This window comes from Pseudomonas sp. NFIX10 (assembly GCF_900111955.1).
Taxonomy (GTDB): domain Bacteria; phylum Pseudomonadota; class Gammaproteobacteria; order Pseudomonadales; family Pseudomonadaceae; genus Aquipseudomonas; species Aquipseudomonas fluorescens_AA.
In genome coordinates this window covers 1-56,911 of sequence record NZ_FOKH01000041.1, presented here as the reverse complement: position 1 = coordinate 56,911, position 56,911 = coordinate 1, and the positions used below count along the sequence as shown (strand labels likewise).

Annotated in this window: 50 protein-coding genes and 2 pseudogenes (1 of these 52 cut by a window edge); 24 read left to right on the top strand and 28 right to left on the bottom strand. The window is 62.5% G+C overall.

Annotated features, from left to right (window positions below):
- The 3 genes from BM321_RS27120 to BM321_RS27110 all read left to right on the top strand — a co-directional run.
- Window positions 1-61, top strand: the end of a protein-coding gene (locus tag BM321_RS27120) for a TetR/AcrR family transcriptional regulator (protein ID WP_175534980.1). The gene continues 554 nt to the left of window position 1, outside the view; only the last 61 of its 615 coding nucleotides appear in the window; the start codon falls outside the window, past its left edge; its stop codon occupies window positions 59-61.
- A 70-nt stretch (window positions 62-131) separates the two neighbouring features.
- Window positions 132-761 carry a LysE family translocator gene (locus BM321_RS27115; protein ID WP_092445971.1) on the top strand — a complete coding sequence of 210 codons (630 nt, stop codon included), beginning with the start codon at window positions 132-134 and terminating at the stop codon, window positions 759-761.
- 64 nt (window positions 762-825) lie between these two features.
- Window positions 826-1,506 (top strand): class I SAM-dependent methyltransferase, encoded by a 681-nt coding sequence (locus BM321_RS27110; RefSeq protein ID WP_092445969.1) that lies wholly within the window; start codon window positions 826-828, stop codon window positions 1,504-1,506.
- 39 nt (window positions 1,507-1,545) lie between these two features.
- On the opposite strand, the gene BM321_RS27105 is transcribed toward BM321_RS27110, so the two are convergent.
- Complete coding sequence (locus tag BM321_RS27105) at window positions 1,546-2,787, bottom strand: OprD family porin (protein ID WP_092445967.1); 1,242 nt, start codon at window positions 2,785-2,787, stop codon at window positions 1,546-1,548.
- A gap of 242 nt (window positions 2,788-3,029) precedes the next feature.
- Here BM321_RS27105 and BM321_RS27100 point away from each other — a divergent pair, with 242 nt between their 5' ends.
- From BM321_RS27100 to BM321_RS27085, 4 genes are all read left to right on the top strand, one after another.
- Complete coding sequence (locus BM321_RS27100) at window positions 3,030-3,977, top strand: LysR family transcriptional regulator (protein ID WP_092445966.1); 948 nt, start codon at window positions 3,030-3,032, stop codon at window positions 3,975-3,977.
- Between the two features lie 90 nt (window positions 3,978-4,067).
- Window positions 4,068-4,859, top strand: coding sequence for a putative hydro-lyase (locus BM321_RS27095; RefSeq protein WP_092445964.1), 792 nt, complete (start codon window positions 4,068-4,070; stop codon window positions 4,857-4,859).
- 40 nt (window positions 4,860-4,899) lie between these two features.
- The gene (locus BM321_RS27090; protein ID WP_092445963.1) at window positions 4,900-5,433 is read left to right on the top strand and encodes a hypothetical protein; all 534 of its coding nucleotides are present in this window, start codon (window positions 4,900-4,902) and stop codon (window positions 5,431-5,433) included.
- A 60-nt stretch (window positions 5,434-5,493) separates the two neighbouring features.
- Window positions 5,494-6,414 (top strand): LysR family transcriptional regulator, encoded by a 921-nt coding sequence (locus tag BM321_RS27085; RefSeq protein WP_092445961.1) that lies wholly within the window; start codon window positions 5,494-5,496, stop codon window positions 6,412-6,414.
- Window positions 6,415-6,417: 3 nt separating this feature from the next.
- On the opposite strand, the gene BM321_RS27080 is transcribed toward BM321_RS27085, so the two are convergent.
- Window positions 6,418-7,596 carry an FAD-dependent oxidoreductase gene (locus BM321_RS27080; RefSeq protein WP_092445959.1) on the bottom strand — a complete coding sequence of 393 codons (1,179 nt, stop codon included), beginning with the start codon at window positions 7,594-7,596 and terminating at the stop codon, window positions 6,418-6,420.
- Window positions 7,597-7,965: 369 nt separating this feature from the next.
- On the opposite strand from BM321_RS27080, the gene BM321_RS27070 reads away from it, so the two are divergent.
- The 4 genes from BM321_RS27070 (at window position 7,966) to BM321_RS27055 (ending at window position 12,624) form a co-directional block, all read left to right on the top strand.
- Window positions 7,966-9,345, top strand: coding sequence for a UDP-glucose dehydrogenase family protein (locus BM321_RS27070; RefSeq protein WP_092445955.1), 1,380 nt, complete (start codon window positions 7,966-7,968; stop codon window positions 9,343-9,345).
- A gap of 175 nt (window positions 9,346-9,520) precedes the next feature.
- The gene (locus BM321_RS27065) at window positions 9,521-10,228 is read left to right on the top strand and encodes an HPP family protein (RefSeq protein ID WP_092445953.1); all 708 of its coding nucleotides are present in this window, start codon (window positions 9,521-9,523) and stop codon (window positions 10,226-10,228) included.
- 134 nt (window positions 10,229-10,362) lie between these two features.
- Entirely contained in the window at window positions 10,363-11,469 is a 1,107-nt protein-coding gene (locus BM321_RS27060) for an enoyl-CoA hydratase/isomerase family protein (RefSeq protein WP_092445951.1), read from the top strand.
- Window positions 11,470-11,472: 3 nt separating this feature from the next.
- The gene (locus BM321_RS27055) at window positions 11,473-12,624 is read left to right on the top strand and encodes an acyl-CoA dehydrogenase family protein (RefSeq protein WP_092445948.1); all 1,152 of its coding nucleotides are present in this window, start codon (window positions 11,473-11,475) and stop codon (window positions 12,622-12,624) included.
- Window positions 12,625-12,999: 375 nt separating this feature from the next.
- Here BM321_RS27055 and BM321_RS27050 read toward each other — a convergent pair whose 3' ends face one another.
- The 11 genes from BM321_RS27050 to pssA all read right to left on the bottom strand — a co-directional run bounded on the left by BM321_RS27050 (window position 13,000) and on the right by pssA (window position 25,024).
- Complete coding sequence (locus tag BM321_RS27050) at window positions 13,000-13,773, bottom strand: enoyl-CoA hydratase (protein WP_024617255.1); 774 nt, start codon at window positions 13,771-13,773, stop codon at window positions 13,000-13,002.
- 13 nt (window positions 13,774-13,786) lie between these two features.
- Window positions 13,787-14,914: an acyl-CoA dehydrogenase gene (locus BM321_RS27045; protein WP_092445946.1), complete on the bottom strand. Its 1,128-nt coding sequence runs from the start codon at window positions 14,912-14,914 to the stop codon at window positions 13,787-13,789.
- A gap of 9 nt (window positions 14,915-14,923) precedes the next feature.
- Window positions 14,924-16,114 carry an acetyl-CoA C-acyltransferase gene (locus tag BM321_RS27040; protein WP_175534979.1) on the bottom strand — a complete coding sequence of 397 codons (1,191 nt, stop codon included), beginning with the start codon at window positions 16,112-16,114 and terminating at the stop codon, window positions 14,924-14,926.
- Between the two features lie 13 nt (window positions 16,115-16,127).
- Window positions 16,128-16,889, bottom strand: coding sequence for an SDR family NAD(P)-dependent oxidoreductase (locus BM321_RS27035; RefSeq protein ID WP_092445944.1), 762 nt, complete (start codon window positions 16,887-16,889; stop codon window positions 16,128-16,130).
- A gap of 16 nt (window positions 16,890-16,905) precedes the next feature.
- Window positions 16,906-18,570: an AMP-binding protein gene (locus tag BM321_RS27030; protein ID WP_092445942.1), complete on the bottom strand. Its 1,665-nt coding sequence runs from the start codon at window positions 18,568-18,570 to the stop codon at window positions 16,906-16,908.
- 262 nt (window positions 18,571-18,832) lie between these two features.
- On the bottom strand, window positions 18,833-20,290 hold the full coding sequence (locus BM321_RS27025; protein WP_256573506.1) for an ArnT family glycosyltransferase: 1,458 nt from the start codon (window positions 20,288-20,290) through the stop codon (window positions 18,833-18,835).
- A gap of 67 nt (window positions 20,291-20,357) precedes the next feature.
- Window positions 20,358-20,651: a lipid-A-disaccharide synthase N-terminal domain-containing protein gene (locus BM321_RS27020; protein WP_092445938.1), complete on the bottom strand. Its 294-nt coding sequence runs from the start codon at window positions 20,649-20,651 to the stop codon at window positions 20,358-20,360.
- 1 nt (window position 20,652) lies between these two features.
- Window positions 20,653-21,396, bottom strand: coding sequence for a glycosyltransferase family 2 protein (locus tag BM321_RS27015; RefSeq protein WP_092445936.1), 744 nt, complete (start codon window positions 21,394-21,396; stop codon window positions 20,653-20,655).
- Window positions 21,397-21,421: 25 nt separating this feature from the next.
- Entirely contained in the window at window positions 21,422-22,393 is a 972-nt protein-coding gene (locus tag BM321_RS27010; RefSeq protein ID WP_092445977.1) for an NAD-dependent epimerase, read from the bottom strand.
- 259 nt (window positions 22,394-22,652) lie between these two features.
- A complete protein-coding gene (locus BM321_RS27005; RefSeq protein ID WP_092445975.1) occupies window positions 22,653-23,669 on the bottom strand; it encodes an AraC family transcriptional regulator in 1,017 nt (338 codons plus the stop codon).
- A gap of 11 nt (window positions 23,670-23,680) precedes the next feature.
- Window positions 23,681-25,024 (bottom strand): CDP-diacylglycerol--serine O-phosphatidyltransferase, encoded by a 1,344-nt coding sequence (pssA, locus tag BM321_RS27000; protein WP_092445934.1) that lies wholly within the window; start codon window positions 25,022-25,024, stop codon window positions 23,681-23,683.
- 122 nt (window positions 25,025-25,146) lie between these two features.
- Between pssA and BM321_RS26995 the strand changes: the two genes are divergently transcribed.
- The 3 genes from BM321_RS26995 to BM321_RS26985 all read left to right on the top strand — a co-directional run bounded on the left by BM321_RS26995 (window position 25,147) and on the right by BM321_RS26985 (window position 26,941).
- On the top strand, window positions 25,147-25,710 hold the full coding sequence (locus BM321_RS26995; RefSeq protein WP_092445931.1) for a TetR/AcrR family transcriptional regulator: 564 nt from the start codon (window positions 25,147-25,149) through the stop codon (window positions 25,708-25,710).
- Window positions 25,711-25,752: 42 nt separating this feature from the next.
- Window positions 25,753-26,232 (top strand): nuclear transport factor 2 family protein, encoded by a 480-nt coding sequence (locus tag BM321_RS26990; RefSeq protein WP_060742285.1) that lies wholly within the window; start codon window positions 25,753-25,755, stop codon window positions 26,230-26,232.
- A gap of 307 nt (window positions 26,233-26,539) precedes the next feature.
- Window positions 26,540-26,941 (top strand): hypothetical protein, encoded by a 402-nt coding sequence (locus tag BM321_RS26985; protein WP_060742284.1) that lies wholly within the window; start codon window positions 26,540-26,542, stop codon window positions 26,939-26,941.
- A 36-nt stretch (window positions 26,942-26,977) separates the two neighbouring features.
- On the opposite strand, the gene BM321_RS26980 is transcribed toward BM321_RS26985, so the two are convergent.
- The 3 genes from BM321_RS26980 to BM321_RS26970 form a co-directional block, all read right to left on the bottom strand.
- Window positions 26,978-29,401 carry a TonB-dependent receptor gene (locus BM321_RS26980; protein WP_092445928.1) on the bottom strand — a complete coding sequence of 808 codons (2,424 nt, stop codon included), beginning with the start codon at window positions 29,399-29,401 and terminating at the stop codon, window positions 26,978-26,980.
- A gap of 76 nt (window positions 29,402-29,477) precedes the next feature.
- Window positions 29,478-30,422, bottom strand: a complete 945-nt coding sequence (locus tag BM321_RS26975; protein ID WP_092445926.1) for a FecR domain-containing protein — start codon at window positions 30,420-30,422, stop codon at window positions 29,478-29,480.
- Window positions 30,422-30,931 carry a sigma-70 family RNA polymerase sigma factor gene (locus BM321_RS26970; RefSeq protein ID WP_092330181.1) on the bottom strand — a complete coding sequence of 170 codons (510 nt, stop codon included), beginning with the start codon at window positions 30,929-30,931 and terminating at the stop codon, window positions 30,422-30,424. The genes BM321_RS26975 and BM321_RS26970 overlap by 1 nt, the downstream gene beginning before the upstream one ends.
- Window positions 30,932-31,023: 92 nt before the next feature.
- Here BM321_RS26970 and BM321_RS26965 point away from each other — a divergent pair.
- Both BM321_RS26965 and BM321_RS26960 read left to right on the top strand, forming a co-directional pair.
- Window positions 31,024-31,128 (top strand): annotated as a pseudogene (locus BM321_RS26965) (two-component system response regulator); the annotation flags it as partial.
- Between the two features lie 32 nt (window positions 31,129-31,160).
- The gene (locus BM321_RS26960) at window positions 31,161-32,054 is read left to right on the top strand and encodes a helix-turn-helix domain-containing protein (protein ID WP_092445924.1); all 894 of its coding nucleotides are present in this window, start codon (window positions 31,161-31,163) and stop codon (window positions 32,052-32,054) included.
- A gap of 168 nt (window positions 32,055-32,222) precedes the next feature.
- Here the strand turns inward: BM321_RS26960 and nirD are convergent, their stop codons facing one another.
- Complete coding sequence (nirD, locus tag BM321_RS26955) at window positions 32,223-32,594, bottom strand: nitrite reductase small subunit NirD (RefSeq protein WP_092330186.1); 372 nt, start codon at window positions 32,592-32,594, stop codon at window positions 32,223-32,225.
- Window positions 32,594-35,155: a nitrite reductase large subunit NirB gene (gene nirB / locus BM321_RS26950; RefSeq protein ID WP_092445921.1), complete on the bottom strand. Its 2,562-nt coding sequence runs from the start codon at window positions 35,153-35,155 to the stop codon at window positions 32,594-32,596. The genes nirD and nirB overlap by 1 nt, the downstream gene beginning before the upstream one ends.
- A gap of 558 nt (window positions 35,156-35,713) precedes the next feature.
- Between nirB and BM321_RS26945 the strand changes: the two genes are divergently transcribed.
- Both BM321_RS26945 and BM321_RS26940 read left to right on the top strand, forming a co-directional pair.
- Window positions 35,714-36,127, top strand: coding sequence for a CBS domain-containing protein (locus tag BM321_RS26945; RefSeq protein WP_092445919.1), 414 nt, complete (start codon window positions 35,714-35,716; stop codon window positions 36,125-36,127).
- Between the two features lie 80 nt (window positions 36,128-36,207).
- Window positions 36,208-36,465, top strand: coding sequence for a hypothetical protein (locus BM321_RS26940; RefSeq protein WP_175534978.1), 258 nt, complete (start codon window positions 36,208-36,210; stop codon window positions 36,463-36,465).
- On the opposite strand, the gene BM321_RS26935 is transcribed toward BM321_RS26940, so the two are convergent.
- The 3 genes from BM321_RS26935 to BM321_RS26925 form a co-directional block, all read right to left on the bottom strand.
- Complete coding sequence (locus BM321_RS26935) at window positions 36,454-38,061, bottom strand: alpha-amylase family protein (RefSeq protein ID WP_092445917.1); 1,608 nt, start codon at window positions 38,059-38,061, stop codon at window positions 36,454-36,456. The genes BM321_RS26940 and BM321_RS26935 overlap by 12 nt on opposite strands.
- Window positions 38,062-38,071: 10 nt before the next feature.
- Window positions 38,072-39,598, bottom strand: a complete 1,527-nt coding sequence (locus BM321_RS26930; RefSeq protein ID WP_092445915.1) for an alpha-amylase family glycosyl hydrolase — start codon at window positions 39,596-39,598, stop codon at window positions 38,072-38,074.
- Window positions 39,599-39,820: 222 nt separating this feature from the next.
- Window positions 39,821-40,444 carry a TetR/AcrR family transcriptional regulator gene (locus BM321_RS26925; protein ID WP_092445913.1) on the bottom strand — a complete coding sequence of 208 codons (624 nt, stop codon included), beginning with the start codon at window positions 40,442-40,444 and terminating at the stop codon, window positions 39,821-39,823.
- An 82-nt stretch (window positions 40,445-40,526) separates the two neighbouring features.
- Here BM321_RS26925 and BM321_RS26920 point away from each other — a divergent pair, with 82 nt between their 5' ends.
- A complete protein-coding gene (locus BM321_RS26920) occupies window positions 40,527-41,156 on the top strand; it encodes an NAD(P)H-dependent oxidoreductase (RefSeq protein ID WP_092445911.1) in 630 nt (209 codons plus the stop codon).
- Between the two features lie 2 nt (window positions 41,157-41,158).
- Here BM321_RS26920 and BM321_RS26915 read toward each other — a convergent pair whose 3' ends face one another.
- Complete coding sequence (locus tag BM321_RS26915; RefSeq protein WP_092445909.1) at window positions 41,159-42,721, bottom strand: L,D-transpeptidase family protein; 1,563 nt, start codon at window positions 42,719-42,721, stop codon at window positions 41,159-41,161.
- 162 nt (window positions 42,722-42,883) lie between these two features.
- On the opposite strand from BM321_RS26915, the gene BM321_RS26910 reads away from it, so the two are divergent.
- Entirely contained in the window at window positions 42,884-43,567 is a 684-nt protein-coding gene (locus tag BM321_RS26910; protein ID WP_060743207.1) for a murein L,D-transpeptidase catalytic domain family protein, read from the top strand.
- 86 nt (window positions 43,568-43,653) lie between these two features.
- On the top strand, window positions 43,654-44,610 hold the full coding sequence (locus tag BM321_RS26905) for a class I SAM-dependent methyltransferase (RefSeq protein WP_092445907.1): 957 nt from the start codon (window positions 43,654-43,656) through the stop codon (window positions 44,608-44,610).
- Here BM321_RS26905 and BM321_RS26900 read toward each other — a convergent pair.
- From BM321_RS26900 to BM321_RS26885, 4 genes are all read right to left on the bottom strand, one after another.
- Entirely contained in the window at window positions 44,579-49,702 is a 5,124-nt protein-coding gene (locus BM321_RS26900; protein WP_092445905.1) for a dermonecrotic toxin domain-containing protein, read from the bottom strand. The two genes, BM321_RS26905 and BM321_RS26900, sit on opposite strands and share 32 nt — an antisense overlap.
- Before the next feature lie 146 nt (window positions 49,703-49,848).
- Window positions 49,849-50,451 carry a LysE family translocator gene (locus tag BM321_RS26895; protein WP_092445903.1) on the bottom strand — a complete coding sequence of 201 codons (603 nt, stop codon included), beginning with the start codon at window positions 50,449-50,451 and terminating at the stop codon, window positions 49,849-49,851.
- Window positions 50,452-50,504: 53 nt separating this feature from the next.
- The gene (locus tag BM321_RS26890; RefSeq protein ID WP_092445901.1) at window positions 50,505-51,341 is read right to left on the bottom strand and encodes an AraC family transcriptional regulator; all 837 of its coding nucleotides are present in this window, start codon (window positions 51,339-51,341) and stop codon (window positions 50,505-50,507) included.
- A 223-nt stretch (window positions 51,342-51,564) separates the two neighbouring features.
- Window positions 51,565-51,990, bottom strand: coding sequence for a GlcG/HbpS family heme-binding protein (locus BM321_RS26885; RefSeq protein WP_092445898.1), 426 nt, complete (start codon window positions 51,988-51,990; stop codon window positions 51,565-51,567).
- Window positions 51,991-52,261: 271 nt separating this feature from the next.
- On the opposite strand from BM321_RS26885, the gene BM321_RS26880 reads away from it, so the two are divergent.
- Together BM321_RS26880 and BM321_RS26875 are read left to right on the top strand one after the other, a co-directional pair.
- Window positions 52,262-53,347: an aromatic ring-hydroxylating oxygenase subunit alpha gene (locus tag BM321_RS26880; RefSeq protein ID WP_092445896.1), complete on the top strand. Its 1,086-nt coding sequence runs from the start codon at window positions 52,262-52,264 to the stop codon at window positions 53,345-53,347.
- Window positions 53,344-54,294 (top strand): PDR/VanB family oxidoreductase, encoded by a 951-nt coding sequence (locus tag BM321_RS26875; RefSeq protein ID WP_092445894.1) that lies wholly within the window; start codon window positions 53,344-53,346, stop codon window positions 54,292-54,294. Before BM321_RS26880 ends, BM321_RS26875 begins: the two co-directional genes overlap by 4 nt.
- Window positions 54,295-54,441: 147 nt before the next feature.
- On the opposite strand, the gene BM321_RS26870 is transcribed toward BM321_RS26875, so the two are convergent.
- Entirely contained in the window at window positions 54,442-55,155 is a 714-nt protein-coding gene (locus BM321_RS26870) for a GntR family transcriptional regulator (RefSeq protein WP_003202123.1), read from the bottom strand.
- A gap of 98 nt (window positions 55,156-55,253) precedes the next feature.
- The gene (locus BM321_RS26865) at window positions 55,254-56,285 is read right to left on the bottom strand and encodes an Ldh family oxidoreductase (protein ID WP_092445892.1); all 1,032 of its coding nucleotides are present in this window, start codon (window positions 56,283-56,285) and stop codon (window positions 55,254-55,256) included.
- A 329-nt stretch (window positions 56,286-56,614) separates the two neighbouring features.
- Here BM321_RS26865 and BM321_RS26855 point away from each other — a divergent pair.
- Window positions 56,615-56,911 (top strand): annotated as a pseudogene (locus BM321_RS26855) (IS3 family transposase); the annotation flags it as partial.

Here is a 56,911-nt window from a genome sequence, read left to right as displayed (position 1 = left end):
AGACGAGGTCATTGAGGCATTCGCTTTACTGATCCGCAGTATCACTGTTGCTATCAGATAAGCCCGGACTGTAACTGACGCACTCCTCGCCCTTCGCTTACTGTCGAGGCTCATCCCTCGGAGTGATCCCCATGCCGGATACCGCCAATCTCTACCTGTTCGTGGTCGCTGTCGTGCTTTTGCTGATCGTTCCGGGGCCCAACATGGCCTTTGTCACCAGCCATGCGTTGGCCCACGGCTGGCGTGCCGGCGTCGCGGCCGCCCTCGGCATCGCCTTCTCGGACGTGCTGATGACGCTGATGGTCAGCGCTGGCATTGGCGCGCTGGTCATGAGCTGGGCGCCAGCGTTCGACGTGCTACGCCTGGCCGGGGCCGGTTATCTGCTGTGGCTGGCCTGGCAAGCACTCAAAACGCCGGCAGCGACGCAGGATAGCCAGCTCCAGGCGGCTTCGCTGTGGAAAATCTTCTGCCGAGGCACCCTCAACAGCCTCTTGAATCCCAAGGCGCTGCTGTTCTTCATGGTGTTCCTGCCCCAGTTCGTCAACCTCAAGGCCGGCGGCGTGAGCCTGCAGTTGATCTTCCTCGGAGCCTTGCTGGCACTGATTGCACTGCTCTTCCATACATTGCTGGGTGTTTGCGCCGCCCAGCTCAGGGCAAAACTGGCAAGCGGTGGGATTTCAAGACGCCTGGGCACCTATGGTTTTGCCGGGGTCATGGCAGCGCTGGCGGCGCGCCTGTTGTTTCTTGACCGACCGCTTTGAGCTACGAGGCCCCTGCGCCAGCCGTTGTCCTATGCTTAGTCGACCTATTGCCGGAGCTGGATCGATGTCGCTCTCCGAAACCACCCTCCTCCAAAGCTGGCACCACAATGCCCAAGCCTGGATCGACGCCATCCGCACCGGTGCCATCGAAAGCCGTCAGACGGTCACCGACCAGGCCATGCTGCTGGCGGTACTGAGCCGTCAGCCCGAGCGAGTGCTGGATCTGGGCTGCGGCGAAGGTTGGTTGTTGCGGGCGCTGGCTGAACAGGGTGTCGAGGCGGTGGGTGTGGATGGCGACGGGACGTTGGTCGAGGCGGCCCGGGCGTCGGGATCTTCGCCGGTGCATTTGGCAAGCTATGAAGCCCTGGTAGAGGCGAAGGTGGACGTCGGCAGCGGCTACGAACTGATCTGCGCCAACTTCGCCCTGTTGCATCAGGACATCATCCCGCTGCTCGCCGCCATGAACGCCCTACTCAGCCCTGGCGGTGCACTGGTGATCCAGACGTTGCACCCCTGGACCGTGGCGGCGGGCAATTATCAGGACGGCTGGCGAGAAGAGACCTTCGATGGGTTCAAAGGCCAATGGCAGCCGATGCCGTGGTACTTCCGCACCTTGTCCAGCTGGCTCAATGCCTTGGACATGGCGGGTTTTCGACTGGTGGGCCTGCAGGAGCCGCAGCACCCGCAAAGCCCGGTGCCGCAATCATTGCTTCTGGTGGCCGAGCAATCCCCGTCATGGCGTTAGCGACTCGACCGTCCCCCCTTCGGTATTACCGGAATATCTTTACCACAGCGCCATCGTATAGCTGACGATCAGCCGATTTTCATCAAGGTCATTGCCGAAATTCGAGCGCACCGTCGCGGTGCGCCATTTCAAGCCCAGCCCCTTCAACGTGCCGTCTTGCACCACATAGGCAATGTCCGTGTTGCGCTCCCATTCCTTGCCTTCGCCCGCGGCGCTGCGCTGGACGTTGTCGCCAGTGATGTATCGAGTCATGAAGGTCAGCCCGGGCACGCCAATGGCCGCGAAGTTGTAGTCATAACGCGCTTGCCAGGAACGCTCGTCGATATTGGCGAAGTCGCCGATCTGCACGAAGTTGACCAGGTACGGGTCGCTGCGGCCGATGTAGGGGAACGGATCGTCACCGCTCATGCGCTGGTAGCCAAGGCCCAGGGCATGGCCCGCCAGGCTGTAGGTGAACAAGGCGCCGAAGGCCTGGTTGTCGAGATCGCGGAAGCTGCCGTCTTCGGCGCTGCGGGAATAACGCACGTCACTCTTGAATGACTGGCCTGCGCCCAGGTCCAGGGTGTGGACGAACCCGAGGTAGTTTTGCTGGTAGATGTCTTGCAACTGGCTATAGCGGTATTGCGCCGTGAGGTTCGGCAGGAACTGATAGTCCGCCCCGGCGAACCGGAACTGGTCACTGCTGCCACCGATGCGGTTGGCGATCATGTCTTGGTAGTCGGTGGAGTCGACAAAGTTGATCTGCGTGAGTTGCCCAGCGGTCAGCTTCAAGCGATCGATTTCCTGCACGCTCAGTAGCCCACCCTTGAACGTTCCCGGTAACAGGCGCGTGTCGTTGGAACTCACCGCCGGGTCCTTGATCTGCAACGTCCCCAGTTTCAAGGTGCTATTGGACAGGCGCACCTTGGCGGTCAGGCCCCATTCGCCATAATGGTCCTGGGAGCCGCCAGACAAATCCGCCGGCAACAGATTGGTGCCAGCCGTGCCGCCGCCGGAGTCCAGCTTGAAACCGGCCATGCCCAAGGCATCGAGGCCGAAACCCACGGTTCCGGCGGTGTATCCCGATTCCATCCGCAGCAGGAAGCCCTGGGCCCATTCCTCGGCCTTGTCCCGCGCCCCTTCCTGGCGAAAGTCGCGGTTGAAGTAGAAGTTGCGGGCCTCCAGGCTGCCTTTGCTGTCGGCGATGAAGTCAGCCTGGGCGCACGGCACGCCGATCAGGCTCAGGCCGAGCAAGGTGCCCGCCGAGGTGCAGGTCCATCGAGGGAATGTGGCATGTTGCATGGCGCGCTCCTTTTATGGGCGCGAGCGAACCCACCAGGGGCTGTGCGCACGCCTCGTTATTGTTGTCATGGGGGTGTCGGCGCGGTGGGGCTGCGTCGTGGAGCGGATTCTTGGTGCCGGATCCGCGCAGCGTCAAACGGGAAAAAAGCCGGATCGGGCATAAGAAAATTTGATGCATCCGATGGCCCGATCTGGAGTAACAATTGCAATCATAAGAACCAAACGCCCCCCAGAGAGCCTTCATGAACCTCAAATTCCTCGAAACCTTCGTCTGGGTCGCCCGGCTGCAAAGCTTCAGCCTCACCGCCGAGAAGATGTTCAGCACCCAGGCGGCGATCTCCAGCCGGATCGCTTCGCTGGAAGAGGAACTGGGCCTGCGCCTGTTCGTGCGGGATTCGCGCGGGGTCTCGCTGACACCCGAAGGTCTCAAGGTGCTCGACTACGCCCAACAGATGCTCGACGTCCAACGGGCGTTGAAGCAATCACTGGACACCAGCAGCCCGCAGCAAGGCCTGGTGCGCATCGGCGTGATGGATACGGTGATCCATACCTGGCTCAGCCCATTGATGTCGATGCTGATGCAGGCCTTCCCCGCCGTGGAAATCGAAATCACCGCCGATGCCGCACGCAACCTCTGTGAGCAATTGCAGAAAGGCTACTTGGACATCGTGTTCCAGACCGATCTGGTGCGCCACGAAAGCGTGCGCAATCTGGAACTGGGGCACTACCCCATGCACTGGATCGCCGCTAGCCAGTCGATCTATGCCCGACCCTATGGGTCGTTGGTGGAGATGGCCAGCGAGCGCATCATCACCTTCGTCAAGCATTCGCGACCGCATCAGGACGTGCTCAACCTGCTGTACGTCCATGGCGTGAGTGCGCCCCGGGTCAGTTGCGTCAATTCGGTCTCGGCCATGACCCGGCTGATTCGTGACGGTTTCGGCATCGGCGCCTTGCCGGCCGCACTGGTGGCCAAGCCCCTGGCCAGCGGCGAATTGATCCAGCTCGAACCCGGTACCGCCCTGCCCCAACTGGACGTGGTTGCGTCCTGGCGCGCTGGCGTCGGCCTGGAGTTGATCGAGAACATCGTCCAGATGAGCCGCCAGGTGGTCAGCCAGTACGCCGTCGATGTCGGGCCGTTACGCATGGTGGCCGCCCCCGGTCTGAACAGCCAGGTGCCGCTTGAATAACTTTTAGTTGTCGCGGGGTACCAATATTCCTTGTTGGACGTCCTCACCACGGTGTTCTCAAAGTAGCGAACGAACACTTGGAGCCCCGTGATGACGTCCTTCGAACAACTGCAGCAATGCACGCCTCTCGTCCTGCGCCAAAGCATCGCCGCCGGCCAGTACCAGGGCCATACCAGCGGCCTGGGCCAGGGTCGCGTGCAAGCCAATATCGTGATTCTGCCCGGCGACTGGGCCAATGAATTCCTGCGCTACTGCACCCTCAACCGCCAGGCCTGCCCGGTGCTTGACGTGACCGAGCCAGGGGATCCGTTCTTCCGCAACCTGGGCGCCGCCATCGATATCCGTCATGAAGTGCCTCAATACCGGGTCTATCGCCACGGCGAGTTGAGCGAATCGCCGGTGGACATCGAACACCTGTGGCAGGACGATCTGGTGGCCTTCGCCCTCGGTTGCTCGTTCTCCTTCGAACAACCCTTGCTGGAGGCCGGCATTCGTTTGCGGCACATTGAACTGGGGCGCAATGTCGCGATGTTCCAGACCAACATCGACACGCGACCCACCGCTCGCCTGTCTGGCAAGATGGTGGTGAGCATGCGGCCGATGAAAGCCGCCGCGGCCATCCAGGCGATCCAGATTACCGGGCGCATGCCCAATGTTCATGGCGCCCCGGTGCACATCGGCGATCCATCGCTGATCGGCATTCAATCCCTGGATACGCCGGACTACGGCGATGCCGTACCGGTGGAAGCGGATGAGATCCCAGTATTCTGGGCCTGCGGCGTGACGCCTCAATCGGTGGTCCAGGCCTCGCGTCCACCGCTGTGCATTACCCACGCCCCGGGCTGCATGCTGGTGACGGACTTATTGAACAGTGAGTTGTAGGCCTCGAACCAGGCTGCTTTTCAACTTGAAGGGATACACGATGAATACTGCTCAGTTCTCGATTCAACAGTACATCCGAGCCAAGGACGGCAACCGCCCGCACCTGCTGGACCAGGCCTTTACAGCGACGGCTATTCTGGACATGGTCGTGCACACCGGCGCCATCACGTTTCCCGACCACGTTGAAGGCCGTGCCGCCATTGGCGATGTGCTGGTCCGTCGCTTCGGCCAGACCTTCGAAAACGTCTACACGTTCTGCCTCGCCGCCCCTCCGCCGGCAAACGCCGAAGCGTTCCAGTGCAAATGGCTGGTGGCGATGTCAGACAAGAACAGCGGCGAGGCGCGTGTCGGTTGTGGCCTGTACGACTGGCGGTTCGATTCGCGGTCGCAACGGGTCGAGCGATTGACCATCACCATCGAACACATGAAGACCCTGCCGGCGACCAATTTGCCGATGATCATGGCCTGGGTATCGACGTTGGACTATCCATGGTGCCGGCCCGAGGCGATGATTGATAACGCGCCGGACTCAGGCGCGCTTCAGGACGTGATCCACTACGTGGCGGATCTCTGACCAGCCCGGCCCCCCGCGCTTTCAGGACTCTTGCATGACTGTTCCAAGGAATCGCCCCCAGTGAACATCAAGTTTCTCGAAACCTTCGTCTGGGTGGCCCGCCTGAAGAGCTTTCGCCTCACCGCGGAAAAGCTGTTCACCACCCAGGCCTCCATTTCCAGCCGGATCGCCGCCCTGGAAGACGAAATGGGCGTGCGCCTGTTCGTGCGTGACTCCAAAGGAGTGTCGCTGACCTCCGAAGGCCAGCGCGTGCTGGAATACGCCGAGCGCATCATGGACACCCTGCAAAGCATGAAGGCCGTGATCAAGGATCCGCGCCAGGTGCGCGGCCGGATCCGCATCGGCGCGATGGACACGGTGATCCACACCTGGCTCAGTCCCTTGGTGACACGCCTGATGGAATGCTACCCGGCGCTGGAAATCGAACTGTCGGCCGACACCGCGAGCAACCTTTGCTCACAGCTGGAAAAAGGCTACCAGGACATCATTTTCCAGACCGACATCCTGCGCCTGGACAGCGTGCGCAATGCGTTGCTGGCCCGTTACCCGATGCACTGGGTGGTGCGCACCGGCTCCGCCTATGACCGAGCCTATGAGTCACTGGAAGATCTGTCCCAGGAACGCATCGTGACATTTTCACGCAACTCACGCCCCCACCAGGACATCCTCAACCTGCTGCATTCGGCCAACATCGTCTCGCCACGCATCAACTGCGTGAACTCGGCCTCGGCCATCACCCGCCTGGTTCGCGACGGCTTTGGCATCGGCGCCATGCCCGCAGCGCTGGTGGTCGGCGAACTGGCCCAGGGTACATTGACCTTGGTGGACGGCGTGCCGCTGCCATCAGTCATGGACATCGTCGCCAGTTGGCGGACCGGCGCCGGAATGGAGCGGGTGGAAGACATCGTCAGCCTGACCCGGGAAGTGGTTGGCGAGTTCGTCGCGCAATTGCCTGCGGCCTACCGACTGGATGCGATTTGAGGTTCAGTAGCGCAATCCCGCCATGACGGCAGCCAGCTGTTCGACGGCATCAGACGCTTCCTGAAAGTCAGGGCTGTCATCCTCATTGTTATAGCTTCCTGCCCGATCGATGTACTGCACGACCAGGCCGTCTCGTCGAGGAATGAAGAGAAAGTCCTGAGCTCGGATTGCATACTTGATTTCCGGTTGCTGAACGAGCCGTGCCGTTTGCCCACGAATCGCGACAATCTCCGGATCGTTGAACAGTGTCTTTGCGCCGTAGCCCGTAGCGTTGATGATTGTTTTCTCGGGCAGGCTCAACAGCTCCTCCGCGCTTTCAAAATGGCGGATATGAATCTTCCCTCCCGCTGCCAGGAAGTCCGACAACAACAGGCGGGCGTAGCTATTGATGTTGAACAACAGGTTTTGCCACCGGCGAACATAAGGGTATGAAAACGGATGCTCATCGGGCGCAAGGTCCATCTGTATCGGCTGATAACGGCGGTTGGGATTGTTGAATTTCGCGAATTCCGGTTCTCCGCGGGGCGCCGCAACGTCGAATGACGAGTTGCTTAACTTGTAACCGTAATACCATTGCACTGGATCGCCGGGCAGCCCCAGCAGGTCTTGATACATCTTGTAGGAGAAGTCCGCCATTTCAATCCAGCGACGGCACCATCTGGAAGCAAAGGCTGCAACGCAGAACTGGGAGTCCGGTGACCAATGCCCCGTCGCGCCCATGGACGCTACCTGAGGCGGAATCTCTTTTGCATAGAGGGTAACCGGCAAACCGGCACGCTGAGCGAGAATGGCAGAGGTAAGGCCTATTGGACCGCAGCCGATTACGCCCAGGCGCCTAGTGTTCCTGGCTTTTTTTTGCAGAAGCTGGAGTGCAATCCGGCTCGATCCCCAGGACAAAGACCAGCCGCTGCCACCGTGGCCATAGTTGTGCACGATCAGTTTATTGCCCAATTGCTGTGTTTCAATCCGTGGCCCGGTCAATCGGAATGGCCTGAGGCACGTATAGATCTCGGTAATACGGTCCACACGGGCGTCGATGGGAGCAAGTGAAACGCTTCCTCGACTGGCAACACCGCGATGTGTGGGTTCGCCCCGTGGAACCGTCACGCCTATAGCCTGAGGGGCCGCTGATGCTAAAGCCAGCGTGGCACCCATGCCTTGAAAGAAATCGCGTCTATTCATGCGTCATGATCACCTTGGGGAAGCATTTGAGAATCACCCACCAGCGCGCTCCTCCTGGACTTGGCCACAAAATGATCGAAGTACTGATTTAGCAGAGAGCGTGCAATTGCCACGATTGTGTTGAACGAGAGACCCAAGAGGAAATAAGCAGATTCCGATAGGTGCGTGAGACGTTTCTTTAAAGGGCCAAGTGTTTCATCGCCAGCCACTCGGACCATCCGCCGATTGATCCAGGCCACCTTCAGTTGAGGCCCCAGGGGCCGCGCCTGTCAGCGAACTGCAACATCCCCGACTTATTCTGAACCAAGCGCACTGCGGCGAACGCTGGTTGTGCATGTCGCTCGCTCGGAATGATCCAGGGAATCCGCCATGAAGATCAGTGTATTCGGAAGTGGTTACGTAGGGCTGGTGCAAGCCGCTGTGTTGGCCGAGGTGGGCCATGACGTGGTGTGCATGGACATCGACGAGCGCAAGGTCGACAGCCTTCGGCAAGGCCAGGTGAGTATTTTCGAGCCCGGCCTGGCCGCGCTGGTGCGCGAAGGGCTGGAGGCCGGGCGTTTGCACTTCACCTGCGACGAACAGCTTGCCGTGCAACACGGCCAAGTGCTGTTTATCGCGGTGGGTACGCCCTCCCGGGACGATGGCAGTGCCGACCTGAGCCAGGTGCTGGCCGTTGGCGAGGCCGTCGCCCGTTATCGCGAGCAACCGCTTATTGTGGTTGAGAAGTCCACCGTGCCGGTGGGCACCGGTGACGTGCTGCGGGCGCACATCGACAAATGCCTGCTCAAGGCCAGTCGCTTGCTGCAGTTCGATATCGTCTCCAACCCCGAATTCCTCAAGGAAGGCTCGGCCGTCGCCGATTGCCGGCGTCCGGATCGCATCGTGATCGGCTGCGAGCGCGATGAAGTGCGCGAAACCATGCGCGACCTGTACGCACCGTTCAACCGCAACCACGACCGGGTCCTGTTCATGGACCTGCGCAGCGCCGAGCTGACCAAGTACGCCGCCAACGGCATGCTGGCGACCAAGATCAGCTTTATCAACCAGATCGCCGAACTGGCCGAACACCTGGGGGCCGACATCGAGTCCGTGCGCCTGGGCATCGGCGCCGACTCGCGCATCGGCTACCACTTCATCTATCCGGGATGCGGCTACGGCGGCTCGTGCTTTCCCAAGGACATGCGCGCCCTGATCCACACCGCCAAGCAGGCGCACTGTTCCAGTGACCTGCTGCAGGCGGTGGAAGCCATCAACGGTCGACAGAAACACAAGCTGTTCGAGCGGATCAACGCGTTCTACCAGGGCGATCTGCGCGGCAAGACCTTCGCACTGTGGGGCCTGGCCTTCAAACCCAACACCGACGACATGCGCGATGCGCCGAGCCGCACCCTGCTGGAGTCGCTCTGGGCTGCGGGAGCCAGTGTCCGCGCCTTTGACCCCGAGGCGATGCAGCAGACGCAACTGCTCTATCCCGACGAAACCCGACTCATGCTGATGGGCACGCCGGAATCGGTGTTGCCGGGAGCCGACGCGCTGGTCATCTGCACCGAATGGCAGCCCTTCAAGGCGCCGGACTTCGAGCTGATCCGACAGCGGCTCAAGGCTCCGGTGATTTTCGACGGTCGCAACCTGTTCGACCCGGAACGCATGGCCGACAAGGGCTTTACCTATTTTCCGATGGGCCGTGGCCAGTCATGCAACCTGCCCATCGCCCAGCAAACGTGGTTCCCTGCCTCGAGAAGCGCTTGAGCCTGACCGTTACCTCAAAATTAATGCACTCAACCAGCATTAATATGAATTTGTAAGCAAGGGTTGTGACCGGCACACTGTGCAGCGTTCCTCCCCCAACTGTTGGAACATTTAAAGGGCTTTCTGGGATTATCCCGTAAGCCCCTTTTTTGTTCGTTTTTTGGATTCTCGCTTAATGCTTTCTCGCTGGTTTCCCGCTGCTATCAATACGTGCCCCACCGAATGGAGCCGCGCCGCCATCGGCATGGCCCTGGGAACGATGTTCAGTGTCTGGCTATGTGGGCAGGTCTTTGGCCTTGAGGTGGCGCAACACCTGATCGGCCCCCTCGGCGCGTCGGCCGTGCTGTTGTTTGCCGTGTCCTCAGGCGCCCTCGCCCAGCCCTGGTCGATTGTCGGCGGTTACCTCTGTGCATCGGTCGTGGCACTGCTGGTGGCCCATGTATTGGGGCGGACGCTGGGCAGCGCCTGCCTGGCGGCCGGCATGGCGCTGGTATTGATGTGCTGGCTGCGTTGCCTGCACCCACCGGCAGGCGCCCTGGCGGCGACCTTGGTGCTGGCGGATCCGTCCATCGTCGCCCTGGACTGGCAGGCGGTCGGCGCGGCCATGTTGGCCGGCTCCGGGTTGCTCGCCTTTGCGCTGGCCTACAACAACCTGACGCGGGTGCGCTATCCCAAGCGCGCCAGCGAACCGGTGGCCGTCATACCGTCTGACCATCCTCCCGTCGACCGCCAGGCCATCACCGCCGAAGACCTGAAATTGGCCCTGGCGGAAATGGAGGCCTTCTTCGACGTCACCCCGGAAGATCTTGAACAACTGATCCATGCCAGCGAGCGAAACGCCAGGCGCCGCAGCATCGCGCAGGTCCTTTCCGGTCGCGGTTGAGCCTGTGACTGCTATAAATATGCAGACAGGACCTGCACGTATCCCGGTTGTGCAAGGCAAATTTGCACTGGTACGATCCTGAACGGGTACGCGCGACACCATTCGTAAAAAACAATAAAAGCAGGGAGTTAGCGATGACAGCTCAGGTTTCATCCCAAGCTGCGGAAACCATGGAAACCGTGGCCCACGAGGTGCTGGTCGACGTTCGCAATCACATTGGCCATTTGACCCTGAACCGCCCCGCCGGCCTGAATGCCCTCACCTTGGGCATGGTGCGCAGCTTGCAGCAACAACTCGATACTTGGGCACTCGACCCACACATTCGCGCGGTGGTACTGCGTGGCGCGGGCGACAAAGCCTTCTGCTCCGGCGGTGATATCCGCTCGCTGTACGACAGCCACCAGCAGGGCGACACCCTGCATGAAGATTTCTTCGTCGAGGAATACGCCCTCGACCTGACGATCCACCATTACCGCAAACCGATCCTCGCCTTGATGGATGGCTTCGTACTGGGCGGCGGCATGGGCCTGGTGCAAGGCGCCGACCTGCGGATCGTGACTGAACGCAGTCGCCTGGGCATGCCGGAAGTCGCCATCGGTTATTTCCCGGACGTGGGCGGCAGTTATTTCCTGCCGCGCATTCCCGGTGAGTTGGGGATCTACCTGGGGGTCAGCGGCGTACAGATCCGTGCCGCCGACGCGCTGTACTGTGGGTTGGCCGACTGGTATCTCGACAGCCGCAGACTCAAACAGCTCGACGAGCGCCTCGATCGGCTGGAATGGCACGACACGCCGCTCAAGGACCTGCAAAGCCTGCTGGCCAAACTCGGCCAGCAACAACTCCCTGCGCCCCCCCTGGCCGATTTGCGGCCGGCCATTGACCATTTTTTTGCCCTGCCCGATGTACCAAGCATGGTCGAGCAGTTGCGCCAGGTCTCTGTCGCCAACAGCCACGAATGGGCGCTGAAGACCGCCGACGTGCTGGACAGTCGCTCGCCCCTGGCCATGGCCGTGACCCTGGAAATGCTGCGGCGCGGTCGGCATTTGAGCCTGGAAGACTGTTTTGCCCTGGAACTGCACCTGGACCGGCAATGGTTCGAACGCGGTGACCTGATCGAAGGCGTGCGCGCCTTGCTGATCGACAAAGACAAAAATCCGCGCTGGAACCCGCCGACCCTGGAGGCGCTGGACGCCGACCATGTGGCGAGTTTCTTCGACGGCTTCGACGACCACGGGAACTGAGCCATGCACGACCTCGAATTGACCGAAGAACAAGTGATGATCCGCGACATGGCCCGGGACTTCGCCCGTGGTGAAATCGCCCCCCATGCCCAAGCGTGGGAAAAGGCCGGCTGGATTGACGACGGCCTGGTGGCGAAGATGGGTGAACTGGGCCTGCTGGGGATGGCGGTACCGGAAGAATGGGGCGGCACCTACGTCGATTACGTGGCCTATGCCCTGGCGGTGGAGGAAATCTCCGCGGGCGACGGTGCCACCGGGGCGCTGATGAGCATCCACAACTCGGTGGGTTGCGGGCCGGTCCTGAATTTTGGCACCGTTGAACAGAAACAGACCTGGCTGGCCGAGCTCGCCAGCGGTCAGGCCATTGGCTGCTTCTGCCTGACCGAACCCCAGGCCGGTTCCGAAGCCCACAACCTGCGCACCCGCGCCGAACTGCGCGATGGCCAGTGGGTGATCAACGGCGCCAAGCAGTTCGTCAGCAACGGCAAGCGGGCGAAACTGGCCATCGTGTTTGCCGTGACGGACCCGGAGCTGGGCAAAAAAGGCATTTCGGCGTTCCTGGTGCCCACGGATACACCCGGGTTCATCGTCGATCGTACCGAACACAAGATGGGCATCCGCGCTTCGGACACCTGCGCGGTCACCTTGAGCAACTGCACCATCCCCGAGGCCAACCTGCTGGGCGCGCGAGGCAAAGGCTTGGCCATCGCGCTGTCCAACCTGGAAGGCGGTCGCATCGGCATCGCGGCGCAAGCCTTGGGCATCGCTCGCGCGGCGTTCGAAGCGGCGCTGGCCTACGCGCGCGATCGCGTCCAGTTCGACAAGCCGATCATCGAACACCAGAGCATCGCCAACCTGCTGGCCGACATGCACACCCGCATCAACGCCACCCGCCTGCTCATCCTCCACGCCGCCCGCCTGCGCAGCGCCGGCAAGCCATGCCTGTCGGAAGCCTCCCAGGCCAAGCTGTTTGCCTCGGAAATGGCCGAGAAGGTCTGCTCCTCGGCCATACAGATTCACGGTGGGTACGGGTACCTCGAGGACTACCCGGTAGAACGCTATTACCGCGATGCGCGGATCACCCAGATCTACGAAGGATCGAGCGAGATACAGCGGATGGTCATCGCTCGGGAACTCAAGCACTACCTGGTGTGACAGCAGGAAAAGCATCGCGAGCAGGCTCGCTCCCACAAGGTCCAGTGGTGTACGCAAATGCTGCGTACACTTGAGATCCAGTGTGGGAGCGGGCTTGCTCGCGAAAGCGGTGGGTCAGTCACTTCCATGCTGAATGTGCCGGCGTCTTCGCGGGCAAGCCCGCTCCCACAGGGGGCGGTGGCATATGCAAATGCTGCGTGCACCTGAGATCCAGTGTGGGAGCGAGCTTGCTCGCGAAAGCGGTGGGTCTGTTACTTCTATCTGGATGTGCCGGCGTCTTCGCGGGCAAGCCCGCTCCCACAGGGTTTGATGGTGTACACCGCAAATCCATTGTGGGAGCGAGCTTGCTCGCGATGGCGTCAGTCGGAACGCACCTTATTTGTCCTGGAACTCCGCCGCGCGCTTGGCCACGAATGCCGCCATGCCTTCCTTCTGATCCTGCGTCGCAAACGCGGCGTGGAATACCCGGCGCTCGAAACGTACACCTTCGGACAGGCTGACTTCAAACGCGCGGTTGACGCTTTCCTTGACCATCATGCTGATGGGCACCGACTTGGAGGCGATCAACGCTGCGGTTTTCAGCGCATCGTCCAGCAGTTCATCGGCCGGCACGATCCGCGCGACGATGCCGCAGCGCTCGGCTTCTACCGCGTCGATAAAGCGCCCGGTCAGGCACATTTCCATGGCCTTGGCCTTGCCCACCGCCCGAGTCAGGCGCTGGGTGCCGCCCATGCCCGGCAGCACGCCGAGGTTGATTTCCGGTTGGCCGAACTTGGCATTGTCGCCGGCCAGGATGAAGTCGCACATCAACGCCAGTTCGCAACCACCGCCCAAGGCAAAACCGTTCACCGCCGCGATGATCGGCTTGCGACGGTTGGCCACACGGTCACTGTCGCTGAACAGGTCGTCCAGATAGATCTGCGGGTAGGTTAGCTCGGCCATTTCCTTGATGTCGGCACCGGCGGCGAAGGCTTTTTTCGAGCCCGTCAGCACGATGCAGCCGATCTTCGGATCCGCCTCCAGGCTGTCCAGGGCCTGGTTCAGTTCGCTGACGATCTGCGCATTCAAGGCGTTCAAGGCCTGGGGACGGTTGAGGGTGATCAGGCCGACGCGGTCCTTGATCTCCAATAAAATCGTTTCGTAGCTCATGCAGGACTCCTGTTCAAAGATTGCGCGAAATGACCATGCGCTGAATGTCGCTGGTGCCTTCGTAGATCTGGCAGACCCGCACGTCGCGGTAGATGCGTTCCAGCGGGAAGTCGTTGAGGTAACCGTAACCGCCCAGGGTCTGCAACGCCATAGAGCAGACCTTCTCGGCCATTTCCGAAGCGAACAACTTGGCCATGGACGCCTCCACCAAAGCCGGCTGGCCACTGTCCCGCAGGGCGGCGGCGTAGTGCACCATTTGTCGGGCGACGGCGATCTGGGTCGCCATGTCGGCCAGGCGGAACGCCACGGCCTGGTGCTCGATGATCGGCTTGCCGAAACTGGAGCGCTCCCGGGCATAGTCCCGGGCCGCTTCGAACGCGGCCCGGGCCATGCCCACCGCTTGCGCCGCGATGCCCACCCGTCCGCCTTCCAGGTTCGCCAGGGCGATCTTGTAGCCCTCACCCTCCTCGCCCAAGCGATTGCCCACCGGCACCTTCACCTCTTCAAAGAGGATCTGACAGGTGTCGGACGCATGCTGGCCGAGTTTGTCTTCGACCCGCGCCACACTGTAGCCCGGCGAATCGGTCGGCACGATGAACGCACTGATGCCACGCTTGCCGGCGCTCGGATCAGTCACCGCAAACACAATGACCACCCCGGCGTTCTGCCCCGAGGTGATGAACTGCTTACAACCGTTGAGCACGTAATGATCACCCTCCAAGCGCGCCCGCGTCTTCAGGCTGCTGGCGTCCGAACCGGCCTGGGGCTCGGTCAGGGCAAACGCGCCGAGCATGGCGCCGCTGGCCAGGGGCGCGAGGAATGTCGCCTTCTGCTCTTCGTTGCCGAACTTGAGGATCGGCACGCAGCCCACCGAGTTGTGCACGCTCATGATGGTCGAGCAGGCGCCGTCGCCAGCGGCGATTTCCTCCAGGGTCATCGCATAGGCCAGGTAACCGGTGTCGCAGCCGCCCCACTGTTCCGGCACCAGCATGCCGAAAAAGCCCAGCTCGGCCATTTCAGCGATGGCTTCCCGGGGGAAACGGTGCTCGCGGTCCCATTCGGCGGCGAACGGTTTCAGGCGGTCCTGGGCGAACTGCCGGGCCATGTCGCGGATCTGGGTCTGTTCTTCAGTCGGGAGCATGGTGGTTCCTTAATACAGGCATTCAACGGCCATGGCCGTGGCTTCGCCGCCGCCGATGCAAATGGCCGCAACGCCGCGCTTCAAGCCCTTCTGGCGCAAGGCCGACAGCAGGGTCACCAGGATCCGCGCGCCAGACGCGCCAATCGGGTGGCCCAGCGCACAGGCGCCGCCGTGAACGTTGACCTTGTCATGGGCGATTTCCAACTTGTGCATGGTCACCAGCCCTACCACGGCGAAGGCTTCGTTGACTTCGAACAGGTCGACTTGGTCCAGCGTCCAACCGGTCTTTTGCATCAGTTTCTTCACGGCACCAATCGGCGCGGTGGGAAACAGGCTCGGGGTATCGGCGAACGCTGCATGACCGTGGATCACCGCCAGCGGCTTGAGGCCACGTTGGACTGCTTGGCTCTGGCGCATCAGCACCAGGGCAGCGGCGCCATCGGAAATGGAGCTGGAGTTGGCCGCCGTCACCGTGCCGCCCTCGCGGAACGCCGGTTTGAGCGAGGCGATCTTGTCGATCCGCGCTTTGGGTGGCTGCTCGTCGTGGCGAATGGTCACTTGTTCCTTGCCCGCCATGACCTGCAACGGCACGATCTCGGCGTCGAAACGGCCGTCCTTGATCGCCTGCTGGGCGCGGGTGGTGGATGCAATGGCGAAGGCGTCCTGGGCCTCGCGACTCAGGCCATTGGCCTCGGCGCAATCTTCGGCGAAGGTGCCCATCAGCCGACCTTTGTCGTAGGCGTCTTCCAGGCCATCGAGGAACATGTGGTCAAGCACCCGGCCATGGCCCATGCGGTAACCGCCGCGGGCGCGATCCAGCAGGTACGGGGCGTTGGACATGCTCTCCATGCCGCCGGCCACCACCACCTCGGCGCTGCCGGCGATGAGCATGTCATGGGCCAGGATCGCCGCTTCCATGCCCGAACCGCACATCTTGTTGAGGGTGGTGCAACGGGTCGACTTGTCGAGCCCGGCCCCCAGCGCGGCCTGACGTGCCGGTGCCTGGCCCAGGCCAGCGGCGAGCACGCAACCGAACAGCACTTCTTCAACCGCACCCGGCGCGATACCGGCCCGCTCCACGGCGGCCTTGATGGCGGCGGCACCGAGTTGCGGCGCGGTGAGGCTTTTCAGTTCGCCCTGGAAACCGCCCATGGGGGTGCGGACGGCACTGACGATGACAATAGGATCGTTGGACATCATGAATCCTCCTTACTTATTTGGCTGCCATACGCAAGGCACCGTCGAGACGGATCACCTCGCCGTTGAGCATGCTGTTCTCAATGATATGCCTGACCAGCGCCGCGTACTCGGAAGGTTTCCCAAGGCGCGGCGGAAACGGCACGCCGGCGGCCAGGGAATCACGCACCTCGGGCGTCATGCCGGCCATCATCGGGGTTTCGAAAATCCCCGGGGCAATGGTCATCACCCGGATACCGAAGCGCGCCAGCTCACGGGCGGCCGGCAACGTGAGGCTGGCGATGGCGCCTTTGGAGGCCGCGTAGGCGGCCTGGCCGATCTGGCCGTCGAAGGCCGCTACCGAAGCGGTATTGATGATCACGCCACGTTCGCCGTCGGCGTTGGCCTCGGTTTCGGCGATGGCAGCAGCCGCCAGGCGCAGCAAGTTGAAGCTGCCGATCAGGTTGACGTTGATCACCTGGCTGAAACTGTCCAGCCCGTGGGGGCCGTTCTTGCCGAGGATTTTTTCGCCGCGCACGATACCGGCGCAATTCACCAGGCCATTCAGGCCGCCGAACGCCGTGACCGTGGCCTTGACCGCCGCGTCAGCCGCCGCTTCGTTGCTGATATCGGCCACCACGCTCTGGCAACCCAGCTTTTGCGCCTGGGCGGCCACGGCGTCGGCGTTAAGGTCCACCAGCATCACCTTGGCGCCGGCCTTGACCAGCATTTCAGCGGTGGCCGCGCCGAGGCCGGAAGCGCCGCCGCTGACGAGGAAAATCTTGTTGTCGATCTGCATCATGGTTTCCTTGGGGTCAAGCTGAAACGTTCTGCGCCGCGGCTTCTTGGGCCTTGGCGATTTCCTGGTTGCGCAAGATAAAGCGCTGCAACTTGCCACTTGGGGTTTTCGGCAAGTCGCTGACAAATTCGATTTCACGGGGATAGGCATGAGCCGCCAGGCGCTTGCGCACATGCAGGCGCAATTCCTCGGTCAGCTCCGGTGAGGCGCGATATTGGGGGCTGAGCACCACGAAGGCCTTCACCAACTCGGTGCGCTCCGGATCAGGCTTGCCGATCACCGCCGCCTCCACCACGGCCGGGTGTTCGATCAGCGCGCTTTCCACGTCGAACGGACCGACCCGGTAGCCGGAGGTGGTAATCACGTCGTCGCTGCGACCGACGAAGCTGATGCTGCCATCCGGATTCAGCTCCACGGTGTCGCCGCTCAAGTAGTAGTCGCCAACGAAGGCCTTGGTCGGCGCACCTTCGTAACCGGCGAACCAGCACATGGGCGACTGGCTGCGGTCCACCGCGAGAATGCCCGGCTGGCCCACGCCCAGTTCGCGTTGCTCTTCATCCAACACCACGATCCGGTGGCCCGGCGAGGCGAAACCGGCCGCCCCCAGGTGCACCGGGTGTTCCAGCCCGTGGTGGTTGCACAGCACCATGCCCAGTTCGGTCTGGCCGTAATGGTCGTGGATCACCACGTTCAAGTTGTCGGCGAACCAGCGGATCACCTCTGGGTTCAATGGCTCGCCGGCACTGCTGACGATGCGCAGCTTGCCCTTGATCGAGCGGGCAAACTGCTCGCCCCCGGCGATCAACAGGCGATAGGCCGTGGGCGAGCCGGTCAGGTTGGTGATGCCGTACTTGTTGATGACCCGGCAGGTGCTTTCCAAGGTGAACGGGCCATCGTAGAAGGTGATCGGATGCCCCATGGCCAGCGGCCCGGTCACGCCAAAATAAATGCCGTAGGCCCAACCCGGGTCGGCGACGTTCCAGAAGGCGTCTTCAGGGCGCAGGTCCACCGCGTCACGGGTGTAGCTCTGGAACGCCACGATGGCCTTGAGCGGCACCGACAGCGCCTTGGCGGGCCCCGTGGTGCCGGAGGTGAACATCAGCAGGAACGGATCTTCGCCGGTGAGCATCAGCGGTTCGCACTGGCTGGACTGGTTCGCCACTTCGGCCCAGAAACTGTAGTCGCCCCGCACGATGCCCTGGCCCTTTTCGCCGCCGACCGTGACGATGGTGGGGCAACCGGCGACTTCATTGAGCTTGGGACGGTTGACGGCGTCGGTCACGACGATCCGCGCGCCCGAGCTGCCGAGGCGGTGCTCGATGGCCTTGGGCCCGAACGCGGTGAACAGCGGTTGATACACCGCCCCGATACGCCAGGTGGCGAGTACGACGATCAAGAGTTCCGCGGTGCGCGGCAGCAGGCCGGCCACCTTGTCGCCCTTGCCGACGCCTTGGGCCCGCAGGAAATTGGCGAACCGCGCGGCGTTGTCCTGCAGGTCACAGTAAGTCCAGGTGGCTTCGCTGCCGTCACGGCCCTCCCAGAACAAGGCGATACGACCCGGCAACGCATGCCGGTCGCAACACTCGACACAGGCATTGAGCGCCTCGAGCGAGCCGTGCAGCGCGGCGTTGACGGTTTGCAGGTAATCGAACTGTGACGTGGCGGACGAATAATCGCGCATGACCAGAATCCCTCTGTACTTTTTATTGGTTGGGGGAACCGTGAAGAGCAGGTAAATACTCGCGCCGAAGGGCGGTGGCGGCAATGGTCAAAGCCATCAAGTTGCTTGACTGGTTTGGCCATGGTTCGAGGGATGTGTTGCCAGTCAGGCCGTCTTCGCGAGCAAGCTCGCTCCCACATGGGGGGGTGGCGCTCAGGGAATCGAGACCCACCTCACATCCCCTGTGGGAGCGAGCTTGCTCGCGATAGCGGCAGTCCAGCCGCTACAAGGGCTGCTTCCAGGCAAATGAATAAACCTTCTCCGGCGCCGGGGACTGGCAGCGCTGGTTGTCCGCGTCAGGCCCCACCAGGAACCATTCGGCCCGCGAGGTATCGCCGACCCGGTGCGCCTTTTGCGGGTCGTAGCAACGCGCCAGGTCCCGCGCGGGCACCAAGGCAAAGGCCTGCGGGTGGCCACGTAGCCAGGTGGCGGATCGTTCCAGGGATTGGCGGTCATGAAAGCCAAAATGCACGATGGGCTGCTGGGCGAACAGCCAATGACCCTCGCGCCACCCGACGAGCACCAACTCGGCATTTGAAGTCAGCCCCGCGACATCACGCATCAAGGTCTGGTGGGGGTTGATGCCTTCCCTGTGGGGCTCGATGAAGCCGCGCACAAACCAGGCGCACAACCACACCACCGTCAACCCGGCGAATACCACCCTGCCCCTCGGACGCCGACTGAACCAGCGTCGCAGCATCCACGGCACAAGCGGTGCCACCAGCAGGATCAAGGCCGGCAACGCGGGGAAGACATACAGCTTGCGCTTGCCACTGCTCAGACTGAAGAACAACAACACCAGCAACACCCACCCCAGCAGCACCAGCACGCGACCCTCATGCTTGAGCAACTGCCTGCGCCAGGCCGGCACCAGCCATGGCAGCATGAAAAAGATCGGCAGCCAGTATTTCGGTATCACCTGGACGAAGAAATACCAGAAGGGTTCGCGGTGCTCCCAGGCGTTGGCATAACGCCCCGCCGTCTGCTTCAGCAGGATTTCCTGGGCGTACGCCAGGCTGTCGGGGCTGCCCTGCCACACGATCAGCAGCAACGGCCCAAGCCACAGCGCGATGGCGGCCAGCGCCACAACCAGCCCCAGCCACCAGGCCCCCGCCTCGCCCGGCATGGACACCAGGCCTTTCCAGCCTCGACGCACCCCATAGGCGTAGGGAATCAGCATCAACACCGGCAAAAACCCCACGCCTTTACTGATGACCCCCAGCCCCATCGCCGCGCAGGCCACGTAATACCAGCGCCACGCCGGGCCGAGCATCAAATGCCGGCACAAGCCATAGGTCCCGAGGATGGTCCAGAGTGCAAGAAAACCATCGATTTGCCCGGTGCGCAGGATGCTGTAGGTCTGGTAGGTGGCGAGAAACAAGAGCGCGGCGATCCCCCCCACGCGTCGCCCCCACAAGCGCCGGCCCAGGTCATACAGGCATGCCGTGGTAACGGCGCCGGCCAACAGCGCGGGCAGGTACAGGGCGACTTTCGGCAGGTGGGTCAATTGCACGAACGACGCCACCGCCCACATGAACAACGGCGGCTTGTCGGCGTAGATTTCCCCGGCGCGGTGGGGAATGAACCATGAGCCGTTCTGCAGCATCTCCAGGGCAACGCCGAGGAAACGTTCTTCATCGACGTTCATCGGTTGGCGCCAACCCAGGCCGGCGCCCACCATGATCAGGGCCAACACCACCAGCGCCAGAAGCTCCAGTCGCGAGGAAGACAATCGTATCCGCACCGTCTCAGCCCTTCTCGGCCAGTTCGCGGTTTTCCTGCTCGTGGTGCTTGGCGATCAACTGCAAGTTGCGCAGGTAAACGATGAAGCCGAAGGACTGGCCGACAATGAACACCGGGTCTTCACGGTAAATGGCGTAGGCCAGCAACAGCGCGCTACCGATGATGCTCAAGTACCAGAAACCCACGGGTATCACGCTGCGCTTCTTGTACTCGCTGTACAGCCATTGCAGGGCAAAACGCCCGGTGAAGGCCAACTGGCCGCCGAAGCCAACGGCCAGCCATATCGATTCTCTGCCCATGTCACACCTCGGTTTCTTGTGCGTTGATATCCAGGCGGGTGCGTCTTATCAACCACCACACCCCGAACAGATCGACAATGCCCACCAGCGCCCGGTCGAGGTTACCGTAGTTGGACACCCCGGCCCCGCGCTCACGGTGATTCACCGGGTGAACCAGCATCCGGCCGTTGTGCCGACGGATCAGCGCCGGAATGAAGCGATGCATGTGATCGAAATACGGCAGGCGCAGAAACGCCTCGCGCTCGATCAACTTGATGCCGCAACCGGTATCGGGCGTCTGGTCCTTGAGCAGACTGGCCCGCAGTTTGTTGGCGAACCGCGAGGCCCAGCGCTTGCTCGCCGTGTCCCGGCGGTTGACGCGATGCCCCGCCACCAGCTTGACACCGGCGGGCGCCCCCTCCGAACCGCGCACCAGGTCGAGCATCTTTGGCAGGTCGGTCGGGTCGTTCTGCCCGTCGCCATCGAGGGTTGCCAGCCAATGCCCGCGGGCCACTTCAGCGGCGTGGTAGATCGACGTGCTCTGTCCGAGGGAACGGGCGTGGCTGAGCACCCGCAACTGGCGATAGCCACTGCCTTGCAACGCCCGCAGTTCAGCGGCGGTGGCGTCTGTGCTGCCATCGTCGACCACGATGACTTCGAAGGCCTCGTCCACCAGCGCCGCCCGTACTTCTTCCAGCAGTGGAATGAGGTTGCCGGCTTCGTTCTTTGCCGGAATCAGGACCGACACATAAAGGGGTTCGTGCATGACGCTCCAGTAAAAAGCTGAGGGGTTAAACGCGGTAATACGTGCGGTACCAATCGACAAACGACTGCACACCGACAGGCACCGCGACCTGCGGGCGAAACCCTATGTGGTCCTCCAGCTCGCGCGTGTCCGCCCACGTGTCGACCACGTCACCCGCTTGCAACGGCAAGAAATGCTTGATCGCAGGAATGCCCAGGGCCTCTTCCAGGCACTCGACGAACTGCAAGAGCTTCACCGGAGCGCCGAAGCCGATGTTGTAGAGCTTGTGGCGCACGCCTGTTTCATTGGCCGGCGGCCGCGGCAACAACCGCACCAGGCCTTCGACGATGTCGTCGATGTAGGTGAAGTCCCGCGACATCGCGCCGTCGTTGTAGAGGTCAATGGCGCGACCGTTGAGGATGGCGTCGGTGAATTTGAACGGTGCCATGTCGGGCCGCCCCCACGGTCCATACACGGTGAAAAACCGCAGGCCGGTGGTGGGAATGCCGTAGAGATGCGAGTACGCGTGGGCCATCAGTTCATTGGCGCGCTTGGTCGCCGCATAAAAGGACACGGGCTGATCCACCGGATCGGTGGTGGCATACGGCAACTGGTCGTTCAAGCCATACACCGAGCTGCTCGAGGCGAACACCAGATGCGCCGGCCGGTGGGCACGGCAGGCTTCCAACACGTTGAGGAACCCCACCAGGTTGCTTTGCGCGTACAGGTCGGGATTATCGATGGAATGGCGCACGCCAGCCTGGGCCGCCAGGTGGACGACGGACTCGAACGCGTTTTGCGCAAACAACTCCAGCAACGCCGGTTTATCGGCCACATCCAACCGCTGGAAGCGGAAATTGCGGCATTCGGCCAACTGTGCAAGTCGGGCCTGTTTCAGCTCGACGCTGTAGTAGCTGTTGAGGTTGTCGATGCCGATGACCTGATGGCCTTCGCTGCACAACCGCCTGGCGGTATGAAAACCGATGAATCCCGCGGCGCCGGTGACCAATACGCTCATACGCTGCCCAAAACGGTCACGTGCATACATTACCCTGATGGATGGCCCGGCTTTTCCGGCGCCTGCACAGGCTTGTATCAAAGAAGAATGACAGTTTTATGAGCGTGCCAGCTTGCCAGCTTGCCAAGCGAAAGCCCCTGTGGGAGCGAGCTTGCTCGCGATGAAGGTATGGCAGTCAATGACGAGGCGACTGAACCACCGCTATCGCGAGCAAGCTCGCTCCCACACGGGGGCTTGGGTAGGCACAAGACCCGATGGATCAATCAGGGTCGTTGAGAATCAGGCTGCGATAATGCCCCGGGTTGGACCCGGACCATTTGCGAAACGCCTTGTAGAAGGAGCTGGCATCGGCAAAACCCAGGCGCGAGGCGATTTCGACGAAACTGATGGACGGCTCGGCCAGCCAGGTGATCGCCAGATCCTTGCGCACGCTGTCCTTGAGGCCTTGGTAAGTCTGGCCCTCCTCCGCCAGGCGTCGGCGCAGGGTCGAGGCGGACACGCATAGCTGCTGGGCCAGGGCCTCGGTTTCCGGCCACTGTTCGGCGGGCAATTGCCGCAGGTCGTGCCGAATGCGGCTGGCCAGGCTTTGCGGGTCGCGGTATTTGACCAGGATGTTGCCCGGGGCCCGGGCCAGGAAGCGCTTGAGCTCGTCAGCGTTGCGCCGGATGGGCAGGTCGAGGCATTCGGCGGCGAAAATCATCCGGGTGCGCGGCCGGTCAAAGCGCAGGTTCTGGGAGAACATCACCCGGTAGTCGTCGCAGAAATCCGGCGCCGGGCAGCGCAGTTCGATGGACAGGATGGGAATGCGCCGTCCGGCCAGCCAGCAGGCGACGCCATGGACGATCATCCAGTAAGTGAAGTAAGTAAAGGCTCGGCGCGGCGCCTGATCGTCTTCCAGCAGCACGATCTCCGCCAGGCTTTGCTGGCGTGCCCACTGGGCCGGCAGGCGTTCGAGCATCAGCGACAGAAACCCCAGCCCCGCCGTCAAGCCGCTCGCCAGCGTGGGCTGGGCCATGGCGCACTGGCAGAGAAACGCCAGGCTGCCGGACTTGAGCTTGCGCGGGTCCATGCCGAAAAACTCGTCATCCAGGCGCTGGGCCAGCAAACGCCAGAGCCGCGCATAGGCATGGGCCGGGACCCGCGCCTGGGGATCGTCGAGCAGCGCCGGGTCTATGCCGACCTGGCTCAGGACCTCCTCGGTGGCCGCCCCGGGTGCGCAGCTTTGCAGCAACGCCTCACGCACCAGCTGGATGGAGATGGTGTCTTTTTCCGACATGGCGCGGGTGTTCACAGGATCCGGTAAAGCAGCCGTTCTATCCGCACCCGGCTGACCCGCTTCAGGAACCTGGCCACGGCCTCGGGGTAATCCGGCAGGGTTTCCAGGTCCAGATAACGCTCGATCCGACGGGTGTGGCGGTAGATCCGCTCAAGCTCGGCCTGGCGCGGTTCCAGCAGCTCGCCCTTGGGGTCGTCCAGCAGCAGCGCGTTTTCCAGGTCCAGGCGAAAGGCCCGCGGGTTGAGGTTGTTGCCGGTCAGCAAGGTGTAGCGCTCATCGACCCACATGCCCTTGAGGTGATAGGTGTTGTCCCCGTCACGCCACAGGTGCAAGTTCAATTGGCCACTGTCGATCGCATGCTGATGCCGTTTGGCGAAGCGTCGCAGGCTGATTTCGTAGAGGTAGGGCAGCGCCGCGATGATCTTGAACGGTTCGCTCGGCGGAATGTAGAAGTCGTTGGCGGTCTTGTCGCCGACGATGATGTCGATCCTGACCCCGCGGGCCAGGGCGCGGTTGAGCTCCCGGGTCACGGCCAGGGGCAGGTTGAAATACGGGGTACAGATGGTCAGTTGCTGACGGCTGCTGGCGATCAGTTCACCGATCACCCGGCTCAGGGGGTTGTTCTTGCCCACGCCCAGCAACGGGCTCACCGACAGGCCGCTCTTGTCGAGGCTGCCGACGCTGGTGTCATAGGTCGCGTATTTGAGACGGCTGCGCAGGTCGCCGATGTCCTTGCGCAAACTGCGGGTGCTGGGCAGGTTCGGCAGGTCCAGGCGATGCACGGCCCTGGAAGTGATCAGGCCATGCTGCACCAGGTGATGCATCGAGTCGGCCAGTGCCGTGTTCTGCAGCAGGTGATAGCGGTCGTAGCGGTATTTGTCGAACTTGTGCAAGTAGACGTTATTCAGGCTGGCGCCGCTGTAGAGCACACAGTCATCGATCACGAAACCTTTCAAATGCAACACGCCGAACAGTTCGCGGGTCTGCACCGGCACGCCGTAGATCGGCACTTCGCTGGCATGGGTACGGGTCTGTTCCTGGTACCACGCCGAGTTGCCCGGCTGCTTCTTGGCGCCAATCAGCCCGCGCTGGGCCCGCAACCAGTCCACGACCACGACCACGTCCAGTTCCGGACGCGCCGCTTTGGCGGCATGCAGGGCATCGAGAATTTCCTGGCCGGCCTCGTCCTGTTGCAGGTAGAGGGCGACGATGTAGATGCGCTGGGTGGCCTGGGCGATTTTCTCCAGCAGGCAACGGCGGAATTGGGCAGCGCCATCGAGGATGGTCACCGCGTCGGCGGTCAGTGCAAAGCTGCGCAGCTTGGGCAGCAGGGAGCGTTTGAAGAGCGACGGCATAGGGCTCGCAAAAGGTCGATTCCAAAGAACGGATGAGCTTACACCATGGATGGGTTCGGGTCTTCCTGTCGTCAAGAAAAAAACAACTTGACCAAGGAGAACGATCGTTCTACTTTTACTCCATGAACGAAATCACTGGTAATGAAACACGAGACATCATCCTCGATGTCGCCGAAAAGTTGATCTATAGAAGTGGCATCGCCGCCACCGGCATGGACCTTCTGGTGAAAACCGCCGGCGTCTCCAGGAAAAGTGTCTATCGCTACTTCGCCAACAAGGACGACCTGATCGTGGCCGCCCTCGAGCGGCGGGACGAGCGCTGGATGCATTGGTTCAGCAGCGAAGTGGACAAGGCGCCCACGCCGACGGCGCGGCTGCTCAACCTGTTCACCGTGCTCAAGGGCTGGTTCGACAGCGAAGGTTTTCGCGGTTGTGCCTTCATCAACACCAGCGGCGAAACCGGCGATCCACAGGATCCGGTCCGCCAGGTGGCGAAGATGCACAAACAGAAGCTGCTCGATTACGTGACTCGGCTGTGCGTCGAACAAGGCGTCGAAAATCCGGACGCCCTGGCCCGCCAGCTCCTGATTCTGATCGACGGCGCCATTACCGTGGCGCTGGTCATGGGCGACCACAGCGCGGCTGACCACGCCCAGGACATGCTGAAGATATTGCTACACGCCTGACCATTGACCCCTGCGCCATCATCAACTTATTGGAGACTTGCCATGTCTGCCTCTTCTGAAGTTCGTCCGCCGTTGCCGCCGTTCACCCGTGAATCGGCGATCGAGAAAGTTCGCCTGGCCGAAGACGGCTGGAACTCTCGCGACCCGCAAAAAGTATCCCTGGCCTACACGCTGGACACCCAATGGCGTAACCGCGCCGAATTCGCGCACAACCGCGAAGAAGCCAAGGCGTTCCTGACCCGCAAGTGGGCCAAGGAATTGGACTACCGGCTGATCAAGGAACTCTGGGCCTTCACCGATAACCGCATCGCCGTGCGCTATGCCTACGAATGGCACGACGACTCGGGCAACTGGTTCCGCTCCTACGGCAACGAAAACTGGGAGTTCGACGAGCAAGGCCTGATGTACAACCGCTACGCTTGCATCAACGACATGCCGATCAAGGAAAGCGAGCGCAAGTTCCACTGGCCACTGGGCCGCCGGCCGGATGATCATCCTGGGTTGTCCGAGTTGGGGTTGTAACCCTCTCGGCAGACCTACCGTTATCGCGAGCAAGCTCGCTCCCACAGGAGGTTGAGGTCGGGCACAGCATTTGTGTGCGCTGAAAATCCAAATGTGGGAGCGAGCTTGCTCGCGATGACGGCGGCAAATCCAACAGGCGTGCAAACTGACCCACCGCTATCGCGAGCAAGCTCGCTCCCACAGTGCTACAGGCCGCGCCAGACCGGCGGCCCCTCCAACAGGCTTGACCCACATGCCGCCAGGTATCACATTGCCCAGGCTGGCGATAAGCTCGCTGTTTCGTTGTGCAGCAGACTTTGTGGAGCCCATGACCGCGTCGATCCCGATCCGTCCCCCCTGCCCGCCCGGCGTCTGCGATTGCGGGCGTGATGCCTTGCTGCAAGCGCCTGGCAGCGACCTGCGCATCCTGTGCCTGAATCGCCAGGAAGAAAAACGCCTGCTCGAGCGCCTGGAGAACATCCAGAGCCTCGACGAACTCCAGCGCCTGCAGCAGCGCCTGTATGAAAACCTGGGGATCCGCCTGCGCGTCGAGCCCGGCTACAACGAAGTGCGGACCATGCGCGGCATCGCCATCGAATTCCAGGAACAGCCCGGCCTGTGCCGCAAGATTCGCCAGTCGATCCCCGCCGCCATCCGCCGCGGGCTGGAAAAACGCCCCGAGATCGCCTGGCGACTGCTGGATGCCCACGACCTGTTTCGCGATACCTGAACCTGGCCCGCTCCTTCCCTGGTGCGGCCCATCGGCCTAGAAATCCACCGTCGCGGACAGCAGGTAGGTGCGTGGGGTCGACAGCGTCAAGCCCGGTTCACTGTCATCCGATGCGCCGGCCGAACTCCAGTAGCGCTTGTCGGCCACGTTTTCGATGTTGGCCCGCAGGGTGATGTGTTTTTCGTCGACCTTGAACGCATAGCGAGCCCCCACGTCGAAACGCGTCCAGGCGTCGATTTCCTTGGTGTTGGACTGGTCCAGGTACTGTGAGCTGGAATAGATGCCGCGACTGGTCAGGGTCAGGCCCTGTACCGTTGGCACGTCCCATTCGGCGCCGAGGTTGACGTTGTACTTCGGCGTGGCCGGTGCGCGGTTGCCATCGAAGGTGCTGTCGGTGGTGTCAGTCAGTTCACTGTCGATGAACATCACGCCGCCGAGCAAACGGGTTCCCTTCAGCGGTTCGCCGAACACACTCAACTCCACGCCGGTGTTTTCGCGCTTGCCGTTCGGGCCGAAGACACGTGTCGTGGCGTCGGTCGCATAGGCAGGCTGCTTGATTCGGAACACGGCGGCGGTGACGGCGAATGGACCAGCGTCATACTTGGCGCCCACTTCGACCTGGCGACTGATGAACGGCGGGAAAATCTCATCCTCGTTAATCGACGTCGACGGCGCGATCTTGCCCTGGCTCAGGCCTTCCATGTAGTTGGCATACAGCGACAGCTTGTCAGTCGCCTTGAACAGGATCCCGCCCGACGGCGAAACCTTTTCCTCATCGTAGGCGGTGTCGCCCTTGACGTTATTCGTCCAGTCATCGATCTTCACCCGTTGCCAGCGAGCGCCGAGGGTCAGCAGCAAGCGATCCTCGAACAGCCCCAGGGTGTCGGACAAGGCCACGCCGCTGAAGCGGTTCTCGGTATAGACCTTGTCGTCCTGTCGGGTCGGGTTGCTCGGCGTCGGGGTCTGTACCGGGTCATACAGGTTGCTGCGACCGTTGGCGTAACGGGCGCCGCCATTTTCGAAGTCCATGTAGAAATAACTGGCCGCCAGGTTGACCTCATGGCTCACCGGACCGGTATGGAACCAATTGCGCACCCCGGCCATGGCCGTCCGGACATTTTCCTCCCGGGTAAAGTCACGGGGCTGGACGGTGAAGTCGCCCGCGTCGTTGGTGACCGAAACGTTGTGCCGAAGGAAGTCGTGGTCGCTCTTGCGCGCGCCGACACCGCCATACAGCATCACCGAATCGCTGACATCGAACTCAGCGTTCACCGTGCCGAAGGTGTCCTGGGTGCGCGCCTTGGTCCACGACTGGGCGTAGTTGTCGCGCACATCGCTGGCGTGAGGGACCTGGGCATTGGCACCGACCTGCACGCGTTCCTGGGGCGCGTCGGTGTTGCGTTCGGTGTGGCCGATGTCCGTCGAGAGTCGCAGGCGCTCCCCGCGAAAATCCAGGCCCAGCACCGCCATCTCGCGGTCCACGCTCTGGTGATCCCACTCGGTGTCGCCCGCCTGCTTCACACCATTGAAACGAATACCGAACTTGTCGTCTTCACCAAAACGCCGACCGACATCCACCGCCCCGCCAAGCTGGTTATTGGAGGCATAGCTGCCGGTGAACGAGGTGATGGGCGTGTCGGTGGCGCGTTTGGGCACCACGTTGATCCCGCCCCCCACGCTGCCCCGCGGCGAGATACCGTTGATGAGCTGACTCGGCCCCTTGAGGATGTCGACGCGTTCGGCCATCTCCATGTCGATCGTGTACGTCGGCAGGATGCCGTAGAGACCGTTGTAGGCGACATCGCTGTTGAACAGGCTGAAACCGCGGATGGTGAACTGCTCGAAGCGTCCGCCCGCCGGGTTGGTGGTGCGGACCGAGGGGTCGCTGGCGATCAGGTCGCCCAGGGTGCGTGCCTGTTGGTTCTTGACCGTCTGGCTGGTGTAGGTGGTCATGCTGAACGGCGTCTCCATGAAGTCCCGCGAACCCAGCAGGCCTTGCGAACCACGCCGTGCCACCTGGCCGCCGGCGTACACCGGGCTGTCCGTCGAAGCCGTGGCGCCGAGAATCGAGGTAGGCGCCAGTTGCAAGCTGCCGCCTTCTGGCGCCGGCATCAGGGTGTAGGCCTGCTCCCCCACCGGCTGCAACTGCAGGCCCGAGCCCCGCAACAGCCGGGCAAACCCTTCTTCCACCCCAAACTCCCCCGAAAGCCCGGCGCTGTTGCGTCCGCTCACCAAGGCCGGATCCACCGACAGGTTGACCCCCGCCAACCCGGCAAACCGGGTCAACGCCGCGCCGAGGCTGCCGGCCGGCACCTGATAACTGCGCCGGGCGGCTTCTTCGGCCAGGCTTGACGACATGAAAAACGGACTGGCACCCAGGCTCAGCATGAGGCTCAGGTTCAACAGCGGACGCCGGCCGGCAAAGGCCGGGCGCAAACGCAAAGGTACAACTGCGGACATTGGAAAGCGCTCTCGTTTTTGTTCAGTTGCCTTGAATGACAAGCGAGACAAAAAAAGGGGACAGGCCCAACCGGCCTCAGGCCATATTTTTGCGAAGCGTCAACGTGACCCAGTAACGGGTGCGCATGTGCACGTCCAGCGGCAGGCTGGCCGCCAGCAGCGCGAGGATCCGATCGGTGTTGTCCAGGCGGAAGCTGCCGGTGATTCGCAGCGGTTCCAAGGTTTCATCCCAGCGCAGCACGCCGGGGCGATAGCGGCTCAATTCCCGCAGGAAATGCCCCAGCGGCTGGTCCTGCGCCACCAGTACCCCATCACGCCAGCCCAGCTGTGCCACGTCGAACACCTGCACCGGTCCCGCGCCCGAGGCCTGGACGTTGACCTGTTGGCCCTCCTCCAGACTCAGCGAGGGTCCCCGCAGGGGTTGCAGGTACGCCGAACCGTTGACCACCGACACCCGGCAGTCGCCCTCGCCCAAATGCAGGCAGACTTCGCCACGATGGATCGTGACGAGCCCATAGGGTGACTGAACGAACAGCGGCGTGCTCCCGGCGAGTTTGAGGGCCATCTCGCCGCGCAGCAGCACCAGGCGCCGTACCTTGAGGTCCAGGTCGACGGCACTGTCGGTGTTCAACTGCAGTGCACTGCCATCGATCAGCGACCAGCGCCGTTGCTCGCCCGTGGCGGTGTGCAAATCAGCGCGCCAGACCTCCAGCGGCAGCTCCCGCCCCAGCAGCCAGGCGGTCGGGACCAACGCGGCGACGCCCAATGCACGCTTGAGCACCGCGCGCCGGGCCAGCGCCGGACGGTCCAGGGTTGCCATGCCCAGGGACGCGGGGACCCCGGCAAAACGTTGGCGCAATCGCTGGGCCTTCTGCCAGGCCGCCTCGTGGTGAGCGCTACTGTCGCGCCAGCGTTGCAAGGCCGCCGAGTCGAATGCATCCCCGTCGAACTCCATCAGGGTCAACCAATGGGCAGCCGCCCGCGCCGCTTCACGAGCCTCAGGTGATGGCGCCGATGGCATCAGAAGTCCACCAACAGGCAATGCTCATAGGCCTGGGCCATGTAGCGCTTCACGGTGCGCTCGGACACTTGCAAGCGCTCGGCAATCTCGCGATAGCCCAGGCCTTCGAGCTGGCTCCATAAAAAAGCCCGCCGCACCAAGGGCGGCAGGCCATCCAGCAATTCGTCCAGGGCTTGCAGGGTTTCCAGCAGCAGCCAACGCTGCTCCGGAGACGGTGCGCAGGCTTCAGGCAGGTTCGCCAACGCGTCGAGATACGCCTGTTCCAGATTGCGGCGGGTATAGAAATTGCTCAGCAGGCGTTTGCCGACGGTCAGCAGATAGGCGCGGGGTTCTTGCAGGTCCGTCAAGGTCTGGGAGCTGGCAAGCACCCGCAGGAAAGTATCCTGGCGCAGGTCCGCCGCATCCCAGGCATTGCCCATGCGCCGTCGCAACCAGCCTTCCAGCCAACTCCCGTGGTCACGGTACAACGCATGGAGGGATCGCTCCGTCGGCGTAACTGCATCACACATGTCCAGAAGCCTGCGCAAAGTCTTAAATGAGACTGATTCTAATTAATGTTCGCGCAGGAATCCAAGTTGTTTATGCAACGTGAGTCTAAAGGAACCTGCTGGAAACCCGGGCGCTCTATAAAGCGTTGCGCGAGTTGATCCCGTCCCAGCAGATCGAATTGTTCCGCCAGCACCGTCCCGCCGTCGACCCGGTCTAGTCTGGCGGCCGTTTCATCGAGGCCATCGAAGCATGGAAATCACCGAACGAACATCGGCAAACGGCCTGCAAGGGCACATTCGCGGCGAGCGCCTGGCCACCTCCGACGGCGTATCGAGCAAGGAGATCCTGGTGGAGATCTTTGTCCGTGAGCGTTGCGAAGCCCACATCGTCGTGCCAGCGGTGGCCGAGCCGTTGCTGGTCTGGGTCTTGTCCGGGCAAGCCATTGTCGAGGAGCGCACCGCCCACGAGCCTTGGGAAGCGAATACGGTGGTCCGCGGGGATTTTTTCCTGACCACCTCCCCTGTGCCTTATGAAATGCGCTGGCAAGTGACCAGTCCTGAGCCGTTCGTGGTCATGCATGTGTATTTGGGCCTGGCGTTGCTGGAGCGCGCCATCGCCGAAGCTGGCGGCGGCGCGATCCAACTGCGGGAAGTCTCTGGCGGGCGGGATGAAGGGCTCTCGGCCTTGCTGGAACAGATCCGGGTGGAACTGACCCGACGCGGTGAAACCAGCGCCTTGCTGGTCCAGGGCGTAGCGCAATGCCTGGCGGTGCACCTGGCGCGGCATTATGTGGATGCCGGGGCCGAAGACATGTCCGGCCGCAACGCCCTGCCCGCCTTCAAACTCAAGCGGGTGATCCAGTTAATGGAACAACACCTGGCCGCCCCCTTCAACCTCGGTGACCTGGCCCGGGCCATCAGCCTGAGCGAATACCACTTCAGCCGCCTGTTCAAGCGCGCCACCGGGCGTTCGCCCTCGCAGTACTTCATCCAGCTGAGAATGGCCCGGGCCCGGCAACTGCTGATCGAAACCGAGCGCAGCATCATCGATATCGGCCTGGAGGTCGGCTATGGCAGTGCCAGTCACTTCTCCCAGGTATTCCGTCGCGAAGTGGGTGTGGCGCCGAGTCATTACCGCAAGTAAAGGCCTGATAGCGCCACAATGTGGCCGCACACAAACCACTGTGGGAGCCGAGCTTGCTCGCGATAGCGTTGGGTCAGCAGCCTCAGGTTTGACTGGTGTACCGTTATCGCGAGCAAGCTCGCTCCCACAGGTTTTCATGCAGTTTTTCAACTCACTCGCAGGCGCGGTTCAGTCCTCGCCAATCTCCACCACATCGCCATTCAAGCGTACCGGCCACACCCGCAGGCTTTGCTCCGGGTACTCCAGGCAATGGCCGTCTTCCAGACGGAAATGCTGCTTGTACATCGGCGAGGCAATCACCAGGTCACCCTTGATGCTGCCCAGCAAGCCGCGGCCGATGACGTTCGCACCGGACTTGGGGTCGCGGTTGTCGATGGCGTACAGCGGCTTGTCCTCCTGTTCCGGCAGATAGAGCAGCGCCACTTGGCTGCCATCGTGCCAGGCGACCACGCCGGAGTTGGGCACCAGGTCGGCGCGGCTGCACAGGGCACGCCATTGCATGGCTTCTTCAGTGATACGAACGACGTTTGACTGGCTCATCAGAGCACCTCCTCGGTGACGGGAATCAGGTGGAGTTCATGGGCGTGAACCGGCCGACGCTGGCCGCGCTCGCGGACAAAGTGAACGTCCGGATCGCCGCGCTTGTCGTTGACGAAGGTGCGGAAACGCTTGAGCTTCTCCGGGTCCTTCAAGGCGTTGGCCCATTCGCATTCGTAGCGGTCGACCACCAGTTGCATCTGGGCCTCAAGCTCGGCGCCCAGGCCCAGGCTGTCGTGGATGATCACGTCCTTGAGGTAGTCCAGGCCACCTTCCAGGCTTTCGCGCCAGACCGAGGTGCGTTGCAGTTTGTCGGCGGTGCGGATGTAGAACATCAGGAAACGGTCGATGTAGCGGATCAGCGTGGCGTCATCCAGGTCCGTGGCGAACAGCTCGGCGTGACGGGGACGCATGCCGCCGTTGCCGGCCACGTAGAGGTTCCAGCCCTTCTCGGTGGCGATCACGCCGACATCCTTGCTCTGGGCCTCGGCGCACTCGCGGGTGCAACCGGACACGGCGAACTTGAGCTTGTGCGGCGAGCGCAGGCCTTTGTAGCGATCTTCGAGGGTCAAGGCCATCTGCACGCTGTCCTGCACGCCGTAGCGGCACCAGGTACTGCCCACGCAGGATTTCACCGTACGGGTGGACTTGCCGTAGGCATGGCCGGTTTCGAAACCGGCTTCGATCAGCTCGGCCCAGATGTCCGGCAACTGGTGCAACTGGGCGCCGAACAGGTCGATGCGCTGGCCGCCGGTAATCTTGGTGTAGAGGTCGTATTTCTTGGCGACCACGCCGATGGCGATGAGTTTGTCGGCGGTGATTTCCCCGCCGGCGATGCGTGGCACCACCGAGTAAGTGCCGTTTTTCTGCATGTTCGCCATGAAGGTGTCGTTGGTGTCCTGCAGCGCCACCAGGGACGGGTCCATGATCGGCTGGTTCCAGCACGACGCCAGGATCGAGCCCACCGCCGGCTTGCACAGGTCGCAGCCGGTGTGACCGCGACCGTGCTTGGCCAGCAGTTCTTCGAAACTGATGATGCCTTCCACCCGCACCAGTGCATACAACTCCTGGCGGGTGTAGGCGAAGTGTTCGCACAGGCTCTTGTCGACACTGACGCCGCGGGCAATCAATTCGTGCTCGAACACTTGCTTGACCAGGGCCGCGCAACCACCGCAACCGGTGCCGGCCTTGGTATCGCACTTGAGCTGGCCGAGATCGGTGCAGCCGCCGTCGATGGCCGAGCAGATCGAACCCTTGGTGACGTTGTGGCACGAGCAAATCGTGGCGGTTTCGGGCAACGCCGCCGGGCCCAGGGTCGGGGCGCCTTCGGACGATGGCAGGATCAGGCTGGCAGCGTCCTTGGGCAAGGCGATGCCGTTCTGCATGTATTGCAGCAGGGTGTCGTAGTAGCTGTTGTCCCCCACCAGCACCGCGCCGATCACGCGCTTGCCGGCGGCGTCCACCACCAGCCGCCGATAGCTGGCGCTGGTTTCGTCGATGAACTGGAAGCTGCGCGAACCTGGAGTGTTGCCATGGGCATCGCCGATGGAGCCGACGTCCACGCCCAGCAACTTGAGCTTGGTGGACATGTCGGCACCGGTGAAGGCCTCAGCGCTTTCGCCGCACAGCCGGGCCGCGACGCTGCGGGCCATCTGGTAGCCCGGGGCGACCAGGCCGAAAATGCTGCCGTTCCAGGCTGCGCATTCGCCGATGGCGTAGATGTCCGGATCGCTGCTCTGGCAATGATCGTCGATCACCACGCCGCCGCGCGGGCCGATCTGCAGGTCGCTCTGGCGCGCCAGGGCGTCCTGGGCGCGGATACCGGCGGAAAACACGATGAGGTCGGTTTCCAGGAAATCGTCGTCGCCGAAATTCATCCGATAACGGTACTGCTCGCCGGCACTGATGGACTGGGTGCCCTTGGACAGGTGCACGCCGACGCCCAAGCTTTCGATGCGCGCCTTGAGGGCCAAGCCACCCTGGGTGTCCAACTGCACCGGCATCAGCCGTGGCGCGAATTCCACCACATGAGCTTCAAGGCCCAGGGTCTTGAGGGCGTTGGCCGCTTCCAGGCCCAGCAGGCCGCCACCGACCACCACGCCGCGGCGGGCATTGCTGGCAGCGGCGCGGATCGCATCCAGGTCTTCGAGGGTGCGGTAGACCAGGCAAGAATCCCCCTCGGCGCCCTGGATCGGCGGCACGAACGGGTAGGAACCGGTGGCGAGCACCAGTTTGTCGTAGCTGAGGCGCTCCCGGGCAGTGACGACCTGGCGCGCCTGGCGGTCGATTTCCAGCACGGGCATGCCCAGGTGCAACGTGACGCCGGGGGTCTGGTACAGCGACGCTTCGCCCAGAGCCAGGGACTCGGCATCACGCCCGGAGAAGTACTCGGACAGGTGCACGCGGTCGTAGGCACGCATCGGCTCTTCGCTGAACACATGCAAGTGGTAATGATTGAGGGCACCGCGTTCGATCAGTTGCTCGACGCAGTGATGGCCGACCATGCCATTGCCGATCACGATCAGCGTTTGCAGCTTGTTCAGAGAAGCAACGTTGGAATTCATAAAAAGCACCCGACAAAAGCCCATCACGATTTTGAAAGCAAAAAAAAGACGCCTGAAACCTTGCGGTTCCAGGCGTCTTTGCCTGTTCTGTGCTGTATCGGCCCGGCGACTGCGCCCTGACCTACCGTTGTCCCCGGCCTGCTGGCGCTCGATCTTCGTTGACCGACGGGGCTGCCCACGCGGCTGTGTTCACGGTGGGCATGAATAGTCTCTTGCAGCGAGCGTGCCAAACCTCATCTGCGACTGTATTCACAACCTCGCACTCGCCGACGATCCCCTGTGGGAACAGGCCTGTCCGCGAAACCGTCGACTCAGCCACCGCAAGCTGACCGGCCGCTTCCGCCGTTTCCCAAGCATCGCCCACTGCCTTGCGATGGTGCGATCATCCCGCCCGCGGCTTCATAAAAGTGCAGCCGTTCGAACCCGTCGGGAAAAATCCTGAACCATCGCCAACCTGGATTTTCACAATAAGTGAGGAGCCCGTCCGGTGCCGCGCAGGTGACTTGCCCGGCCCGGATCGAGGCTTGCTGTCCAACCCGAGAGAAAGGAGATTCAGCGATGAAAATCAATGAAATCATGAGTCGGGAAGTACGCACGGTCTCCCCCGATACTTCCTTGCGCGAAGTCGCGCAAATCATGCGCCAAGCCGACATCGGCGCGCTGATCATCAATCAGGACGACCGCATGGCCGGCATGATCACCGACCGCGACCTGGTGGTTCGAGCCATGGCGGATGGCATGGACATGAACACCCCGGTCAGTCGGATCATGAGCGATGAGGTGCGCTACTGCTTCGAAGACGAAGAGATCGACCATGTGGCCAAGAACATGGCCCAGATCGAAAAACGCCGCCTGCCGGTGGTCAATCGCGACAAACGCCTGGTGGGCATGGTCTCGCTGGCCAACGTCGCCAGTTGCAATGCCGACAAGCTCAGCGCCAACCTGCTACGTGGCGTCGCGCGACCTCATTGATCCCCAAGGCGCTGCGGAGCGAGCACCATGGATGAGCAAAGCCCTCCGGTCGTAGTGATCTGCGGCTCTATCGCTGGCGTATGCAGAGTGCAACTGCCAGCAATCAATACTGGGCTCGCAACAAGTCAGGCAAGCGCGTACAACCCGTACCGCCGATCTATGACCCGGACGTAGGCGCCCGGGCCACTCTGTTTGCACCGCAAGAGCCCTTTCACCGCACCCGCGGGCGCTTTACCGGCCGCTCGCGGGATTCAGCGCTGGCCCTCACTTCCACCCAAGTGTCGACGTTGCTGCCGGTGACTGGCGGAGTACTGGCCATGGTGCTGTCAATGATCTGATCCGTTGCGACGCAACCATCGATAGCCATAGCCCTTCAGGGTCAGGTGCCGGCCCCTGGCGGTGGGGTACTGGCTGTCCGAAACGATGTCCTCGAAGCCTTGCAGGTCCAGCCCTTCCACAGTGACTGTCAACGTTTCCCTGCCGAGATTGGCCAGCATCAGCACGTTAGCCTTGCCCATATGGGAAATGGCGAATACCGCGGGTTGATCGACCGCCAGCAGGCGTGCTTCGCCATCGCCCACCTCTGGCAGGCCTGCACGGGCCAGTAGCAATGACCGCACCCGCTCCAGCAACGATTCAGGATCATTCAATTGGGCCTCGACGTTCAAATGCGAGTAGGCGAAGGGGCCTTCATCGATCACTGGGGCCGCCAGGCGTCGAGCCGATGAAAAGCCGGCATTAGCCTGGGCGCTCCATTGCATCGGCGTGCGCACCGAGAGTCGCTCGGGACGGGACAAATCGTCCCCCATACCGATTTCCTCGCCGTAACGCACGATGGGGGTGCCAGGCAATAAAAGCAACAGCGCCTGGGCCAGTGCCTGGTGGCGCACATCACCGCACAGCATCGGCGCCAAGCGTCGGCGAATGCCCCTGCCATACAGGCGCATGTCCTGATCCGGTGCGAACGCTCGCATCACTTCCTCGCGCTCCTCTGCGCTCAAGCGCTCCAGGTCGAGTTCGTCATGGTTGCGTAGCCACACTGCATATTGGGCGCCGTCGGGCGGCAACGGACGCCGGGTGATGGCGCGCCACAAAGGTTCGGCCTGGCCTCGGGCCAGCGCCAGGAACACATGGTTGTTGACCCAGAAATCCAGCACCAGCCCCAGACGCTCGCCGTTTCCAAAATAATGGCTGTAGCGCTCCGGCTCGACGTCAACCTCCCCCAGCAACACACCTTCGGGATTGATGTCAGTCATGCACTTGTAGAGCCTGTCCAATACCCAGACGCCTTGCTCTTCATCTTCACCACCGGCTTGTTCCACCAGGTGAGAAGCGGCATCCAGGCGAAAACCGTCGATGCCGAATTCTAGCCAGTGAACCATGACCCGCTCGATCTCCTCGATGACACGCGGGTTCGCCAGGTTAAGGTCCGGTTCATGGCGGTAAAACAGATGCCGGTAGTATTGCCCGGCCTGTTCGTCCCACTGCCAGATACTGTCTTCCACTGACGGAAAAATCGGTTGGTTGCCATCGTCCACCGGGGTGTCGGACCACACGTAATAATCCCGGTAAACGCTGTCCTTGTCGCGCCGTGCCCGCAGGAACCAGGGATGCTGATCGCTGGTGTGTTGCGCCACCAGCTCGAGAATGACGCGCATGCCGCGCTCCCTGGCCTCGACAACCAACTGGCGCAAGTCCTCTTCGCTGCCGAAGCGCGGATCCAAAGCCATGAAGTCGCTGACGTCATAACCTGCGTCCTTGAATGGCGAGCGGTACAACGGCATCAGCCAGAGGGCACCGACTCCGAGCGCCTGCAAATAGTCCAGACGTTCGATGATGCCCTTGAGATCACCGCGACCATCGCCGTTGCTGTCGAAAAACAAGGAGGGATCGATTTGGTAAATCAGAGTGTTTCGGTGCCACTTGGTTTTCATCGGTCACTCCTCATCGGCACAGGATCACGCCTTGCTCGGCAGCCAGTCGGCCACTGAACGCTTGACCTTCGCCCACCCCGTCGCTGGCCGTTTCGACTCGCCAGGCATCGGCCAGCGGAAACGTCTGTTCGCTGTCGGCGAAGTTGATGCAAACCAGTCGCTCATCACCATTGCAGTGGCGACGATAGGCCAGCACTTGAGGGTGCGATGGCAGTTCCTCCCAGGCGCCCAGGCGCAACGCCGGGCTGGCGCGTCGGCAGGCCAGCAGCCGTCGGTACAGCGCCAGAGTGGAGTCGACGGCATCTTCCTGTGCTTCGACGGCCAACTCGTGGGCATCAGGCGCAAAGGGCAACCATGGTGCCGCTCCGGCCCAGCCATGGGGGAACCGGACAGCCCAGGGCAACGGTGCCCGACTGCCGTCCCTGCCCCCCGGGTCGACACGAGTCCGGGCCGTGACCACCGTGTCTTCCAGGCCCAACTCTTCGCCTTGATAGATAAACGGCGTGCCGCGCAAAGTAAGCAGCAGGACCGCCGCCGCCCGGGCCCGGCGCAGCGAACCGCCGTAGCGGCTGCGGTGACGGCTGTTGTCATGGTTGGACAGCACCCAAGTCGGCCAGGCTTGCAATGGACCGAGGTCGTTTTCCACCTCACGTATGCACATACGGAACACCACAGGGTCCCAAGGTGCGTCCAGTGGCGGGAAGTTGAACGACATATGCAACTCATCGCTCGCACCGTAATAGGCCGCCACCTGTGCCGTGGAGCGAATGTTCACTTCACCGATCAACACCCGTTCGCCGGGGTAACTGTCCACCAGCCGGCGCAAGCCACGCAGCACTTCGTGGCTGTAAGGCTGGTCGTTGATCTTCACCATGGTTTCGCCGGCCATACAACGCGGATCATCGGCAAAGCTCGGGTCTTTGCCGACGCAATGCACCACATCGACGCGAAACCCGTCCACGCCACGTTCCAGCCAGAAGTGCAGCACCTGGTGCATGGCCGCCACCACGTCGGGGTTGCGCCAATTGAGATCTGGTTGCTGCGGCAGGAAAAAATGCAGGTAGTACTGTTGGCTGGTTTCATCCCAGGTCCAGGCACTACCGCCGTCGATCGACGCACGCCAGTTGTTCGGCTGGTCGCGCCAGATGTACCAGTCGCGCTTAGGGTTGTCGCGACTTGCGCGCGACTCGATGAACCAGGGATGCTGGTCGGAGGTGTGGTTGGGCACAAAATCCAGCAACACCTTCAAACCCCTTGCGTGAGCTTGAACGACCAACTCATCCAGATGGGCCAGGGTGCCGAACAACGGATCGACATCGGTGTAATCGCAAATGTCGTACCCCGCATCGCGCATGGGTGAACGAAAGACCGGGGACAACCACAACGCATCGACTCCCAGGCGCAGCAGATGGTCCAAGCGTGCGGTCAAGCCAGGCAGATCACCGATGCCGTCGCCGTTGGCATCGGCAAAGGAGCGCGGATAGACCTGATAGATCACAGCGCTTTTCCACCAGGGCGAAGGACAGGAGTTGGGCATGTCGCCTCCTTTGATCGCATTATTTGGGTGGGCAAGGCCGCAGCCCCGCCGGCTGTCCCTTTGACACGGAACACAATTTAAGAACCGGACAGAACGCTCGAGGTTCGTTTTTTTGGAAGGGCCTGCCAAACCCTGCGGTATGGACTACCGCTACCGTGACAGGCTCGCTCCACGGGTGAACGCGATCGACTGTGGGAAAGCACCTGCTCGCGAAGCGGCGGATCAGCTTGGAGAGGTGTCGACGGTCCTGGCCACCATCGCCACGATACTGGCCAACAACTCGTACTTCGCCTCATCAGCGCTGATTTCCCCAGTGGCGGCCGCATTGGACAGTGCTTCCGCCGCTCCCAGCATCGCCCGCAAACCGGCCTGGGTGATGCCCTTCGTGCCGGCGAACGGCTCCAGCACCGCGCGGCACTTGTCGAGAAAAATACCCTCGTATTCGCGCTTGATACGTTCCAGCTCCGGCGAGCTGGTCAACGCTGCAATCACCCCTGGAATCTCTCGCCCTTGCAACAACACACATTCAACGTAGGAAGAAGCGATCACCGCCGCCCGGCTTTGCAAGGTGGCGTCACTGGCATCCAGGGCCGCCTCCATCCGTGCGGTCTGACGGGCATCGAAATCCTGGTAAAGCGCCGCCAGCAGCCCAGACCGGGTAATGAAGTGGTTGTAGACGATGGGTTTGGTCACCCCCGCCTGGTCCGCCAGCCGGGCCAGGGTCAGGGCGTCGCTGCCCTCCTCCCGCACCAGTCGCCAGGCGGCATCCAGCAATTGGCGCTGCCGGTCGTGCCGGGATAAACGACGACGAGGTGAAGCCTGCGAATGTTCGTCAGTGCTTGACATACTAACTTTACCAATCGTAACTTACTAAGCGTAACTTAAGCATACCTGTCATCACGACCTCGTGACCAGAAGGAGTTTCGCCATGCATGCACTCATCGTTGTGGCTCACCACGATCCGCGCTCCCTCACCCACAGCCTGGCCGGGAAAATCGCCGAGGGCATCACCCGCGCCAACCCTGCCGATACGTTCGAGATCGCCGACCTGGCTGCCGAAGGTTTCGATCCGCGCTTCAGCTTTGCCGACCACGCCGTGCACCACCGCGAGGCCTTGCCGCCAGCGGATGTGCTGGCCGAGCAAGCCAGAATCGACCGTGCCGACGCGTTGGTGCTGGTCTATCCGATTTATTGGTGGTCCATGCCGGCGCTGCTCAAGGGCTGGATCGACCGGGTGTTTTCCAACGGCTGGGCGTTCGATTTCAGCCTCGACAAGCCGTTCATTCAGAAACTGCAGCACCTGCAGGTCCATTTGGTGGAAGTCGGTGGCGCCGATGCCGACAGCTTCCAACGCCACGGCTACGGTGAGGCGATGACCACGCAGATCGACCAGGGCATATTCGGTTACTGCGGTGCCCGGGTAGTGAGTTCCCAGCGTTTGCTCGACTCGGAAACCGCCGATCCGCAACAGCATTTGCAGGCCGCCGGCGTTATCGGCCAGCGGTTATTCGCAACGCTCGACGAAACCACCCAGGCGCCCGCGACCGCATGCGCCTGAGCTCAGAGCGTACGTCCACGGGCGGCCGACAGCGTCGCGTCACGCCCGTAGATATCCGGGACGTACACCGCCTGGCCCTGGCTGTCCGCTTGTGCCGTCCAGTAGCCCAGCAGGATCGGCACGGGCCGGGCCAGCCTGAACTCGTGGGTCGACTCACTGGCCAGCAACGTGTCGGTGCGTGCGCGTTCGGCCGGGCTTACCAGCAGGTCGCGCAGGTGCATCACTTGCTCGATCCGCACGCAGCCTGAACTGAAGGCTCGTGGGCCTTTGCTGAACAACGCCTGGCTCGGTGTGTCATGCAGGTACACCGAAAACGGATTGGGAAAACGGATCGCCATTTTGCCCAACGGGTTGTTCGGCCCTGGATCCTGACGCAGCATGAGGTTGCCCGGGTGCTCCCAGTCGATGTCTTCCGCCAGCAACGGCAGGCCGTCGCTATCGAGAATCCGCAGGTTGTGGCGGCTGAGAAACTCCGGATCGCGGCGGATCTCGGGCAGTTTGTCTTCGCGCATGATGGTCGGCGGAATGGTCCAGGTCGGGTTGAGTGTCAGTCGGGTGACGTGGGATTTGAGCAGCGGCGTCTGCCGTTGCGCACGGCCCACCTGGGTGCGGGTTTGCCAGACCGGCGCGCCGCCCTGGTAGACCGTCAACTGCGCCGCCGCCACGTTGACCAGAACGCTGTCGGTCTCCACGTCCTGGGCCAGCCAGCGCATGCGCTCCAGGTTGATGCGCAACTGCTCGCGGCGCATGGCCGGGCTGATGTTCAGCTCGGTGACGGTCCACGGCCCCACCACACCATCGGCCTGCAACGAATGTTGGGCCTGGAAGCTCTTCATCGCCTCCACCAGCATGGGGCTGTAGTGTTCGTCGCTCACCTGCGGCGGCGTACTCAGGTAACCCTCGTTGAACAGTCGTTGGGCCAGGGCGGGTACGCGGGCGTCCTGTTTGTCCGGTTGCAGCAACGGCCCGCCCGGCACCGCTTGCCATTCGGCCAAAGGCTGTTGCCGCAGCCGGGCATAGAGGCCGCGCAGGTTGCGGTAGAGGTCCAGGTTCGGCCGTGCCTGTTCAAAAGCGTCGGCCAGGTTCTGCAGGCCCAGCCCGGCGATGGCCAGCACCACGGCCGGGTGCTCCTGTGGCGGTGGGTTGGCCTTCCACACCGGTTCCAGCCGGTCTTGCGGCAGGTAGCCGAAACGCAGGTCATGCAAGGCTTGCAGGTAGCGCCGGCTGATGGCGATGTCGGCACAATGAGGGCCTTGGGTCGCCCCCTCGCCCGGCAAGCCATAGCGCGCGGGATCGAGGCCGTCATCGGCCAGTTGTTGCAACTGGACCTGCAGCGCCCCCCGTCGTTCGTCGTCCGACCAGACTTCCTGGCCTGCGTTTTGCTGATAGAACGCTTGCAAATCGAGCAATGTCGGAAAGTCGACACCCACCGCGATGTCCGGGCACGCGACCGCCAATTGCGCCAGGGTGGTCTGCACCAGTGCCGGATCGCTGTCTTCGGCTGTGGCGACCAATGGCGCAGTGAGCAATAAAAGGCTCAGGTAACATGCGGACTTTTTGAACAACTGCTTTACTCCAATCCATGGCCGTCTCGTTGACGGTGAATTTTGCGACAGGTACGACCCGCCATCATGCAGACAAACGAAATCGGACGGGATGCCGCGAACGAACACCACGTTGGAACCCCTTCGCCTGTATCGGGCTTTTTGCGCCGATTCTGCCTGGTCATGCTGGGCCTGGGCATCATTTGCAGCCCGGCACTGGCTGAAAAAAAGGCAAAGTCGCAGACGCTTTACCACAGCCTCGCCCAGGCCGCGCCGGAACTCAATCCCCTGGCGCTCAAAAGTGCCTTGAGCGCCATGCAATGCGCGGTCGCCAATGGCGCCGGCCAGGCCCGTCACCTGGCGGTGATCGACTACTCGCAACCGTCCACGGCCCGGCGCCTGTGGATCTTCGACTTGCGCCAGAAAAAACTGGTGCTGCGCGACCTGGTGGCCCATGGGCAGAAATCCGGGGAAAACTTCGCCACGCAATTCTCCAATCGCCTGGGCAGCTACCAGTCGAGCCTGGGCCTGTTCCGTACCCAGGAAAGCTACCAGGGCACCCACGGCTATTCATTGCGCATGGACGGCCTGGAGCCGGGCTTCAATGACCAGGCCCGTGATCGCGCCATCGTGATCCATGCCGCCGACTACGTGAATCCGCTGTGGAGCGTGCGCCAGGGGCGTATCGGCCGCAGCCAGGGTTGCCCGGCCGTGCGCCCGCAAGTGGCGCGGCAAGTGATCGACAAGCTCAAGGGCGGCCAATTCATGTTTTCCTGGTACCCGGACCCGGGCTGGCTCAAGCGTTCGGCCTATCTCAACTGCCAGCCGCAACAGGTGGCGAGCATTCTGGCCACCAGCGGCGGCTGAACAGGCCGTCGCTGCGTAACTGAGCGGGAGCAAGCGGCCTCACCACAGGTTAAAATGCCGGCCTTTCGAATCGCTGGCCTTGCCTGATGACCCCTCAAGTTCTACATGACCTGCAGACCCATTTGCTGACAGCCCTGGCGTCCCCGCCGGAAGAAACCCGCCGTTTGTTCCATGGTCGCGGCCGTTGCTGGCCGGGGTTGGAGCAGATCACCGTCGACTGGCTGCAAGGGATTGTGCTGGTGTCGTTGTTCAAGGAACCGGAGGCGGCGCAGTTGGATGACCTGATGGCCATGCTGCTCGCTCTCGCCGCCTCGCCCGCCTGGAAAAACAGCGGCGCCCATACCCTCGCCGTGCAACACCGCTACCTGCCCCAGAGCCGCACCCAGTGGCTGGTGGGCGACCCCATCGACGAATGGACCCTGACCGAAGGTGGCCTGCGCTATCGGATCGACCTCGGCAAGAAACAGAACAACGGCCTGTTCCTCGACATGCGCTACGGTCGCGACTGGGTGCGGGCCAACGCCAATGGCAAGCGGGTACTGAACCTGTTCGCCTACACCTGCGGCTTCTCGGTGGCGGCCATCGCCGGCGGTGCGCGGCATGTGGTCAACCTGGACATGTCGCGGGCGGCCCTGAGCCGAGGCCGTGACAATCATCGCCTGAACGGCCATGACCTGGGCCAGGTGAGTTTCCTCGGCCATGACCTGTTCAAATCCTGGGGCAAGGTAATCAATAGCGGGCCGTACGACCTGGTGATCATCGACCCGCCGACCTTCCAGAAAGGCAGCTTCCTGCTGACCAAGGACTATCAGCGGGTCCTGCGCCGCCTGCCGGAACTGCTGACGGCCGACGGCACGGTCCTGGCCTGCAGCAATGACCCGGCCACCGGCCCGGACTTCCTCATCGACGGCGTCACCCGCGAAGCCCCCGGCCTGAGGTTCGAGCAGCGGCTGGCCAACCCACCGGAGTTTCCCGAGGCCGACCTTCAATGTGGCCTGAAGGCGCTGGTCTTCAAAGTGGTAGCACCGGCCACCATGCGGTAACCAGGCTCCTGGTCACCCGCCGCACCAGGGCCTCGACCTCCCGGCTCTTGACCGAGCGGTAGACGGCCATGGTACGGCGCAACTGATCCTCGTTGAGCGTCACCGGCTGGCCGCCCCTCCAATCCACATCGGCGACGGCTTCGAGCCCCGCGCGACGCCAGACGATCCGCTCGCCTTCGGTGACCGGCTCCAAGGGGCTGGGTAATCCGGGGTCCGGCGAAACCAGGTTGTCCAGCATGACCTGGGGCCAGCGGGACGGATCGATGGGCTCGCTGAAGGCATTCACCAGGTCGTCATCGACCGTCTCCCAGATCGCCAGTCCTTCGGGCCAGTCGCGGGACATCAACCCCAGGTAAGGTCGCCAGGTCATCTCGCCGGTACGTGGGGTTTGATCGTTGCTGTCGAAGGTATCCTGGGCGTCGCTGAGCCAATCGATGAACGCCTCCCGGCTCATTTGCGCCTGGCGTTGCACCGGATCGATAAAGCGGTCCATCAGCGCGAAGTCCCAAAGGGAGAGGTGTTCCGCCAGGAAACTCGCAAACGGCGCCCCGTTCCGGGCCAGTCGTGCACGCATCACCGACTCGAACATCGTGAAGTGCAGCTCCAGCTCGCCGATGTCTGGCTGCTCCCTGTCCTGGCTGCGGATTTGCAAACGTGTGCGCAGTTGGCGAAGTTGCACATCGAAATCGCCAATCAAGGTAGGCAGGCGGCCATAGACGTTTCCATAGCCGATAAAGTGCTGCAGAACCGCCCCGGCCCTCTGGCGAACGCCGAACGCCAGCCCGGCTGGGGAATCCTCGTCGGCTTCGCGGACGCGGCCAGAAAACCAATCGATGAAACCCCGCATCCCGGGATCGTCACGGGCGACCTCCAGTGCCCTTTGGAGCGAGGCAGAAATATAGAGCCACTCGTCGACGGTGTAGTGAAACGCCTCGGGAAACACATTGCGCAGGGCATTGATCTGGGCGCTGGGCAAGGGATTGTCGTCAAGCCAGACCCCAAGTGTGTCAAGGCTCGGCAAACGGTTGAGCGCAGGAAGCAGGTCATCCTGGATAGAGGTGATACGGTTGCCGCTGAGATCGACGACGAACGTATCGGAGATGAACACATCGGAATGCCTGGCCAGCACCGCCAATGCCAACGAGGGCACCCGATCCAGGCCGGTCCTGCCCAGCTCCAGCGTCATCAGGTTTGCAAGCTCGGGGAGTTCCGGCAGGTCCCGGCAGTTGTTTCCACTCAGGCGCAATTCCTGCAAAGCGGTGGCGCTGCGCAAGAAGGTGCTGCCCTCCTCGTCCAGCCGCAGGCCACAGCGCGCCAGGTTCAGCGCCCGCAGGTCGGGCAATGTGGCCGTCAGGGCCTGCAACTGCTCGGGCGTGAAATCCAGGTTGTCGGTCCAGATGACTTCACGCAGGGACGGTAGCGAAGCCAGGCTGCCAATGGCGGCAAGCACCTCGGCGTTGGTGCCCGAAGCCGCGCCACTGCTGATCCCGGACACGTCCAGGGTCCACAACGGGATCGAAGGATCATCGCCCAGCAGAGGGGCAAACACATCCGCGTTCAAGTGCAACGGGTTGCGAGCCAATGACAGATCCACCAGCGCCCGCAACTCACCTACCGCTACGGGGACGGTCGTGAGGTGATTGCCCCGCAGGTTCAGCGATTCGATGCCGGGGAACATGCGTAGGAAGTCTGAAGGATCTTCGACCAGCTCCAGGTTGGCCAGCACCAGTGATTCGATGTGCTCGAAACGAACCGGGATGGGGGGCAGCCGGCCGACGTTGAGGTTTTCTATCCGCAATACCAACTCTGCGCCCTCCCTGCCCGGGTCCGGCGAGCGCTGCCAGGCCCGGCGGATTTCCCTCGCAATGACCTGGCGCTGCGCGACCAGCGCCTCACGGTCCAGAACCTGTTCGGCGGGATGGTGAAAGCCTTCCTGGTCGCCCCATTGGCGCAGCCCCTCGTCCAAGGTGGTCCATTCGTGCTCCAGGCGGGTGATCACATCGTTGAGGCTGATGCCCTCGAGCCCGGCCTCTTCGGTCAGGCCAAGCTGCAGCCGTTCCAGTGCATTGCCCGCGTGGGCGGGATAGAGCCGCTCCAGGCGCTGACGCAAGCTGCCTTGCCACTCCTGCAACGGCAGCCGGCCACGGCCACTGAGCGGGTAAACCAGGTGTCCGTTCAGCCATTGCGGACGAGACCCGAGGCTGCCCAGGCGACGCATCGCCAAGTACGGACGCAGGGCTTGCCGGTCTTCCAGGGCCCGTGTCAGCAGTTGGCTGCGCAGCCGCTCCGCCTCCCAGATGTTCAGGCCCAGGGCGCTGCGAGCTTCGTCCGGCATGGCCCTTAGCAGCGCAGCCTCCAGGGCCACGGCGTTCGCCAGTTCTTCACCGGTTTCGTCGAAGGGGCGATACAGTTCGCCTTCCTGGCGGATGACTTTCAGCGGTCCGGCGTCCCCCAACTCGACCGGATCCGTCAGCTCGCGCAACCACAGCCGCAGGTGCAGACGCCCGCGGAGCCTGGGCATATCCGCCAGCAGGCCCATGATGACGCGATCCCGATCAACGCTGCTTTCGCCACGTTCCAGGGCGCGCAGCGCACGACTCAAGCGCAGCTCACGCAACGCTTCGGCCGCCTGCCTGCCGAGCTGCCCGGCCACCCGCCCCTCGAGCAAGCGCAGCCGGTCTTTGCCTGTCACGTCGCGAACGAGCTCGTTGGCGATGGATTCAGGCAAGCTCGGGAATGCCTGGACCAAGGGCACTGCCAGCGGATCGAGCCGAGTGGACCTGCCCATGGCCATCGTCACCCGCTTGGCGTCACGCTCCAGGCGTGCGGCCCAACGGCCGGCCAACAGGCGACTTCGCTCCAGCGGTTGCAAACCGATACTGCTTTGCCCCAGCAGTACGGTTTGCTCGTCGCTGCTCAGGCCTTCCAGGATGCGAGCGGCCCAGGCGTCATGGGCCAGGTCGGTTTTGGTCAGGAGGATGGAGCGGGTGTCGGCCGTATCGCCTACCGGGTACAGATTGATGCCATCGTGGTAGCGCAAGGTCATGTCTTCCGGCCAGCCCGGCAACTCCACGAGGGTCTGGACAATGCGAAAATGCGTTCCTTGCGGTGCTTCGCCACGGCGCAGGCGTTCGATGGTGTGCCGCACCCATTGCCAGTTCCGTGCCTCGTCCAGGGCGTCGGCCAATATGGCCGGCATCGGCCGCGCCTCCACTTGCAGGTAGCGCAGATGCGCTTCGCCGATACCGACCTGGCGTTGCACGGCCAGGATCGTAGGGTCGTCGAGTTCGACGGGCGTCTCGGGGAAGGTTCGCAACAGCTCCAGGCCACTTCGCTGCAAGGGGTTGCGGTGCGCCCACTGCCAGCCTCGCGTTCGGTTCCATTCCAGCGGCGGTGCAACGCCTCTATGCCCGGGAGGCAGGCGCAGATTCATGTTGTCCTGCGTACCTTGCACTTCGAAGTAACGATCCTCGATTCGCACCCAAGCCTCGTCCGCCGTGCGCCAGACACCCCAGGCGTCCTGCTCGGCGTCAACGGGAGGCAAGCGCTGTGCTTCAAAGGGGCGCATGTCGCCATTCCACAACCGGGTGGTGCCGTCAGCCACGGGCATGGGCTCGATGGCTGCGCCAATGAAGCCCAGGTAAGCGCCCTGGGCAACCCCGAACAACGCGTTGAAGATATGCTCGATACCTTCTTGCGCGTGACCTTCATTGAACGCCTGGATCCCTTCGAAGATTTCGTACACCAGACGCACCCCGCCCACCGCGGCGGCAACCATGCCCACCGGCGCGCAGAACGGGAAAAAGGTCGCGGCAACCATCAGCGAACGCTCGACCAGGCTTTCCCAGTATTCGAGGCGAGCCAGCAGCGCCCGCCAGTCCTGATCCCGGGTCGGGACCATCAATGCCGAGGCATTGGCCAAGGTATGACCACGCCATTCATGGTAGGTGGCGTGCCAGGGATCCTCGCGCAGGTCATCCAGGCCCCAGGCCACCTTGGGCGTGGGGATCCGAATGCGTCGAGGGTTGCCGTCCTCGCCTCGCTCGCCCTCGCGCCAACCAGTGATGCGGGCATGTATTTCCTGGAAGAGATTGGGGTTGTCCGTGACCTTCCACTCCACCTGATCGTGCAGGGCCGACCCCAGGCTGGCCTGTAGACGCAGCGGCAGATAACGCAACAGGGTCTGGCGGTAACTGCGTTTGCGGACTCGTTCGGTCAGCTCGGCCGACAGTGCCTGCAAGCTGGGAAACTGCTTGAGCGGTGCCACTGCGTCATGGGGCATGTGCAACACGATCGGGCGAACACCCTTGGCATCCCCTGCCAGCCCCCAGTACACCCGGGCGCCGAACAACGGCGCGGACAGCAACGCCAGGGCCTTGACCTCGCAGGCCAGCGGCGCCACGGGCCGATCTTCCAACTGGACGCCGACGTGGGCCAACAAGCGCTCACCGGTGTGGTCCAGACGTCCATCCAGCTTCGCCTCGTAGGCGTCATAGGCGAGCTGGCTGCGTGCATAGGCCATGTAGGCCGTGGCGACGATGGGCACCTGATGGCCGATACGCGGCAGCCGCCATTCGAGCGAGCGCCGATAAGCCCCGCCCACATCCACACTGCGACACAGGCGGGCAAAACTGGCCGGAGTCATGGGCAGCGGCGTGGTGTCCGTCGGGGCGCCCCAACGATAGAACTCCCCGGGCTTGCCCTTGATGAAAAGCTCGCCTTTTCGATCGAACACGCTGCCGGTGACTGCATCGTCGGGAGGATAGTTGCGCATGGCCGCCTCGACGACCGATAGCGAGGGATCCGTGATGAACGAGCTGCGCCGGACCCTTGCCCGACGTAGCGCATCCGCGACATCGCCGCGGCCGTTGACCTGGCTCCAGCCTTGCACCTGCGGCTGCACCTTGAGTAGATCGAGGGTAAAGGCATAGGGCGTGGGCAGGTCCTTGAGCAATGCGTTGAGGGCATCGCTGTCGCGCTGCAGTTGTCGGGTGAGCACCCTGAAGCGCTCCTGCTGGGGCCGTGGGGCTCGTTTCAGCCAGGCGGGCAGCCTGGCCTGGATAAACTCGACATGGGTATCGAGGGTAGACATGGTGGACCTCCATCCTTGGGGGCGATTGGGTATTCGACAGGTGACGTACGCTTGACCTGCACGAACCCGATGCTCCAAGAAATGGCTGTCTTTTGAAACTGTCCAACCGTTGCAAGGGGTTGCGCGGCGCGGGGCCTGGCAAACGGCTACACCACCAGCGTCAACCACGCCGACGCCAGCAACAACACCGCCATGCTGCGATTGAAGCGTCCCATCGCCACGGCTGAGCGACAGAACCTGGCGGCCCCCAGGCCCAGGTAGGCCCAGACGGTCATGCAGGGAATGGAGATCGCGAAAAATGCCAGGGACAACCAAAGGACCCGGATCGTCCGGTCGGCCTCGGCGCCGGCAAACACGCTGACCACCGCCAGCGCCATCATCCAGGTCTTGGGGTTCACCAATTGCAACCCGGCGGCCCCCGCCAGGCCCAGTCGCGGGCCCTCAACCGGCCGGTCCGGGTCAATGGCCTGGGCCGGGGCGCTGAAAATCTGCCAGGCCATCCAGCTCAACCAGGCAATGCCGGCCCATGAAAGCACGGTCTGCAGCGTGGCGTGGCGCGCCAGCACGTCGCCCAATCCGGTGCCCACCAGCAACACCAGCAAAGCCGCCGCGGCGCAGGCCCCCAGAATGATCGGCAAGGTGGTGGCCAAGCCAAAGCGCGAGCTATGGCTCAGCACCAGAATATTGGTCGGGCCCGGGGTGATGGAGGCGACAAAGGCGAACAAGGCAAACGGCAGCAACTGGTCCATGGAGCAACTTCTCGGTGAATGATCGTCACTCGATCATCCCCACGAAGGCCCGCTCAGTCTGGAACAATTGAGCAGCGCTTGCGGTAGTCCGCCGGGCTCAGGCGATAGGCACGCTGGAACCAGCGCCCCAAGTGGCTCTGGTCGGCAAAACCGAGCATGGCCGCCACCGTCCCGGCGCTCTCGCCAGAGGCCAGCAAACGCCGGGCGCGGGACAGGCGCAATTGGATCAGATAGGCATGGGGGGCCAGGCCGAAAGCAGCCTTGAATGCACGGCTCAGGCGAAAACGATCCACACCGGTGACTCGCGCCAGGTCGTCCAGACCGATGTCGTCGCTCAGGTGGCTGTGCAGATAATCCCGGGCCTGCTGCGCCACCAATGGCAACCGCGGATCCGGGTTGATCCGCGCCCGCCAGTGCAGGTGTTGGGTCAGGTTGGCCAACAAGGTATCGAGGGCCGTCTGGCGCACGATGCGGATTTCCTGCTCATGCAGGCTCTGGAAGGCCAAGGCCGTGGCACTCGCCAGCCGCGCATCGTCGGTCAGGGTGGCGGCGAATCCCAATTGGGCGTTGTCCGGCGCCCCGTCGAACAAGGAACGCAACTCACGCTCCAGCCATTGCGGTTCCAGGTACAACGTGCGGTAGGTAAAGCCGTGGTCGTGGGGCGCGTTGCCGTCATGCAACTCGCCGGGCTCGAGCAGGAACACCTTGCCCGGCGTGCTGTTGTGCTGCTGGCGGCGGCAATGGAACTGCTGCACACCCTGCTCGGTCACGCCCACCAGGTAGGTGTCATGCCAATGGGGATCATAGGCATGCCCCTCGAAATGCGCACGCACGGTCTCGATACCGGACGTGGCGTCCTGCTTGAGATCGATCCAGTTGCGCGCCGTCATGCCTGTCCCGTTTTAACGAATGTGCTCTTGGCAGATTAACTGCTGATGAGAGGTGTGTCTGGAAGATTTGTGCAAACCCTGTGAGGAGCGGGCTTGCTCGCGAAGGCGTTCAGTCTGTACACACACGGATCGACTGACCTACCGCTATCGCGAGCAAGCTCGCTCCCACAGTTTCTTGTGGTGCTCACAAGAAAATTCCCCTTCCCACAGGTTTATGGCCGTCTCAGGCATCCGGGGTGATCGCTGGCAGCACCGCCTCCACCGCCAGCCGCGCCAATTCCGCATCCTGCTCGGCCTTGACCCCGGACACCCCGATAGCGCCGACGCACTGGCCCTCGTGGTGGATGGTCACCCCGCCTTCAAGCATGCCCTGCAGGTGCGGAGCGCTGAGAAACGCGTAGCGACCCCCATTGATCATGTCTTCGAAAACCTTGCTGTCGCGCCGGCCCATGGCGGCCGTGCGGGCTTTTTCGGTAGCGATATAGGCCGATAACGGCGAGGCATCGTCCAGGCGCAACAGCCCGAGGGGATGGCCACCGTCGTCCACCACGCAGACCGAAACGGCCCATTGGCGCTGGTGCGCCAGTTCCTTGGCCGCCACCAGCAATTGCGCGACGTCCTGCTCAGTCAGTACCGCTTTGGTCTTCATGAATCACTCCGTGTTGTGTAGCAGCAACCCCGCAAGACAATCAGACACCCGCCCGGCAGGTCCAGGAATACTTCGTTCTGCGAACAATAGCGCACCCGCGGCCGTTCAATGAAGCCCCGGGTGCCAGCGACCTGCGATCGTCCATCGACCCACCAATGGATCCACTAAACAAGCCAATCATCCATTTATCCCGTAAAACCGTTGACAATTAAATTAGTTAAGGGAGTTAATGGATCCACAGACAAGAACAACATCCGCCTGGAGATCCGTCATGTACCCCAAAAACGCCTGGTACGTTGCCTGCACCCCCGATGAAATCGCCGACAAACCCCTGGGCCGGCAGATTTGCGGTGAAAAGATGGTTTTTTACCGGGGGCATGAAGGTAAGGTCACGGCCGTGGAAGACTTCTGCCCCCATCGCGGCGCCCCGCTGTCCCTGGGCTACGTCGAAAACGGCAACCTGGTGTGCGGCTATCACGGCTTGGTGATGGGCGGTGATGGCAAGACCGTCGAGATGCCGGGGCAACGGGTACGGGGATTCCCCTGCAACAAGACCTTTGCGGTGCGGGAACGGTATGGCTTCATCTGGGTCTGGCCCGGTGACCAGGCGCTGGCCGACCCGGCACTGATCCATCATCTGGAATGGGCTGAAAGCGATGAATGGGCCTACGGTGGCGGCCTGTTCCATATCCAGTGCGACTATCGTCTGATGATCGACAACCTGATGGACCTGACCCACGAAACCTACGTCCATGCCTCGAGCATCGGCCAGAAGGAAATCGACGAGGCGCCGCCAGTGACTACCGTCGAAGGCGATGAAGTGGTCACCGCCCGCCATATGGAAAACATCATGGCTCCGCCCTTCTGGCGCATGGCCCTGCGCGGCAACAACCTGGCCGACGACGTACCGGTGGACCGCTGGCAGATCTGCCGCTTCACCCCGCCCAGCCATGTGCTGATCGAAGTGGGCGTGGCCCATGCCGGCAAAGGCGGTTATCACGCCGCGCCACAATTCAAGGCGTCGAGCATCGTGGTGGATTTCATCACACCGGAAACCGAGACCTCGATCTGGTATTTCTGGGGCATGGCCCGGCACTTCCAGCCGCAGGATGAAGCACTCACCGCGTCCATTCGCGAAGGCCAAGGCAAGATTTTCAGCGAGGACCTGGAAATGCTCGAACGCCAGCAGCGCAACCTGCTGGACCACCCGCAGCGCAACTTGCTCAAGCTCAACATCGATGCGGGCGGCGTACAGTCCCGGCGGGTGCTGGAGCGCTGGATCGCACGGGAGCGCGAGCCTCAAGCCGGCTTGATCGCCAGCAGCCAGCAGCCACAGCTGGCGGAGCAACGGCCATGATCGAAGTCCAGGTCACGGCGCGACACCGCGAAGCCCTCGATATCTGCAGCTACGAGCTGACCCGCGTCGACGGCGAGCCGTTGCCGGCCTTCACCGCCGGCGCCCATATCGATGTGCACTTGCCCGACGGGCTGATTCGCCAGTACTCGCTGTGCAATCATCCCGAGGAACGGCATCGCTACCTCATCGGCGTGCTCAAGGACCCGGCGTCCCGCGGTGGTTCGCTCAGCCTGCATGAGCGGATCCAGCCAGGCATGCGCTTGCACATCAGCGAACCACGCAACCTGTTCTCCCTTGCTCCCCATGCCCGGCGCAGCCTGCTGTTTGCCGGAGGCATCGGTATTACGCCGATCCTGTGCATGGCCGAGCACCTGGCCCAGAGCGGTGCAGCGTTCGAGCTGCATTACTGCGCCCGCTCCCGAGACCGTGCTGCCTTTGTCGAGCGCCTGCGCCAGGCCCCGTACGCTGACCGGGTGTTTCTGCATTTCGATGAAGAACCAGAAACCCTGCTGGACGCCGCCAGGGTGCTGGCCGCACCCGATAACGACCTGCACCTCTACGTGTGTGGGCCCGGTGGTTTCATGCAGCACATCCTCGACACCGCCAAGGGCCAGGGTTGGCAGGAAGACCGCCTGCACCGCGAATACTTCGCCGCCGCCCCTACCGACACCCGTGCCGACGGCAGCTTTTCAGTCAAGCTCGCCCGCACTGGCCAGGTGTTCGAGGTGCCGGCGGACCGCAGCGTGGTACAGGTGCTGGAGAGCCATGGCATCGAGATCCCGATCTCCTGCGAACAAGGCGTGTGCGGCACTTGCCTGACCCGCGTGCTGGAAGGCGTGCCGGAGCATCGGGACATGTTCCTGACCGAGGCTGAACAGGCCTGCAACGACCAGTTCACACCGTGCTGCTCCAGGTCGAAAACCCCGGTGCTGGTGCTGGATCTCTAACGCCGAATACTGTGGGAGCGAGCCTGCTCACGATGGCGCCGCCTCTGCGGCATGGATGGCGACTGACACACCGCTATCGCGAGCAAGCTCGCTCCCACAAGGGATCTGGGCAAGAGGAAATTCTGACGTTACCTGCGACCGGGCGAGTTACTCCGAACGCAAAATCACCGTCATCCGCTCGTCAGCCAGCGTCGAGCCGAACACTTCGGCGTAACGCAGGGTCGCATTGGCATGCTCACGCATGATCGCCTCGGCACGGCCGCTCTGGCGATTGATCAGAGCGTCGAACACCGAATGGTGTTGCATGTGGGCATAGTTGAAGCGGCGAAACTCGCCGGCCATGTTCTGGCGATCCACCGCCAAGGCGGTGACTGAAGCGAAAGGCAGATGATCGTTGCGAGCCAGGGCGTCGGCAATCGCCGGGTTGTGGCTGCCTTCGACGATCACCTGATGAAAGCGCATGTTGAGGTCGTGATAGACCTCCAGGTCATCCTCGGTCACATAACCTTTGGCGAACAGTTCATCCCCCTGCACCAGGCATTGCTCGAGTATCGCGCGCGCTTCTTCAGACAAACCATGCTCGGCCGTCTGCCGTGCCGCCAGGCCCTCCAGCACGCCACGTACCTCCACAGCCCCGGCGATTTGCTCGGCACTGACCGAACGCACCTGAAAACCTCGCCCGCCAAAGCGCACCAGCAGCCCTTCCTGCTCCAGGGTGCGGAACGCCATGCGCACCGGCATGCGCGACACGCCGAACAACTCAGCGGTGGGAATTTCCATCAAGCGCTCGCCAGCGGCCAGCTCACCCGAGGCGATCATCTTGCGCAGCGCAACCAGCACCGTTTGGCCGGGCTTACTCATCCAGGCGATTCCAGAGAAAAGAAGCCCTCATAGTAGAAGGCTTGGCGCAACGTGTCACGGCGAGGCACGGGGGCGAGGCCTTGATAAAAGCCGGTGGTTCAAATGCCCGCCAGTTCCCGCAACTGCGCCAAAGCCTGCTCATCCAGGATAATCCCCTGCTCATTGGCCTTGCTGCGCTCGCGGTGTCGACGGTCTCCCGGCAACCGCCGCAGCCCGACGCCATGCATCTGCCTGACCAGTTCCCGGCTGCGTTCGGCGAAGTCTTGCCCGGCGGACTTGCTGGGGTCGATCACGATCAACAACTGGCCAGTCCACGGCGTCTTGGCGCCCGGATGATTGTTCCAGTCGAATTCGAATGAGAAGTTACCCCCGGTCAGGGCCGCCGCCAGCAGCTCGACCATCATCGACAACGCCGAGCCCTTATGCCCACCAAACGGCAGCAGCGCTCCGCCTTCGAGAATCGCCTTGGGGTCGCGGGTCGGTTGGCCGAGGCTGTCCACGCCCATGCCCGGCGGCAACAACTCCCCCTTGCGTGCCGCAATCTGTACGTCACCGTGGGCGATGGCGCTGGTGGCCAGATCGAAGACAATCGGCTCGCCGTCGGCCCGTGGCGCGGCGAAGGCAATGGGATTGGTGCCGAACAGTGGACGATCCGCGCCATGGGGCACCACACACGTCATGCTGTTGACCACGCTCAACGCCACCAGGCCTTCGTAGGCAAACGGCTCGACATCCGGCCAGAGCGCCGCGAAGTGATGGGAGTTGCGAATAGCCAGGACGGCGATACCGGCGCTGCGGGCCTTTTCCACCAGCAATGGCCGCGCGGCAGCCAGCGCTGGCTGGGCAAAGCCATTACCGGCATCCACCGCGACGAACCCTGACGCCACGTCTTCGACCACCGGCACGGCCTTGCCGTTGACCCAGCCGCTGTTCAGCGTCGAGACATAACCGGGGATGCGGAACACCCCATGGCTATGGGCACCATCGCGTTCGGCCCCGGCGCAGTTTTCAGCCAAGCACCGGGCGACTTCGGTCGACGTGCCATGACGCAGGAAAATCTTCTCCAGCAAGCTCACCAGAGCATCGAAGGACAGGGTGCAAGAAGCGGCATGATCGGATGGTGCAGACATCTGAAGCTCCGGAATGATTGTTGGAGGTAGCAACAGCGTGAAGGACCCGCCGGTGATTAAACACTGTTTCAGGCGCGCACTGTCAATCCTTCCCCACTGCCGATCAAAGAAGCCCGCGACCTTCATCCATGAAGTCTCCCATCAGCTGTTCGATACTCTCGATATCATCTATCTGGACGCGGTACTGCCATTCCTCGACTTGATTTCAACAGCGACTTATCTCGGGCAAGTGCAATACGCCAAGCAAAAAGGGCGTTGATCTTTTTTTCACGCACCTGTCCCGTCCTGAATAAGGTTTACACCTTCTGATCCGTTTTCAGGAGGGCGTAATGAAATCAGCAAAAAGGCGTAGTCAGCGCGACTACACGCTGACCTTTAAATTATCGGTTGTTGATCAGGTCGAAAAAGGCGAGCTGAGTTATAAAGAGGCTCAGGAGCGCTACGGGATTCAAGGCAAAACGACCGTTCTGACGTGGTTACGCAAGCACGGTCGACAGGATTGGAGCCCAGGCACATACATTGGCTCGCCGAGGATGGGGTCTATGCCCGACAAAAACCGACCATTAACGCCAGAGCAACGTATCAAAGAGCTTGAAGAGCAGTTAGCTCTGTCCAATCAGAAAGCG

Coding starts and splice junctions, on each gene's coding strand:
- BM321_RS27020 (WP_092445938.1), bottom strand. CDS start 20,651: ATGGGCAGAGAATCGATATGGCTGGCCGTTGGCTTCGGCGGCCAGTTG.
- BM321_RS26940 (WP_175534978.1), top strand. CDS start 36,208: ATGCAGAGTGCAACTGCCAGCAATCAATACTGGGCTCGCAACAAGTCA.
- BM321_RS26960 (WP_092445924.1), top strand. CDS start 31,161: ATGGAAATCACCGAACGAACATCGGCAAACGGCCTGCAAGGGCACATT.
- BM321_RS26930 (WP_092445915.1), bottom strand. CDS start 39,598: ATGCCCAACTCCTGTCCTTCGCCCTGGTGGAAAAGCGCTGTGATCTAT.
- BM321_RS27110 (WP_092445969.1), top strand. CDS start 826: ATGTCGCTCTCCGAAACCACCCTCCTCCAAAGCTGGCACCACAATGCC.
- BM321_RS27105 (WP_092445967.1), bottom strand. CDS start 2,787: ATGCAACATGCCACATTCCCTCGATGGACCTGCACCTCGGCGGGCACC.
- BM321_RS26910 (WP_060743207.1), top strand. CDS start 42,884: ATGCTGGGCCTGGGCATCATTTGCAGCCCGGCACTGGCTGAAAAAAAG.
- BM321_RS27035 (WP_092445944.1), bottom strand. CDS start 16,889: ATGCAGATCGACAACAAGATTTTCCTCGTCAGCGGCGGCGCTTCCGGC.
- BM321_RS27005 (WP_092445975.1), bottom strand. CDS start 23,669: ATGTCGGAAAAAGACACCATCTCCATCCAGCTGGTGCGTGAGGCGTTG.
- BM321_RS27045 (WP_092445946.1), bottom strand. CDS start 14,914: ATGCTCCCGACTGAAGAACAGACCCAGATCCGCGACATGGCCCGGCAG.
- BM321_RS26870 (WP_003202123.1), bottom strand. CDS start 55,155: ATGAGTAAGCCCGGCCAAACGGTGCTGGTTGCGCTGCGCAAGATGATC.
- BM321_RS27065 (WP_092445953.1), top strand. CDS start 9,521: ATGCTTTCTCGCTGGTTTCCCGCTGCTATCAATACGTGCCCCACCGAA.
- BM321_RS27095 (WP_092445964.1), top strand. CDS start 4,068: ATGACGTCCTTCGAACAACTGCAGCAATGCACGCCTCTCGTCCTGCGC.
- BM321_RS27025 (WP_256573506.1), bottom strand. CDS start 20,290: ATGGTGGGCGCCGGCCTGGGTTGGCGCCAACCGATGAACGTCGATGAA.
- BM321_RS26885 (WP_092445898.1), bottom strand. CDS start 51,990: ATGAAGACCAAAGCGGTACTGACTGAGCAGGACGTCGCGCAATTGCTG.
- BM321_RS26995 (WP_092445931.1), top strand. CDS start 25,147: ATGAACGAAATCACTGGTAATGAAACACGAGACATCATCCTCGATGTC.
- BM321_RS26975 (WP_092445926.1), bottom strand. CDS start 30,422: ATGCCATCGGCGCCATCACCTGAGGCTCGTGAAGCGGCGCGGGCGGCT.
- nirD (WP_092330186.1), bottom strand. CDS start 32,594: ATGAGCCAGTCAAACGTCGTTCGTATCACTGAAGAAGCCATGCAATGG.
- BM321_RS26895 (WP_092445903.1), bottom strand. CDS start 50,451: ATGGACCAGTTGCTGCCGTTTGCCTTGTTCGCCTTTGTCGCCTCCATC.
- BM321_RS26935 (WP_092445917.1), bottom strand. CDS start 38,061: ATGAAAACCAAGTGGCACCGAAACACTCTGATTTACCAAATCGATCCC.
- BM321_RS27090 (WP_092445963.1), top strand. CDS start 4,900: ATGAATACTGCTCAGTTCTCGATTCAACAGTACATCCGAGCCAAGGAC.
- BM321_RS26985 (WP_060742284.1), top strand. CDS start 26,540: ATGACCGCGTCGATCCCGATCCGTCCCCCCTGCCCGCCCGGCGTCTGC.
- BM321_RS26905 (WP_092445907.1), top strand. CDS start 43,654: ATGACCCCTCAAGTTCTACATGACCTGCAGACCCATTTGCTGACAGCC.
- BM321_RS26900 (WP_092445905.1), bottom strand. CDS start 49,702: ATGTCTACCCTCGATACCCATGTCGAGTTTATCCAGGCCAGGCTGCCC.
- BM321_RS26875 (WP_092445894.1), top strand. CDS start 53,344: ATGATCGAAGTCCAGGTCACGGCGCGACACCGCGAAGCCCTCGATATC.
- BM321_RS27060 (WP_092445951.1), top strand. CDS start 10,363: ATGACAGCTCAGGTTTCATCCCAAGCTGCGGAAACCATGGAAACCGTG.
- BM321_RS26990 (WP_060742285.1), top strand. CDS start 25,753: ATGTCTGCCTCTTCTGAAGTTCGTCCGCCGTTGCCGCCGTTCACCCGT.
- BM321_RS26920 (WP_092445911.1), top strand. CDS start 40,527: ATGCATGCACTCATCGTTGTGGCTCACCACGATCCGCGCTCCCTCACC.
- BM321_RS26890 (WP_092445901.1), bottom strand. CDS start 51,341: ATGACGGCGCGCAACTGGATCGATCTCAAGCAGGACGCCACGTCCGGT.
- BM321_RS27115 (WP_092445971.1), top strand. CDS start 132: ATGCCGGATACCGCCAATCTCTACCTGTTCGTGGTCGCTGTCGTGCTT.
- BM321_RS27030 (WP_092445942.1), bottom strand. CDS start 18,570: ATGCGCGATTATTCGTCCGCCACGTCACAGTTCGATTACCTGCAAACC.
- BM321_RS27070 (WP_092445955.1), top strand. CDS start 7,966: ATGAAGATCAGTGTATTCGGAAGTGGTTACGTAGGGCTGGTGCAAGCC.
- BM321_RS26925 (WP_092445913.1), bottom strand. CDS start 40,444: ATGTCAAGCACTGACGAACATTCGCAGGCTTCACCTCGTCGTCGTTTA.
- BM321_RS26865 (WP_092445892.1), bottom strand. CDS start 56,285: ATGTCTGCACCATCCGATCATGCCGCTTCTTGCACCCTGTCCTTCGAT.
- BM321_RS27100 (WP_092445966.1), top strand. CDS start 3,030: ATGAACCTCAAATTCCTCGAAACCTTCGTCTGGGTCGCCCGGCTGCAA.
- BM321_RS27055 (WP_092445948.1), top strand. CDS start 11,473: ATGCACGACCTCGAATTGACCGAAGAACAAGTGATGATCCGCGACATG.
- BM321_RS26945 (WP_092445919.1), top strand. CDS start 35,714: ATGAAAATCAATGAAATCATGAGTCGGGAAGTACGCACGGTCTCCCCC.
- BM321_RS27040 (WP_175534979.1), bottom strand. CDS start 16,114: ATGATGTCCAACGATCCTATTGTCATCGTCAGTGCCGTCCGCACCCCC.
- nirB (WP_092445921.1), bottom strand. CDS start 35,155: ATGAATTCCAACGTTGCTTCTCTGAACAAGCTGCAAACGCTGATCGTG.
- BM321_RS27050 (WP_024617255.1), bottom strand. CDS start 13,773: ATGAGCTACGAAACGATTTTATTGGAGATCAAGGACCGCGTCGGCCTG.
- BM321_RS27015 (WP_092445936.1), bottom strand. CDS start 21,396: ATGCACGAACCCCTTTATGTGTCGGTCCTGATTCCGGCAAAGAACGAA.
- BM321_RS27010 (WP_092445977.1), bottom strand. CDS start 22,393: ATGAGCGTATTGGTCACCGGCGCCGCGGGATTCATCGGTTTTCATACC.
- BM321_RS26980 (WP_092445928.1), bottom strand. CDS start 29,401: ATGTCCGCAGTTGTACCTTTGCGTTTGCGCCCGGCCTTTGCCGGCCGG.
- BM321_RS27080 (WP_092445959.1), bottom strand. CDS start 7,596: ATGAATAGACGCGATTTCTTTCAAGGCATGGGTGCCACGCTGGCTTTA.
- BM321_RS26970 (WP_092330181.1), bottom strand. CDS start 30,931: ATGTGTGATGCAGTTACGCCGACGGAGCGATCCCTCCATGCGTTGTAC.
- BM321_RS26880 (WP_092445896.1), top strand. CDS start 52,262: ATGTACCCCAAAAACGCCTGGTACGTTGCCTGCACCCCCGATGAAATC.
- pssA (WP_092445934.1), bottom strand. CDS start 25,024: ATGCCGTCGCTCTTCAAACGCTCCCTGCTGCCCAAGCTGCGCAGCTTT.